Origin of the sequence: Zafaria sp. Z1313 (assembly GCF_050563205.1) — a bacterium.
In the GTDB taxonomy this organism is placed as follows: domain Bacteria; phylum Actinomycetota; class Actinomycetes; order Actinomycetales; family Micrococcaceae; genus JAZDCJ01.
The window spans coordinates 1-55,300 of the sequence record NZ_JBNWUK010000016.1 but is presented as its reverse complement, the minus strand read 5'-3'; the positions used below and the strand labels follow the sequence as shown (position 1 = coordinate 55,300).

The window sequence follows — 55,300 nt, the reverse complement described above, 5'->3', positions numbered from 1 at the left end:
GCCGTGGCCCGCCCCCTGCAATCCGTCGACAGCCAGGTTCACGAGCCCCTGGCCCGCGTCCACGCCCCTGTTCACGACGTGCTGGCCGGCGTCGATCCCGGCGTCGAGCACCGACTGACCCGCGTCCACGCCCCCGTTGACCAGCGTCGAGACCGGGCCGGGAAGGTGCCGCGTGGCCCCGGACTGCAGGCGGTCGATGAGCGAGCCCGCCCCGTCCTGGCCGCGGTCGACGGCGGAGTCGACCCGCCGCTGCGTCCCGTCGACGGCGGCGTTCGCCCCATCCTGCTGCCGGTCGACGTACCCGGAGACGGCGTCCTGGAACGCGTCGTAGCGCGCGTTGCCGCGCAGCTGCGCGTCGTCGATGCCTTGCTGGACGTTCTGGTACGCCTCCTCGATGGAACGGACCCGGGCCGTGACGTCCTCGATCATCGTGTCCCGCCGGGACTGCCCGATGAGCTCGATCGACTCCCCGCGGCCGTCGAGGATCGCCATGATCGAGTTGTAGGACTGGCTGCCGGGCTCGATGTAGCCCCAGCCGTCGTCGTTCGCGGACCCGGCGACCTGGTCGTGGCCCGTGCCGGCGTGGCCCGGGATGTTCCCCTCGCCGTCGGAGGAGAAGACCCGCGCCCCGAACGCGTCGTCCGTGGGGCTGATCCGGGGTACGTCGCCGAAGAAGGAGCCGACCTGGCCGATCGGCGCCCAGGGGTCCTTGTAGGCCAGGGTCGCCCAGACGTTGCCGTCCCTCACGTTGAAGTCGGACGCGTGGTCCGCGGCGCCCGGATCGATCCCCGCCGAGCCGTACATCACGAAGTGGTCCACGGCGTGCTCGGTGCGGGTCAGGGCGTAGGCCGCCGTCGTGGTGCCGTAGGAGTGGGCGACGACGTTGACCTGCGGGACCTCCCGGTCCCCGTGGGCGGAGCGCGTCTCGTGGAAGCCGTCGAGCGCGTGCGCCAGGGCGGTCCCGCCGACGTCGGCCTGCGCCACGTTGAGCACCTCCGGGCTGCCCGCGGTGTCCAGGTGCTGCGGCAGGTCGGGCGAGTCGTAGCCGAGCCACAGCACGGCCGCGCTCCCGGGGCCGAGGCCGTCGTAGACGTCCTGGAGGTTGTCCATCTCGCCCGTCGTGTTGTGGGTGCCGCTGCCCATGCCGGAGACCGAGAACGTCACGTTCCCGGCGTGGTCGACGTCGCCGATCGAGACGGCCGCGAGCGGGCGCCCGTCGGGGCTGAAGGAGAGCAGCCCGCGCGGTCCGCTGTCCGGACCGGCCGGCAGGAGCGCCTCGCGGATGTTCCGGTAGGCGGCCCGCTGCTCCGCCGTGTAGGAGGGGTCGTCGAGGACCAGGGCGAGGGTGGTGCGGTTGGCGGCGTCCCGCGTCGCATAGGGGACGCCCTGCGTGTTGCCCACGAGCGCCGGGAGGGTCGCGAGGAGCGCTGCCCGGGCCTCCTCGCCGAGCCCGTTCCACCAGGCGGCGCCCTCGCGCCCGCCCGGGAACGTGTCCAGGTCCGCGGCCGTGACCGGCAGGGGCGGCGCGGTGGCGCGGGTCTCGGGGTGGGCCGCGCCGAGGGCCTCGATCTGCTCCGGCGTGAGCGTGGCCAGGTGCGCGTAGTAGGCGGAGACGTCCGCGCCCGTCGCCCCGGGGCGGGTGGCGGCCTCGAAGAGCTCGCGCGCGGTCGAGACGGCGGCCGAGTTCGTCCCGTAGTCGAAGTGGGCGGTGGTGTCCGTGGCGGTCCGGGCGATCCCGTCCAGCGCCGTGTCGTAGTCGTCCTGGGCGGCCTCCCAGTCCTCGGCGATGCCGTCCGCGATGCCCTGCAGCTCGGCCCGGGCCAGGGCGACGATCAGCTGGTGGTGGAGGGGGTCGGCGGCGTCCGTGGCCCGGTCGACCTCCGCCTCCTTCGCGGGCAGGGTCGTGTCCCGCAGGGTGGTGCGGCGGGTCTTCAGCGAGGTGATCGCCGTGGCGAGGGCGCGCGCCGCGGTCCGGACCGTCTCCTCCGAGCCGAGGAGGTCCTCGGCGTCGGTCAGCGGCCGGGCGAAGGCCGCGAAGAGCGCGGGTTCCCCGGGCCCGTCGTAGACCCCGGGCAGCCCCGCCCACGTGGTGTGCGCGGCCTCGACGTGGTCGTAGACGTCCTGCGCGGCATCCTTGAGCGTGCCCGCGGCGGTGCGGACGGCCTCGGCGTCGGGGAGCTCGTCGGTGGCGGAGAGGTCGACGCCGAGCGGGTAGTAGACCATGGCGTCAGGACGCCTTGGCGCGGGCGTCGTCGGCCATCCGCTCGTCCCCGTCGACGACGGCGTCGAGCACGCCCCGCCCGGCGGCGGCCGCGTTCTCGCAGCGCACGACGACGGCGAGGCCGTCCGGTCCCAGCACGTCCTCGCCGAGGCGCTCGGTGCGGGCCGCGCCGCGGCTGCCGCCCAGAGCGCCCTTCAGTGCCGCGACGGCGTCCTCGAGCGCGACCACGTCCTGCGGCAGGTCCAGGACCGTGGTGTCGAGGGTGTTGAGCAGCGTGCGCATGCCGCCCACGTCGAGCTCGTACTTCACCGTGGCCTCCCGGGGTCCCGACGCGGCCGGTGCCGCGTCCGGACACGACGCTAGCGCGCCCCGGCGGGCGTGGCGATGGGGAGAACTCCCCGTGGCGCGCCGGTAGCGTGGAGCCCATGCGCATTCCGGACTCCCAACCGTTCGTCCCCGTCATCCTCGGCGGGGACATCGGCACCTATTCCCTGGCCCGCGAGTTCCACGAGGCCTACGGCGTCGTCAGCGCCGCCGTTCCCGCGCAGTCCAACGGCGTCCTGGAACACTCGGTCGCCGTGGACGTCCGCCCGGCGGGCACCATGGTGGACGAGTCCGCCGTCGTCGCGCACCTCCTGGCGCTCGGGGCGGAGCTCACGGGGAACGGCGCGAACCCGCGCCCGCTCCTGCTGTGCGGATCGCTGGACCTGCAGGTCATGCTCATCACGCGCCACCGCGCGCGTCTCGAGCCGCTCTACACGATCCCCTACGTGCCGCTCGAACTCATGGAGCGCGCTGCGCTGAAGCAGAACTTCTACGCCCTGTGCGCCGAGCTGGGCGTGCCTCATCCCGTCACGATCGAGTACGACGCCGGGGCCCACCCCCGGCCCCTGCCCGCCGAGCTGCCGTTCCCCCTCATCGGGAAGCCGTCGGACTCCTCCGCATGGGTGCGGGCGAGGTTCGCGGGCAAGCAGAAGGTGCACTCGATCGCGGACCGCGCGGAACTCGAGGACCTGCTGGAGCGGATCGCGTCCTCCGGCTACGAGGGCACGTTCATCCTCCAGGAGTCGATTCCGGGCGGCGACGAGAACATGCGCCTGTGCACGTACTTCTGCGACGCCCCCGGCTCGGTGCGCCTCGCCGCCTACGGCGAGGTGGTCGTGGAGGAGCACGCCCCGATCGTGCTGGGCAACTCGGCGGCGATCGTCGTGGCCCGCGACGACGAGGTCATCGCCCAGGGCAGGCGGATCCTCGAGCACCTCGGCTGGACGGGGTTCGGGATGTTCGACGCCAAGCTGGATCCCCGGGACGGCGTGGTGAAGTTCTTCGAGCTGAATCCGCGCCTGGGCCGCAACCACTACTACGTCACGGCCGCGGGCCACAACGCGGCCCGCTACTACGTGCGCTCGGCCCTGGGCCCGGACTTCGAGCCGTCGGGGCTGCCCGAGGGGATGGCCGTGGCCGACGCCGAGGTGCTCTACACCGTCCTGCCCGCCCCGTTGCTCAAGCGGCACCTGCGCGGGCCGGTCGGCGGGAAGGCCGCCCGCCTGCTCCGCGCCCGCCGGGCCGTGAACCCCCTGCGCTACCGTGCCGAGCGGCACCCGCGGCGGCTGCTCTACCTCGCCATCAGCGCCGCGAACCAGTTCCGCAAGTACGCCAAGTACCCGCCGCGCACGCAGTAGCCGGGCCCGCGGCTCCCGGGCACGCGGCAGCCGCCGCACGGCGCCCGCTGGAGCCCCGGCGGCGGGATCTGGCATGCTGGCCACAGCACGGCGGCCCCGCGGCCGCACCGCCACCACGCAAAGGAGCGCCCATGGACTGGGGAAGCTACGCCACGCTGAGCCTCGAGCAGGACGGCGACGCCCTGATCGTCACGGTCAACCGCCCCGAGGCGCTGAACGCCTTGGCCAACCAGGTCGTCGACGACCTCCTGGAGCTCACCGGGCGGCTGGAGGGGATCGGCCGCGACGCCGACTGGCCGGTGCGCGGGATCGTCCTCACGGGCGCCGGGGCCAAGGCCTTCGTGGCCGGGGCGGACATCCGCGAGATGGACGGCATGGACCCCGCCACGGCCGAGGCCTACGGCCGGCGCATGCACCAGGTGACGCTGCGCCTCGAGGAGCTGCCCGTGCCCGTGATCGCCGCGGTCAACGGCTTCGCCCTCGGAGGCGGCTGCGAGCTGGCCCTGGCGTGCGACTTCATCTACGCCTCCGCGGACGCCTCCTTCGGCCAGCCCGAGGTCGCCCTGGGCCTGGTCCCCGGATTCGGCGGCTCGGTGCGCCTGCAGCAGCGCGTCGGCGCGGGTCAGGCGCGCGAGCTGATCTTCACGGGCCGGCGCATCGACGCGCGGCACGCCCACGGAATCGGCCTCGTCAACCGGGTGTTCGACGACGCCGCGGCCCTGATGGACGGCGCGCGTGCCACGATCGCCGAGCTCGCCCGGGTCTCGCCGACGGCCGTCGCCAACGCCAAGCGCACCATGCACCGCGTCCAGGGCCTGGGGGTCGCGGAGGGGCTCGAGGTGGAGGCGGAGAGCTTCCGCGAGGCGTTCACGACCGAGGACTCGGCCGTGGGCCGCGCCGCATTCGTGGCGAAGGAACGCGCCGCGTTCCCCGGCCGCTGAGAACGTGCCCGCCGAGCAGGTGCCCGCCGATCCCGTGTCCGCCCGCCCCGTGACCCCGTCCCCGCGCGGACCCGCCGTGCACCGCTACGGGGACGCGCCGAGCCAGTACGCCGAACTGACCCTGCCGTCGGGCACCCACCGCGGCACCGCCGTCGTCATCCACGGGGGATACTGGCGTACCGAGTACGACGCCGGGCTCGGCCGCCCGCTCGCCGCCGACCTCGCGGCGCGGGGCTGGGCCGCCTGGAACCTCGAGTACCGGCGCACCGGTGGGCCCGGGGACGACCGCGGAGGATGGCCGGAGACGTTCGAGGACGTCGCGGCGGGACTGGATCTGATCCCCGGGGCGTTCGCCGGGCTCGGGCTCGATCCGGGACCCGTGGTGCTGATCGGCCACTCGGCCGGCGGGCACCTCGCGGTGTGGGCGGCCGGGCGGCACGTCCTGCCCGCCGGGTCGCCCGGCGCGGAACCGCTCCTGCGTCCCGCCGGCGTCGTGAGCCAGTCGGGGGTGCTGTGCCTGCACGACGCCGCGGCCCGGCAGCTGAGCGACGGCGCCGCCCGGATCCTGCTCGGCGCGGACCCGGACGAGGAGCCCGCCCGATGGCGCGGCGCCGACCCGCTCGCGATGCTGCCGATCGGCGTCCCCGTCGCCGTGATGCACGCAGACGCCGACCTCGACGTCCCGTCCGCGCAGGGGATCCGCTACGCCGAGGCGGCCCGCGCCGCGGGGGACCCGGTGCGCTTCCACTGGACCCCGGGAGACCACTACGCCCTGATCAACCCGGAATCCACGGCCTGGGCGGCCTGCGTGGCGGCGGCGGAGGCGTTCGCCCCGGTATATTGAGTTCACCGCGTCGACTCCGAGAGGGTTCATTGTGCTGACAGTCATGGGCGAGGCCCTGGTGGACGTCCTGTCCGGAGGGCTCGCCGCACCCAAGAGCTACGTCGGGGGAAGCCCGATGAACGTCGCCGTGGGCCTGGCCCGGCTCGGGCATCCCGTGACGTTCGTGGGCCGCTACGGCGACGACGACTTCGGGCGGAAGATCCACCAGCACCTCGCGGAGAACTCGGTGCGGGAGGTCCTGTCCCCGGACGGGTTCCCGACGAGCACCGCCCGCGGCGTCCTGGACCCCGTCGGCGCCGCGACGTACGACTTCGACCTCGTCTGGGACCTCTCCGGCTTCGAGGCGGTGGCGCACCGCGCCCTCGACGACGCCCAGGTCCTGCACACCGGATCGATCGCCACCGTCGTGGAACCCGGGGCGGGCACCGTCCTCGCCGCCGTCCGCCGGGCGCGCCCGCACGCGACCATCACCTTCGACCCCAACGTGCGCCCGAGCTTCGTCGAGGACCATTCCGACGCCGTCGCGCAGGTCGAGCGCTTCGTGGCCCTGAGCGACGTGGTCCGGGCGAGCGACAGCGACCTGGAATGGCTCTACCCGAACCGCAGCGTCGAGGACACGGCCGCGGCCTGGCTCGCGATGGGCCCGGCGATGGTCGTGGCCACCTACGGCTCGCGCGGCCCGTGGGGGCTCGTGGCCGGGGGTCCGGCGCGCGCCCAGGCGCCCGTCGTCGACGTCGTGGACACCGTCGGCGCCGGCGACTCCTTCATGGCCGCGCTCGTCTCGGCGCTCGCCGACCGCGAGCTCGTCGGCGCCGCCCGGCGGGAGGCCCTGCGCCAACTGACGCCCGGCCAGCTCGGGGAGATCCTGGACTACGCCGCGCGCGCCGCCGCGATCACGGTGTCCCGGGCCGGCGCCAACCCGCCGTACCGCCACGAGATCCCCTAGCCCGGCGCCCACGCCATGCGCCTGATTGCGAGCGACATCGACGGGACCATCCTGCATCCTGACGGCAGCATCTCGCCGAGAACGGTCGCGGCCTTCCGCGGCGCCCGCGAGGCCGGGATCCACGTGGTGTTCGTGACGGGCCGCCCGTTCCGCTGGCTCGGCCCCGTCCAGCGCGCCTTCGGCCACCTCGGCACGGTGATCTGCTCCAACGGCGCGCTCGTGTACGACCTGGAGGAGGAGCGCATCCTCGAGGCCTCTCCGCTGCCGACGGCCGCCGTCGAAGAGGTCCGGGAGCGGATCCTGGGGCTGGAGCCCGGCGCCCGCTTCGCCGCGGAGACCACGCTGGGACTCTACGTGGAACCGGGGTTCGTGGAACCCGCCGAGCTCCGCCGGCTCGACGGGGTCCAGCCGGACTGGTTCCCCCTCGAGCGGCTCGAGGCCGAGGGCGTCGTGAAGCTGTTGGCGAAGTCCTCCGCGCCGACGGCGGACGTGTTCTTCGAGGCCGTGCACCCGGCCGTGGCGGACCTCGTGGCCCTGACGCATTCCGCCCCGGGGGTCGCCTTGCTGGAGATGGCCCGCCCGGACGTGAACAAGGCCGTGGCCCTGGAGCGCTTCGCCGCCGGGCACGGCTTCGGGGCCGGGGACGTCGTGGCCTTCGGGGACATGCCGAACGACGTCGAGATGCTCGCCTGGGCCGGCCGCGGCTATGCCATGGACTCCGGGCACCCGCTGGCCAAGGCGGCCGCCGCCGGACTGGCCCGGAGCCTGGAGGACGACGGCGTGGCCCGCGTTATCGAGGACCTCCTCGCCGAAACGCCCCGCTAACCCGCCGCAGCCGTTGAGCCGTCGCTCAGGATCCGTCGCGCGGTTCCGGCGGCCGGGCGTCGAACCAACCGGCGTAGGGCCGCGGCAAGGGGCGCAGGAGCGGTTGGGGCAGGGGGCCGCGTTGGGAAAACGGCACGCCCGTTCTCATCGGATTCCAGTATGCCGAATCGGGTATATGCGCGTTACGGAATTCAAGGAGGGCGGTGGTTTCGGAGCCCGACACGAGCGCCCGCGCGGCGCCGGAATGCTCCAGGAAGGCCGCGAACTCGGGGATCTCCACGTCGTCGGCACAGCAGATGACGCCGCCCTCGAGGCCCTCGCCCTGCAGGGCCGCAGCCGCCGGAGGTCCGTCCCACGCGCTGAAGCCGGACGCGAGCTGGGCGGGGCCGGGGCGGTGCTTTCGGACGTGCCCGCCGAGGTTCCCGAAGCGGTCCCACCAGCTCAGCGCAACGAAGCGCGCCCCGGCGTCGTGCTCCGGGCTCGAGGCGACCAGGGCGATCCCGGAGGTGCGCGCGATCTCGGCGAAGCGGGCCCTGAGCGCCCCGCCGGACGCGGTGGGATCCGGTGCGCAGAACAGCTCGGGGGTCACGAGCACGGCCGCGCCGTCGTACGCCGCGGCCTCCGCCCAGGCACGCACGAGGTCCAGGTTCTCCCGGGCGCTCGGACCGGGGGATCCGTGCGCGAGCCGGACGAGGGCCACGGGCCGCCTCCTGCCGTAGAGTGTCACGCGTGAACGCACCGGTCCCGCGCGGGGTTCCGTACCTGCATCGTAGCCTCCCCGGTTCTGCCCGGGGACCGCTCGCCTTCGCCCATCGCGGCTTCGCGCCGGACGGGGCGGAGAACACGATGGCCGCGTTCCGCGCCGCCGTCGAGCTGGGATTCCGTTACCTCGAGCTGGACGTGCGGACCAGCCGGGACGGCGTCCTCATGGTCTTCCACGACGAGACGCTCGAGCGCACCACGGACGGGTCGGGCCGGCTCGGCGACCACACGGCGGCGGAGCTCGGGGCTTTCCGGGTCGCCGGCACGGAGCCGATCCCCACCTTCGAGGAGCTCCTGGCCGCCTGGCCGGACGTGCACCTGAACGTGGACCTCAAGGACGCGGCCGGGGCGGAGCCGATGGCGCGCCTGATCGAGCAGTACGGGGCGCGGGACCGCGTGCTCGTGGCCTCCTTCTCCGACGCCCGCCGCCGCGCCGTCCAGCGGCGCGTGCCCGGACCCCTGGCCGCGAGCCCGGGAGCTCCGCTCGTCGCGGCCTTCACGCTGCTGTCCGCGCTGGGGCTGCAGCGGCTCCTGCGGCCGTGGCTGCGCGGCGTCGTGGCGCTGCAGGTGCCGGAGCGGTCCGGCCGCTTGCCCCTCGTGACGCCGCGCTTCCTGGCCCACGCGCATTCCGAGGGCCTGCACGTGCACGTGTGGGTCGTGGACGAGCCAGGCGACATGCGCCGGCTGATCGACCTCGGGGTCGACGGGATCATGACGGACCGGGCCGACCTCTTGGCGGGCGTCCTGGCCGAACGGGGAGCCTGGCCGCAGCGCTGACCCCGCCGGCGGGGTGGCGGCTATCCCAGGACCGGCTGGATGAGCTCTGCCAGGGGACGCAGGGTCAGGTGCGCGTAGCGCCGCAGCTCGTCCTCGTCCGCTCCGGAAAGGATCCGCATCCACGTCCCGTGCGCCTGCATCTTCCCGATCCTCAGGGCCGGTTCCACGTAGGGGCGCAGCTGCTCGACCGTGCCGTACTCCCGCCACTGCTCCAGGTAGGCCGTGACCACGCGCCGGATCCGCGGGTCCGACGGCGTCGTGCCGAGCTCCTCGCACATCGCGGCGATGGGCCGGCCGAGGCTGGAGAACGGGTGGGCCCAGTACGCGTCGCCGAGGTCCATGAAGCGCAGCGGCTCGTCCGGGGTGGAGGGCAGGAAGGTGTTGTTCCGGTGCAGGTCGTTGTGCTCCAGCGTCAAGGGCACGGGCCCGGCGGCGAGGTAATCGCACATCCCGTGGATGACGTCGAGCTGGCGGTGCAGGTCCTCCGCGTCGCGCGCGGGCAGGTGCAGGGGGTGCTCGGGAGGCATCGAGGCATGCAGGACCAGTTGCTCGTCGATGTAGGCGGGCAGCCAGGCCGGGTCCATGTGCAGAAGCCCCGCGTCGAACAGCGTGTCGCCGAAGGGGACGAGCTCGAGCTGGAGCCTCGCGAAGTCGCACACGAGGCGGACCCACAGCTGGTAGTCCGTGCTCGGCAGGGACGTCAGCGTGTCGCCGTAGTCGGGGGAGATCATCCAGCCGCGGGCCGGTTCGATCGCGAGCGGCATGACGAGCTGCTCGGGCGCCAGGTTGGCTGCCGTCGCCGTGACCGAGGCCTCGCCCTGCTGGCCCGGGTTGTTCGCCTTGAAGTACAGCCGCCCGTGGTCGGTGGGGACCACGATCTGCGTGGACCAGAGCCGGATCCGCTTCTGCTCCAGGGGGCCGGTCTGGGCCAGCGAGTAGGTGTCCAGGACCATGGAGATCCATTCCCGGACCCCGGCCTGCCACTGCTCGGAGGCCCACTCCCGGTTCCACTCTGCCACCGGGCCATCCTACCGGTGCGCGGGTGGGGCCGCCGCCGGGCTCAGCCGAGCTTGCTGGGCTCGGTGCCCGTGTCCTCCGGGGCGTCGGTGGGCTCCGTGCCGCGGACGCGGGCGATCGCGGTCATGGCGTGGAAGACGAGCAGCGTGGCGGCGGTGCCGAGCGCGATCCCGCCGAACTTCATGCCGCCGACCTCGAGGGACTCGCTGCCCATGGCGATCGCGATGATCAGTCCGGTGCCGGCGGTCATGAGGTTGATGGGGTTGGAGAAGTTGACCTGGTTCTGCACCCACAGGCGGGCGCCGATGATGCCGATCATGCCGTACAGGACGATCCCCGCGCCGCCGCTGACGCCCTGCGGGATGGTGTTGATGACGGCGCCGAACTGCGGCAGGAAGGACACCAGGATGGCCACGGTCCCGGCGACCCAGTAGGCGGCGGTGGAGTAGACGCGGGAGGAGGCCATGACCCCGATGTTCTCCGCATAGGTCGTGGTGCCGGAGCCGCCGCCGACGCCGGCCAGGACGGTCGCGGCGCCGTCGGCCATCAGGGCGCGGCCGTTGACGCCGTCCAGGTTGCGCCGGGTCATCAGGCCCACGGTCTTGACGTGGCCGATGTTCTCGGCGACCAGGACGAACACCACGGGCAGGAACAGGACCATCACGTCCAGGTGGAACGCGGGCAGGGCGAACGGCGGCAGGCCCAGCCAGGACGCGTCGCCGACCTTCGAGAAGTCCACCTGGCCCTGGGCGAGGGCCACGAGGTAGCCGACGACGATGCCGAGCAGGATGGACAGGCGCCCCAGCAGGCCGCGGAAGAGCACGGCGGAGACGACGATCGCCGCGACGGTCGTGAACGTGGTGAGCGTGAACTCCTTCATCGCGGGGAAGGTCGTGGAGGCCAGGTTCAGGCCGATGAGCGCCACGATCGTGCCCATGACGACGGGGGGCATGAAGGCGTGGATCCACCCCGTGCCGGCCCTTTGGACCACGAGGCCCACGAGGAACAGCGCCGCGCCGGCCACCACGATCCCGCCGAGCGCCCCGGCCATGCCGTGCGCGCTCATGGAGGCCGTGACGGGGGCGATGAACGCGAAGGAGGAGCCGAGGTAGCTCGGCACGCGCCCGGCGGTGACCACCAGGAAGAGCAGGGTGCCGATGCCGGAGAACAGCAGGGTCGTGGTGACCGGGAACCCGGTGATGGTCGGCACGAGCACGGTGGCGCCGAACATCGCCATGACGTGCTGCACGCCGATTCCGGCGGTCTGGAACCAGCCGAGCCGCTCGTCGGGCGCCACGACCGTGCCGGGGCGGATGGTGCGCCCGTCGCCGTGGAGCGTCCAGCCGAGGCCGAGCGGGTGCCGCGGCGGCGCGTCGGTGCGGGGGGTGGGGGCGGGCTGGCCGGGCGTCGTGCTGCTCATGGGGCTCTTCCGGTTCGGTGCGGGCAGGGCGCGGCGCCGTGCGGCCGCGCCCCCACGGCATCCTACTCGGCGCCGGCCCGCACCGCCCGTGACGTGTCGGCGAAGGCGGCCCCGGCCCCGCCGGGGTCCCCGTCCGCCGTCGTCTGGGCGAAGAAGAGCAGCTCGTGCCGCGAGGATTCGTCGAACGCGTACCGCATCGCGGCGAGCTCGTCCGGGCGGGCCCGGGCAGCAGTGAGCTCGACGATCGCGATCGCGTCCCGCGTGGCCGCGTCGAACTCCGGGGAGGAATAGGTCGCGAGCCAGTCTCCGTAGGGGTGGTCCGGGTGCGCGGCCCCCGCGAGGCGCGAGCCCACGTCCTGGTAGAGCCAGTAGCAGGGCAGGATCGCGGCGACGAGCTCGGGGTAGCCGCGCCCGGAGGCGGTGAGGTGGTTCAGGTAGGCGGCCGTCGTCGCGGTGGGCGCGGGCAGCTCCGCGCCGCCGAGCCGCGTGCGGTGCAGGACCAGCTCCTCCTCGAGGCACGCGTGCGCTCCCGCGGCCCAGAAGCGCTGCTCCCGGGGGTTCGGGGCGAGTTCGGAGGCCCGGGAGAGGACCTGCGCGTAGGTGCGCAGGTACAGGGCGTCCTGGGCCAGGTAGTGCTCGAAGTCGGTGCGGTCCAGCGTCCCGTCCTTGAGCCCGCGGATGAACGCGAGCCGGTCGATGCCCGCGCGCAGGCCGGCGATCCCGTCCCACCACGTGGACAGGAGCGCGTCCGTGGACGGGGGCCGCTGCCCGGCCCAGAGGGCGCCGAGGTGGTCCACGGGCCCGTGCCCGCCGCCGACGTCGAGCCGGTCCGCCCCGCGCAGGGCCCCCTCGAGCCACGGCTTGGCCAGCCGCAGGGCGTCGGTCCAGGACCCGGTGCGGGCGAAGAGCGTGGCGAGGGCGGAGGAGAGCGAGCACCCGGTGCCGTGCGTGTTGGCGGTGTCGACGCGCACGCCGTCGAGCTCCAGCAGGACCCCGTCGGCGCCCACGAGCGCGTCGCGGCAGCGCCCGTCCGCGGCGAGGTGACCGCCCTTGGCGAGCACCAGGACGCCGTGCCGCGCGGCGAGCCGTTGCGCCTGGTCCAGGACCTCGTCCCACGTGGGGGCGGGGGCGCTGCCCGTGAGGACGGCGAGCTCGGGCACGTTGGGGGTGACGACGTCGGCGAGCGGCAGCAGGGCGTGCAGCGCCGCCTCCGCGTCGGCGTCGAGCAGCCGGTCGCCGCTCGTGGCGACCATCACCGGATCCAGGACGACGCCGGTGCCCCGCCGCCCGCCCGGACCCGCGGCTTCGGTGCCGTCCCTGGCGACGGGGGCTCCGGCGTCGTCCCCGGGGGCGCCCCCGCGCAGGGCGCGCAGCCAGGCGGCGACGGTGTCGATGAGCTCCGCGGAGGCGAGCATGCCGATCTTCACGGCGTCGATCCGGACGTCGGAGGAGACCGAGGCGAGCTGCTCGGCGAGGAACGCGGCGGGCGGGACGTGGACGCCGGTGACGCCGCGCGTGTTCTGCGCGGTGAGCGCGGTGACGGCGGCCATGCCGTAGCCGCCGCACGCGGCGATCGACTTCAGGTCGGCCTGGATGCCGGCGCCGCCGGACGGGTCGGAGCCGGCGACGGAGAGGATGTTGGGGACGCTCATGCGCTTGCCTCCCCGGGGTGGGTGACGGCCGCCCACTCGGCGGCCAGGGAACGGGCCGCGGCCTCCGGATCCCCGGCGGCGCACACCGCCCGGACGATCGCCATCCCGGCGGCCCCGGCGGCGTGGACGGCCGCGGCGTCGCCGTGGGCCAGCCCGCCGATCGCGACGCACGGCAGCGGGGCCCGGGCCGTGAGCGCGGCCAGGCCCTCGAAGCCGAGCGGTTCCGGGTGGTCCTTCTTGGTGGGCGTGGGGCGGACGGCCCCCGTGCCCAGGTAGCTCACGGTCCCCTCCGGCAGGGCGGCGACGGCCTCGAACTGGGCGGTCCGCGACGCGCTGAGGCCCAGGATCGCGGCGGGCCCGATCAGGCGGCGCACGGCGTCGGCGGGCAGGTCCGATTGGCCGATGTGCATGCCGTCGACGACGGCTCCGGCGTCCCGCGCGGCGAGGAAGACGTCCACCCGGTCGTTGACGATCAGGGCCGCTCGCCCGGCGGTGTGCCGGGCCGTGGCGAGGACCAGGGCCAGGAAGTCCCGGGCGGGGACGTCCTTGCAGCGCAGCTGGACCATGTCCACGCCGCCGGCGACGGCCGCGGCGACGACCTCCGGCAGCGGGCGCCCGGCCGTGCTGGCCGAGTCGGCGACGAGGTAGGTGCCCAGGCGGAAGGAGCCGTGGTGGAACACGGCGTTCTGCGCGGCGCTCATCGCACGGCTCCCGCGGAGGCGAGCCGCTCCGGCGTCGTTCCCGCCAGCGCGTCGAGGAAGGCGGGGGCGAACGTCCCCGGGCCGCCCGCCGTCGCCGCGGCGTCCTCCGCCGCGGCCGAGTACCAGGCGTGCGCTGCCGCGGTGGCCTGGAGCGGGTCGCCGTGGGAGGCGACGCAGGCGGCGACGAGCGCGCCGAGGGCGCAGCCGCCCCCGGTGACGCGGGTGAGCAGCTCGCTGCCGCCGTGGACGTGCAGCGTCCCGCCCGGTCCCGTGACCAGGTCGACGGGGCCGGAGACGGCGACGACGGCGCCCGTGCGTTCGCTGAGCGCGCGGGCGGCGGGCAGGGCGGCTTCGACGGCGTCCGTGGAGTCGACGCCGCGACCGCCGGCCCCGCTGCCGGCCAGGGCCATGATCTCCGAGGCGTTGCCGCGGATCACCGCGGGGTTCAGCTCCAGGAGCAAGTGGGCGAAGTCGGTGCGCAGGGCGAGGGGGCCGACGGCGACGGGGTCCAGGACCCACGGCGTGCCGTACTCGTGGGCGGCGCGGGCGGCCTCCATCATGGCCTCGCGCTGCTCCCGGTGCGGGGTGCCGAGGTTCACCAGGACGGCGGAGGCGATCCGCGCGAAGTCGCCGGCCTCGCCGGGCACGTCGACCATGGCGGGCGCGGCGCCGGCGGCGAGCAGGACGTTGGCGGTGAAGTTGGTGACCACGGCGTTGGTCAGGCACTGCACCAGGGGGGTGGCGGAGCGCAGGCGCTCCAGGACGGTGCCGGGCGCGCCGGCGTCTTGCTGAAGATGCGTGGGCGCACGGTGGTCCATGAGCGACATCCCTCCGCTAGTACGAACTAGATCAGGTGTGTACGGGTGTGTTCTCAGTCCGCGCGGCGGACACCCCGAGTCACTGCTGGCGAGCCTACCCGGCGGGCAGCGGGGGAGCCAGCCCGGGCCCGAGCAGGTGGCGGTCCTGGTGCAGCAGGTTCGGGAACAGGTCCGGCAAGTGCTGCCGGGCGTGCCGGAGCCATTCGGACTCGATCATCTAGGGCTGCCAGAGGCCCAGACTCGTCCAGTCATCGGGCACTCCGATGGATCGAGGGGTCACGTATCCGACTCGAGGGAACGAGCCAATGAGTTCGACGACGCGGCCGGCCCAGGCGCTGTTCGGATCGATCGTACGGAGCAGGTAGGCCATCACGGCCAGGACGTTGTACAGGCCAAAGACCTGCTTGGAGGACTCCTCATCCCTGAGGTGGTCCAGGAGGGGAACTTGCCCTTTGCCGGGCCGCTTCGGAGCGGTGACCAGCTTGCGGTTGAAGATCCGCGCGTGGTGGGCCGCTACGTTTCTCACGTAGTTCAGGCTCGCGATCCGGGTGGTCCATTGCTCGTGCCGGCTCGGCAGCGATGCTCCGGTTTCCGGGTCCATCTGGGGGTCCGTGAAGGCCGCGACGAACGTGCCGGGCTCGAGATGGGCGAAGGCGGAGCGGCGGCCCAGCACGTACCCGATCTGCATGCGGAGCGAGACCTCAATCCTCTCGATCCCCTCCAGGATCAGCATCCGCAGCCGCCGTTCGAAGTCGATGAGCGCCGCGGCGTCCCCGATGGATGTGCCGGGCCGGTAGTGGTTCAGGACCCTCACCCGTGCACGGCCGTCATCGTCCACATACGTCTCCGAAGCGCGGAACGGATAGAGGTAGCCGGTCAGCCGGTAGTATCCGACCTGGCGCGGCAGTTGCGCACCGCTGCTGCCCTCAGGGATCCCGACACCGCGAGAGGCAAGTTTTGCGACCTGGTCCTCGACCGAAAGCCACTGCTTGGTGTACTCAGCCAATGGTCCTCCGGTTAAAGAAAATCAGCCCGAGCCGTGAGGCGAGCGGGCTGATCATGATGAGGAAACCATACCACGCACTCCCCCTGGAACGATCGGAGTGAATGGCGGGCATCTGGCCGAGAGCGAACTCGATCGTCGGCGGAATCCAGCCGCTCTTGCCGCCCCGGCGCCGGGATGCTGGGATGGGGGCATGAAGGCATCGTGGGGGGACCGCCGGCGCATGATCGCCGGGGCGGCGTTGTTGGGGCTGGCGTTGGCCGGCTGTTCGGGGGACGGTGGCGGAGGCGCCGCGGCCGCGCCCAGTGGCACGGTGCTGCTGGAGGACTCCGGGATGAAGCTCCTGGCCCTGGCCGAGGAGCCGGACGCGCACATGGACGCGCTCCTGCAGGGCAACCTCGCGGTCGACGAGGGCGGGTGTGCCGTCGTCGCCCCCCGCGACGGCTCGGGCCCCGTGCTGGTGGTGTTCCCGCACGGGACCACCCTGGAGGCCGGCGTGGTGCAGGTCCCCGGGAAGAAGCAGCTCGGCCTCGGCGACCTCATCTCCCTCGGCGGCGGCATCATGCCCCTGGACGGCGAACGGCCCCGCGACTGCACGGGCGGCGACGTCTTCTGGGGCAGCCAGCCGTAGCCCGGCATGCCGCCCGTCATGCGGCCGGCGGCCGTACCGCGGGGTAACCCGAGGCGCTAAGGTCGGGGCATGGGACTTTTCTCTCGCGGCAAGCCGCGCCCTCCGGCCGACGTCGCGCCGGACCAGGAGCAGGACGACGCCGGACGGGGCGCCGAGGCGGGCGCCCCGCACGTCCCCGGCGTCGCCGAGACCGTCGCCCGGCTGCGCGACTCCAGCCACTCCCGCCTGATGCACACGCGCCGCCACCGCGCCGCGCAGCTGCGCAGCCTCGAGCGGATGCTCGAGGCGCACGAGGAGGACATCCTCGCCGCGCTCGCCGAGGACCTCGGCAAGCCCGCGATCGAGGCGAAGCTGACCGAGCTGGACCTGCTGCGCAGCGAGATCGACCACGCCCAGCTCTACCTCACCGAGTGGATGGCGGCCCGCCACGTCCGCGCCCCGCTGTCCATGCAGCCCGCCACCGCCAAGGTGGAGCCCCAGCCCAAGGGCCTCGTGCTGATCCTGGGACCGTGGAACTACCCGCTGCAGCTGCTGCTCTGCCCAATGGTCGCCGCGCTCGCCGCCGGCAACTGCGTGGTCCTCAAGCCCTCCGAGCAGGCCCCCGCAACGTCCGCGCTGATGGCCCGCCTCATCCCGTTGTTCCTGGACCCGCGGGCCGTCGCCGTCGTCGAGGGCGGTGCCGAGGCCAGCCAGGCCCTGCTCGCCGAGCCGTGGGACCACATCTTCTACACCGGCGGGGAACGCGTCGGGAAGATCGTCGCCCGGGCCGCCGCCGAGCACCTCACCCCCGTGACGCTCGAGCTCGGCGGCAAGAGCCCCGCCGTCGTCGTCGACGGCAACGTGCCCGCGATCGCGCGACGGATCGCCTTCGGCAAGTTCATGAACGCCGGCCAGACCTGCATCGCGCCGGACTACGTCCTCGCCGTCGGCCCCGCCGCGGACGCCCTCGAGAAGCAGCTGGCGAAGGCCGTGACGTCCTTCTACGGGCGCAACCCGGCCAAGAGCTCCGACTACGGGCGGATCGTCAACGACGCCGCGTTCCGCCGCCTCAACCGCTTCCTCGACGACGCCCACGCCGACCCCGGAACCACCGTGACCGGCGGCACCGTGGACCCGATCGAACGCTACATCGAGCCCACCCTCCTGACCGGGGTCCCCGCGGACGCGCCCGTGATGCAGGAGGAGATCTTCGGCCCGATCCTGCCGATCCTCCGCGTGGACTCCTTCGACGCGGCGGTGCGGTTCGTCAATTCCCGCCCCACGCCGCTGGCGGCCTACCTGTTCAGCGAGAAGCCGCGCCTGCAGACGGCCTTCGAGGACCAGGTGCGGGCGGGGGCGATCGGGCTCAACGTCTGCAACCTGCACGCCGGCGTCCTGGGGTTGCCGTTCGGCGGCGCGGGCGCCTCGGGGATGGGCAACTACCGCGGCCGCTACGGCTTCGAAACGTTCAGCCAGCAGCGCCCCGTGCTCTCCAAGACGGCCATGGTGGACACGCTCAAGGCCGTCTACCCGCCGCATGGCTGGGCCAAGTCAAAGCTCCTCCGGGACCTCCTGTAGCGTCGGGGCCGGCATTTCCCACCGGGCGGAGCCACCGTCCATGTGGCAAGGGTCACCCCCGGTCCGGGAACAGTGCGGAGGGCCGCGCGGTTGAATCCCTTGAAAAATCAACCAGTCTGCGGACTGGTCCACCGACTCCCCAGGAGACCACCATGGCAACCACCGTCCTCACCCTCGTCGGGTCCCTCCGCAACGGCTCCACCAACGTCAAGCTCGCCGAGGCCACGGCCGAGCACGCCCCCGAGGGCGTCGACGTCAACGTGTACTCCGGCCTGGAGAAGCTCCCCTTCTACAACGAGGACGTCGACGTCGAGGGCGCGCTTCCGGAAGGCGTCGCCGAGCTGCGCGCCGCCGCGGCCGGGGCCGACGCCCTGCTCCTGGTCTCCCCGGAATACAACGGCACCATGCCGGCCGTGCTGAAGAACGCCATCGACTGGCTGTCCCGCCCCTTCGGCGCCGGCGCCGTGAAGGACAAGCCGGCGGCCGTGATCGGCACCGCGTTCGGCCAGTTCGGCGGCGTGTGGGCCCAGGACGAGGCCCGCAAGGCCGTCGGCATCGCCGGCGCCAAGGTGCTCGAGGACGTCAAGCTCTCCATCCCGAACTCCGTGGTCCGCTTCGCCGAGCTGCACCCGAAGGACGATTCCGAGGTCGCCGGTCAGGTCGCCCAGGTCCTCGAGGGCCTGCGCGCCGCCGCCGAGAGCAACTAGGGCCGCCCCGGGCGCCCCGCCCGGTTCCAGACCCAGTACGACGCCGGAGCCCGGCTTCCGCAGGCAGCGGAAGCCCGGCTCCGGCGTCGTACGGTCAGGCCCTGCCGGTCCGGCGCCGCTCAGCCGATGACGGAGTCGACGAGCGCCTTGGCCTCCGCCTGGACCAGCGCCAGGTGCTCGGCGCCCTTGAAGGACTCGGCGTAGATCTTGTAGACGTCCTCCGTCCCGGACGGGCGGGCTGCGAACCAGGCGCTCTCGGTCGTGACCTTCAGGCCCCCGATCGCCGCGCCGTTGCCCGGCGCCTCGGTGAGCTTGGCCGTGATCGATTCGCCCGCGAGCTCGGTCGCCGGCACGTCCGCGGCGGACAGCCTGCCCAGGGCCGCCTTCTGCGCCCGGTTCGCCGCGGCGTCGATCCGCGCGTACGCGGGCGAGCCGAACTGCGTGGTCAGCTCTTCGTAGCGGGCGCTCGGGGACCGGCCGGTGACGGCCTGGATCTCGCTGGCCAGCAGCGCCAGCAGGATCCCGTCCTTGTCCGTGGTCCACGGGGTGCCGTCGAAGCGCACGAAGCTGGCCCCCGCGGACTCCTCGCCGCCGAAGACGCCGCTGCCGTCCAGCAGCCCTGGCACGAACCACTTGAAGCCCACCGGGACCTCCACGAGCTCGCGTCCGAGCGACGCGGCGACGCGGTCGATCATCGAGGAGGAGACCAGGGTCTTGCCCACCCCGGCGCCGGACGGCCACAGCGGCCGGTTCCGGTAGAGGTAGTCGATCGCCACCGCCAGGAAGTGGTTCGGGTTCATCAGCCCCGCGTCGGGGGTGACGATCCCGTGCCGGTCCGCGTCGGCGTCGTTCCCCGTCGCGATGTCGTACGCCGCCCCGCCGTCCCGTACCGCGGAGATCAGGCCGGCCATGGCGGCGGGGGAGGAGCAGTCCATGCGGATCTTCCCGTCCCAGTCCAGCGTCATGAACGCCCAGCGCGGATCGACCTCCGGGTTCACCACCGTCAGATCCAGGCCATGGCGTTCGCCGATCGCCCCCCAGTAGTCCACCGAGGCCCCGCCCATGGGGTCCGCGCCGATGCGCACGCCCGCCGAGCGGATCGCGTCCAGGTTCACCACCGACGGCAGGTCGTCGACGTACGCGGCGAGGTAGTCGTAGCTGCCGATCGTGCCGGACAGGCGGGCCTGGCCCAGCGGGATGCGCCGCACGCCCTGCAGCCCCGCCTCGAGCAGCTCGTTGGCGCGCCCGGCGATCCACCCGGTCGCGTCGGAGTCCGCGGGCCCGCCGTGCGGCGGGTTGTACTTGAAGCCGCCGTCGCTCGGCGGGTTGTGGCTCGGGGTCACGACGATCCCGTCCGCCCGGCCGGCGTTGCCCGTCCCGGACAGGGCGCGGTTGTGGACGAGGATCGCGTGGGACAGCGCGGGGGTCGGCGTCCAGCCGGTGCGCGCGTCGACGAGGACCCGCACGCCGTTCGCGGCCAGGACCTCCAGGGCGGTGTCCTGGGCCGGATCGGAGAGGGCATGGGTGTCCTTGCCGAGGAAGAGCGGGCCCGTGATGCCCTGCCCCGCCCGGTACTCGACGATCGCCTGCGTGATCGCGGCGATGTGGTCCTCGTTGAAGGAGCCGTTCACCGACTTGCCGCGGTGCCCGGACGTCCCGAACGCCACGCGTTGGTCCGGATCGGAAGGGTCGGGTTTCACGTCGAAGTACGCGCCCCTCACGGCGTCGACGTCGATCAGGTCCTGGGGAAGGGCTCGCGTGCCCGCGCGGTTCTCGGCCATGGCTACAGCTTGGCAGAAAGCCGTAGCCAAAAGTGGACGGTGCCTGAACATTTCTCCGGCCTAGAATGGGGAGGAGAAGCCACCGACCCCGAAGGACCCGCCACCGATGGCCAACGACCAGGACCGGCCGTTCAACGACCCCCAGCACCCCTCGTGGTCGACCCCCGTGGGCGGGCAGCAGCAGCCCGGGCAGGACGGCCGGGCGGTGCCGCCGGCGCCGGGGTGGGCGTCCGGCGGACAGTACCCGGGGCCGGGCGGGCAGGCACCGCGCAACCCCTACGCCGACCAGGCCCCGCCCTCTGCGGCACCGCAACCGGCCTTCGGCTACGCGCCCGCCGAGCCGAAGACCCTCAGCATCATCTCGCTCGTCTGCGGGATCGTCGGGCTGATCTCCTTCGGGACGCTCTTCGCTCCGCAGATCGCGGCGATCGTCACGGGCCACATCGCGCTGCGCAGGGAGCCCTCCGGGCGCGGCATGGCGATCGCCGGCCTGGTCATGGGCTACCTCGTGCTCGGCCTCGGGCTCCTCTTCGGCTTCTTGGCGGCCGCCCTCTTCGCCAGCTACGTGCCGTAGCCCGCAGGGCCGCCCCCGGCCGCGCATCCGGGGGCGCGGCCCCCGACGGTATGGGCCCGCTGAAACGACGGCGGACGGCGCCCCTCTGCGCGGAAGGGCGCCGTCCGCCGTCGTACCGCCGGTCCGGGACCGGCCGGGCTACTTGACCCCGGACATGAGCCGCTTGATCGCCGGCGTGGCGAACGCGAGGGCGACGCCCAGGGCGATCGAGGTGCCGCCGAGGGCCACGAAGTACGGGACCTCGTTGCCCTCCGTGTAGAAGCCGGCCAGGATGCCCGCGAGCGTCGTGCCGAGGGAGACGGAGAGGTAGAAGAGCGCGATCATCTGCGTCGTGAACGCGACCGGGGCCAGCTTGGTCGCCACGGACAGGCCGATCGGGCTCAGCAGCAGCTCCGCCCACGTGCACAGCAGCAGGATGCCCACGAGCGCGAGCAGCGGCGTCATGGACAGCGACTCGAGCGGGATGAACGCGAGGTAGGCGATCCCGATGACCACGAGGGCGGCCCCGAACTTCAGCGGGGTCGACGGCTGGCGCTCGCCCATCCTCGTCCACAGCGCGGCGAAGACGGCCGCGAAGACGATGATGAACACGGGGTTGATGGACTGGACCCAGCTCGGCGGCATCTCCCAGCCGAACAGGCTGCGGTCGAGGCGCTGCTCCGCGTACACGGCGATGAACGTGAACTGCTGCTGGAACAGCGCCCAGAACGCGGCCGAGGCGATGTAGAGCGGGATGAACGCGCCCACGCGGCGCCGTTCCGTCCCCGTGACCTTCTTCGAGGACAGGATCACCACGAAGTACGCGACCGACGCGGCGATGACCGTCATGGCGATCGTGTTGGCGAGGTTGTCCGGGTTCACGACGCCCGTGGCGAGCAGCGCCACGACGACGGCCAGCGCGGCGAGGAACACGAGGCCGTAGCGCAGGCCCTGTTCGCGCGGCAGCGGGTTCGCGACGTGGTGGGTGGACTCCGGAAGCTTCTTGCGCCCGGCCGCGTAGACGGCCAGGCCCACGGCCATGCCGATCGCGGCGAGCCCGAAGCCGAAGTGGAAGCCGTGTTCGACCATGAGCAGGCCCGTCAGCAGCGGTCCGATCAGCGCGCCGATGTTCACGCCCATGTAGAAGATGGAGAAGCCGGCGTCGCGGCGCGTGTCCTGCGGCGAGTACAGCGAGCCGACGAGCGAGGTGGCGGTCGCCTTGACGCCGCCGGAGCCGACGGCCACGAGCAGGAGGCCGACCGCGAGGCCGAGCCCGCCCGGCAGCACCGCCAGGGCGATGTGCCCCGCCATGACGATCAGCGCGGTGTAGAAGAGCACGCGCTCCGAGCCGAGCAGGCGGTCCGCCACCCAGGCGCCGAAGATGGTGCTCAGGTACACCCCGCCGCCGTACGCGCCGACGAGGCTCAGGGCCAGGCCCTGGTCCATGCCGAGCCCGCCGTCGGTGACGGAGTAGTACATGTAGTACGCGAGGATGCCCTGCATCCCGTAGAAGGAGAAGCGTTCCCACAGTTCGACGCTGAAGAGGTTGAACAGCATCCGCGGGTGCCCGAAGAACGTGGCTTCGGACCCCGCGCGGGGAGAGGTTGAAGTGGTCATTTACCCGATTTTCCGCCGCGGACCGGCGCAATGCCCACTTCTGTGCGGCGGATCACACGCCCTCGAGCTGGGCGAGCAGGCCCAGCAGGAACGCCTCAGAGCCGGCCCGGCCGATGAGCTGCACGCCCATCGAGAGCCCGCCGGCGGTGGTGTGCGTGGGCAGGACGGCGGCCGGGAGCCCGGAGACGTTGACCATGGACGTGAACGGCGTGAAGAGGCACTGCAGCCGGTAGTCGTCGTCCGCGCCGTGGGCCGTGAAGTAGCCGATCGGCGGCGGCAGGTGCGCCAGGGCCGGCGTCAACACGGCGTCGTACCGGCCCCACTGGGCGCGGCAGTCCTCGGCGATCTTGCGCAGGATCCGCGCCGCCGATTCCTTCTGTGGCGCGGGCGTGCGCGCCGCGCGGTCCCGGAAGTCCCGCGCGAGCCGGGTCAGGTAGGGCTCCCCGGCCGTGGGGATGGGCGCCTCCGCGAGCCCCGCGGTCCAGATGGTCTGGAAGGCCGGAGCGTAGCGGTTGTCGTAGCGCAGGTCCGCGTCCTCGACGTGGTGCCCCGCGCGTTCCAGGAGCACGACGCCGCGGCGCAGCGCCTCCCCGGCGTCCGCGTCCAGAGCGGTCGGGTAGTAGGGGTCGAACGGGGAGCGCGTGCTCAACCCGATGCGCAGGGGGCGCCCGCCGCCCGGATCCGCGCGCAGCGCGGCGGCGAGATGGCGTCCGACGCCGGGCGCGGCCCCGGCGTCGTCCCCTCCTGGATCCCCGACGAGGGCGTCCAGGAGCAGGGCCACGTCGGCGGCGTTGCGGGCGATCGGACCGGACACGGCGAGCCGCGGCGCGCCCCACTGGTCCTCGGTGCCGTTGACCAGGTCCGCGGGGACCGTCCCGAAGCCCGGCTTGAGGCCCACGAGCCCGCACGCCGCCGCCGGGATGCGGATGGACCCGCCGCCGTCGTTCCCCGGGGAGAAGGGCAGCATGCCCGCCGCGACGGCCGCCGCCGTCCCGCCGGAGGACCCTCCCGGGGTCAGCTCCGGGTCCAGCGGGTTCCGGGCCGGCGGCGCGATCCGGTTCTCCGAGTACGCGTTGAGGCCGAACTCCGGGATCTGCGTCTTGCCCAGGCTCACGGCGCCCGCCGCCCGCAGCCGCGCCGGCACCGCGTGGTCGGCCTCCGCCGTCTGCGCGGGGACGGCCGCCGAGCCGAACGTCGTGGGGACCCCCGCGACCTCCCAGAGGTCCTTGTAGGCCACGGGCATCCCGTGCAGCGGGGGCAGCGGTTCCGGGTTCGCGCGGCCGCCCGGGGCGTTCCGGGCCGCGGCCCACGCCTGGTCGGCGCGCCCCGCCTCCTCGAGCGCGGCGTCGGCGGTGACCGTGACGAAGCTGCGCAGGCGAGGGTTCAGCTCCTCGATCCGGCGCAGATAGTGCTCGGCCGCCTCGCGCGCGGAGACGGTCCCGTCCGCGAGCGCGTCGCGCAGCCGCAGCGCGGTGGTCGATGCGAGGTCCATGGCTCAGCCCCCGGCCCTTCTGTCCGGATCGGACGCGTCGTAGCGGTCCCGCTGGAAGACCAGGACCACGGCCCGCAGGGCCAGGATGAAGCCCATGAAGAGCAGGAGGTAGCCGAAGAACGCGTGGGTGCGGATGTTATCGGTCAGGAACGGCCCGGTCTCGGTGGCGATCAGGACGATCGCCCCGAGCGTCGCGGCCCCCGCGAGGATCGCCACGACGACCTGCTGGACCAGGCGGTTCAGGAAGCCGCGGTCCGCCGCATGTGCGAGAACGCGGACGTTGACGGAGAGCCGGCCCTCCTCGAGGTCCTCGGTGATCTTCGAGACGCGGCGCGGCAGGGTGGACAGCGCGGGCAGCAGGTGCAGGGCGCGCGTCTCGAGGGCCTCCTTCCATCCGCCGGGGCCGATCGCGGCGCCGGCGATCCGGCGTCCCTCCTCGCGGGCGGCCTGGACGACGTCGAGCGCCGGGTCGATGAGCGCGAGCGTACCCTCGAGCGCGGCGAGGGCGCGGAACGCGGCGGCGATCTGCTGCGGGACCGTGAAGCCGTGCTGGATCACGAGGGCGAAGAGGGAGGTGAAGAGCTCGGAGCCGCCGCGGCCCGCGAAGCCGTTGCGGTAGCGGACCATGAGCTGGCCCAGCGAGCGCTCGAAGCCGCGGGCGTCGAAGTCCGCGGGGCGGTCCAGGAGGTCCAGGAGCGCGTCGGTGGCGAGCTGGTTGTCGTTCTTGTCGATCGCGAGCAGGAGCAGGCCGAGCGCCTGCTGGCTCAAGGGGTCCAGCCGGCCCACCGAGCCGAAGTCCAGCAGGGCCAGCGTGCCGGAGTCGAGCAGGAGGATGTTGCCCGGGTGCAGGTCGGCGTGGAAGACGCCGTCGGAGGCGATCTGGTGCAGGGTGGCGCGCAGCAGCCCGGAGCCGAGCCCCGCCCGCGCGTCCGGCCCCAGGGCCCCGAGCGCTTCCGCGGCGTTCCCGACGGGCGTTCCGCGCAGTTCGTCCATGACCAGCAGCCGGCGGCTGCACCACTGCTCGTGCAGGTCCGGGACGGTGATCTCGTAGCCGGAGAGCGAACGCTGCACGGCCCGCATGTTCTCGGCCTCGACAAGGTAGTCGAGCTCCTCGTGGAGGGAGTCCACGAAGCCCTCCGCCAGGCGGGCGACGCCCAGCTGGCGCGCCCACGGCGCCGAGCGCTCGAGCCAGCCCGCGAGCTGGAGGATGATCCCGGCGTCGCGCGTGACCTGGGCGACCGCCGAGGGCCGCTGGACCTTCACGACGACGCGTTCACCGCCGTGCAGCACGGCGCGGTGGACCTGCGCCACCGAGGCGGAGGCGAGCGGTTCCTCCTCGAGCGCGGCGAAGGCCTCGCCGGCCGGACGGCCCAGGCTGGATTCGATCGCGGCGAGCGTCGACGGCCACGGCTCCGGCTGGGCGTTGGTCTGCAGCCGGGACAGCTCGCGGATGAACGGGGCCGGGAGCAGGTCGTGGCGCGTGGAGAGCATCTGGCCGAGCTTCACGAACGTCACGCCCGCCTCCTCGAGGGCGGCGCGGAGCTCGCGGGCCGTGGCGTGCTCGGCGGCCGGGCGGTGGCGGCGGTCCAGTCCGCGGACCTGGGCCAGGAGGCCGTGGCGGACGGCGATGCGCATGACTTGCAGGTAGCGGCCGGTGCGCTGGCGGCGGGTCTTCCAGCCCGTGAACAGGGCCAGCGGGCTGGGGACGGTGCCCGTGGGCACGGCGATCTCCAGGACCATGAGGACGGCGACGCCGAGGGCGAAGATCCACAGCAGGGCGAGGAGGCCGAACATCACCGCGACCACGGGGGAGGCGTTGAGGCCCGTCGCGTCGCCGATGTCCGCCGCGACCCAGAGGTACTGCACCGCCCAGCTGAGCACCGTGGACATGGCCAGGCCCACGAGGATCGAGCGGGGCCAGCCGACCGGGACGCCCAGGACGCGGCGGGCGATCGCGGCGACGATCCAGGCCTGCAGCAGCAGGAACCCGGCGGCCAGGACCGCGCCCAGGACGACGCCGACGCCGCTCAGCGCCTGGAGGCCGGCAGAGGGGTCCATCGCGGTCCTTCATCTTGGGAGGGGGTGCGATTCCCACTATAGGCTGGGGTGGTTCGGGCGCCATCAACCAGAAGGATCATCATGAGCGAGTTCGAAACCGTCCAGGTCACGGAGGTTCCCGCGGGGGCCAAGGTCCTCGACGTGCGCGAGGACTACGAGTGGAACGAGGGCCACGTTGCCGGCGCCGTCCACATTCCCATGAACGAGATCCCGGTCCGGCTCGAGGAACTCGACCCGGACGAGGACACCTACGTCATCTGCCGCACCGGCGGGCGCAGCGCGCAGGTCGCGGCCTACCTGACTGGACAGGGCTATACGGCGTTCAACGTCGCCGGGGGCAGCGGCGAGTGGTTCGAGCACGGACTGCCGATGGCCAGCGAGAACGGCCTGGAACCGAACGTCCGATGAGTCCATCCAGCGGTTCCGACGACGCCGCGGCCGTCTACACCTACCTCGGACCGGCGGGGACGTTCACCGAGGCCGCGCTGCTGCGGATCCCCGGGGCGGCCGACGCCGAGCGCGTCCCCTCGACGTCCGTGAACTCGGCGTTGGACAAGGTCCGCTCCGGCGGGGTCACGGCGGCGATGGTGCCCATCGAGAACTCCGTCGAGGGCGGGGTCTCCGCGACGCTGGACGCGATCGCGACGGGCGGTGCCCTGCAGATCGTCGCCGAGGTCCTCGTGCCCATCACGTTCGTGCTCGTCGTCCGCGACGGCATCACCGAGCTCGGGCAGATCCGCACCGTCGCCACGCACGGCCACGCCTGGGCGCAATGCCGCGGCTGGGCGGAGGAGAACATCCCGCGGGCCGAGTTCGTCCCCGCGTCCTCCACGGCCGCCGGGGCGCTGTCCCTCCTCGAACCGGACGCCGCCTACGACGCCTCGATCTGCTCGCCGCTGGTCGCCGAGGAGAACCCCTTGGCCGTGCTGCGGTCCGGGATCGAGGACAACGCCGGGGCCGTGACGCGGTTCGTCCTCGTCGGCCGCCCGGGCTCCCTGCCGCCCGCGACGGGTAGCGACAAGACCACCGTGGTGATCCCGCTGCCGGAGGACCACCCGGGCGCGCTCATGGAGATCCTGGAGCAGTTCGCCGCCCGCGGCGTGAACCTCAGCCGGATCGAATCGCGCCCCACGGGGCAGAAGATGGGCGACTACTTCTTCTCCGTCGACGCCCACGGCCACGTCGACGAGGCCCGCATGGCGGACGCGCTCGCCGGCCTGCACCGGATCAGCCCCGCCATCCGCTTCCTCGGCTCCTACCCGTCCGCCGAGCAGAGCGAAGTGTCCCGGCCGTCCGTGGCCCGGCACAACACCGACGAGGCCTTCGCCCAGGCCCACGCCTGGGTCCGCGGGCTGCGCGGGGGAAGCTAGGCGGGCTGCGGAACGCGGATGCGCAGGGCCTTCGGGCGGACCTGCGCCTGCAGGGCCACGACCTCGCCGGTCGTGTCGCCGTCCAACTGCGAGCCGATGGGCTCCGGGAGGACGATCCGGACCGCGCGGGCCTGGTAGTAGTCGACGATGGGGATCCGCCGCCGGCTGCGCAGGGCGGTCTTCGCCGCGATCCACAGCCAGCCCGCCACCGAGCGGGGGCTCATCACCACGACGTCCAGCAGGCCGTCGTCGACCCGCGCATCCGGGACGAGCTCCACCCCGCCCTGCAGCTTGCCGCAATTGGCGATCATCACCGAACGCACCTTCCGGGACTGCAGCGGGCCGCCGTCCAGCGAGATCTGGACCGTGCTGCGCTGGCCCGGCAGGTGGCGCATCGCCGCCTCAGCGTAGGCCATGTGGCCCACCTTGGCCTTGAGCTCCGCGTTGGTGTCGTTCATGATGTCCGCGTCGAATCCGATGCCCGCGATCACGAGGAAGACGTGCTCCTCGAGGGAACCGTCCGCGCCCTCGAGCGTGATCGCCACCGCGTCGATGTCCCGCGGCGCGCCGCCCAGGGCGGTCGCCACCGCGGCCGGCAGGTCCTCCACGTCGAAGTCCAGGTTACGGGCCAGGAGGTTCCCCGTCCCCAGCGGGAGCAGGCCCATCACGGCGTCCTTCCCGGCCAGGACCTCCGCCACCTCGCGGACCGTGCCGTCCCCGCCCGCGGCGACCACGAGCGTGCACCCCGCCGCGAGCGCGTCCACCGCCATCGCGTGGCCCGGGTCCTCCACCGTGGTCTCGAAGACGAGCGGCTCCTCCAGACCCGAGTCCGCGCAGACGGAACGGAGCAGCGCGAGGGCCCGTTCGGCGTCGTTCTTCGAAGGATTCAGGACCACGCCCACCTTGTGCTGCTCCGTCAGGGAGCGGGCGACGACGGGCGCGTCCTCGATGTGGGCGATCCGGGACTTCAGCTTGCGCACGGACCAGAGGCTGACCAGCGCGATCACGAGCGCGGCGGCGACGAGGACGAGGGCGAGGATCTCAAGGGGCATGGTGGAACCAGACTAGCCGCCATTCGGTAACCTGTACTGGTGATCGACGTCAAAGAACTCGTGGAACAGCCCGACCTCTTCCGCGCCTCGCAGCGCTTCCGCGGAGGCGACGAGTCCCTCGTGGACCGGATCGTCGCCGCCGACGCCTCCCGCCGCGAGTCGATCACGGCCTTCGAGACCCTCCGCGCCGAGCAGAACGCCTTCGGCAAGAGGGTCGCCCAGGCCAAGGGCGAGGAGAAGCAGGCGCTCCTGGCCGAGGTGAAGGAGCTCGCGCGCCGGGTCAAGGAGGCCGAGGCGTCCTCGCAGGCCGCCCAGGAGGAGCTGACCGCGTTGCAACGTGCGTTCCCGAACCTCGTCCAGGACGGGGCGCCCGCCGGCGGCGAGGAGGACTTCACCGTCGTCAAGACCGTGGGAACCCCCCGCGACTTCGCCGCCGAGGGGTTCGAGGCGCGGGACCACCTCGAGCTCGGCGAACTGCTCGGCGCGATCGACATGGAGCGCGGCGCCAAGGTCTCCGGATCCCGCTTCTACTTCCTCAAGGGCGTCGGCGCGCGGCTCGAGATCGCCCTCATGAACATGGCCCTGGACCAGGCCGTCGCCAACGGATTCATCCCCGTCATCACGCCCACCCTGGTCCGGCCCGAGACCATGCAGGGCACCGGATTCGACGTCGAGCACGACGACGAGATCTACCGCCTCGAGCGCGACGACCTCTACCTCGTGGGGACCTCCGAGGTCGCGCTCGCCGGCTACCACGCCAACGAGATCATCGACCTGGCCGAGGGGCCCACCCGCTACGCCGGCTGGTCCTCCTGCTACCGCCGCGAGGCCGGATCCGCCGGCAAGGACACCCGCGGGATCATCCGCGTCCACCAGTTCAACAAGCTGGAGATGTTCGTCTACTGCTCCGTCGAGGACGCCGCCGCCGAACACGCCCGGCTCCTGGCCTGGGAGGAGGAGATGCTCGCCAAGGTGGAGCTGCCCTACCGCGTCATCGACACCGCCGCCGGCGACCTCGGCATGAGCGCCGCCCGGAAGTTCGACTGCGAGGCCTGGGTCCCCACCCAGGACGCCTACCGCGAGCTGACCTCCACCTCCAACTGCACCACCTTCCAGGCCCGGCGGCTCAACATCCGCGAGCGCACCGTCGACGCGGAGGGCAAGCCCGGGCGCACCCGCCCCGTCGCGACGCTCAACGGCACCCTCGCCACCACGCGCTGGATCGTGGCCATCCTCGAGCACCACCAGAACCCGGACGGCTCCGTGAACGTGCCGGCCGCGCTGCGCCCCTACCTGGGCGGGCTCGAGGTCCTGCCCGTCCTCTGAGGTGGACGACCGGCGTCGTCCGCGTAAACACCCACACTGTGGCTGAAGCTGTGGGTATTCACGGGGTATTCACCCTCCGGGTGACGCCGGTTATGCCGTCGCGTCGGGGCACAATGGTTCACTAGGGGGTATGACATTGACGACTGACTCCGGCATCGAAGACCGGACCGAAGACCAGAACCCCGGCGGATCCGCACGCAAGATGGTGTGCCTCGACGTCGACGGAACGCTCGTGGACCACGAGGGCCACATGTCCGACGCCGTGAAGCGCGCCGCGCGCGCCGTCGTCCGGGCCGGCCACGAGGTGGTGGTCTCCACGGGCCGCTCCCTCGGCGCCACCCTGCCCATCGTGGAGCTGCTCGGCATCGACCGCGGCTACGCCGTGTGCTGCAACGGCGGCGTGACCGTGAAGATCGATCCCGGGCTGCCCGGCGGCTACGAGGTCGTGGACCGCAAGACCTTCGACCCCGCCCCCGCCCTCAAGGCGCTGCGGGAAAGCCTGCCGACGGCCAAGTACGCCCTCGAGGACGACCAGGGCAACTTCCTCTCCACCGAGCGCTTCCAGGACGCCAGCTTCGGCGTCGAGGCGACGGGCGTGACGTTCGAGGAGCTGCTGGGGGCCACGGCCGTGCGCCTCGTCGTGTTCTCGACGGACTCCACGGCCGAGGAGTTCGGCGAGGCGGTCGGCGCGATCGGCCTGCACGGGGTCACCTATTCCGTGGGCTGGACCGCGTGGCTGGACATCGCCGCCGAGGGCATCAACAAGGCCAGCGGCGTCGAGGTGCTCCGGGCCTCGATGGGCATCGAACCGGCCCACACCGTGGCCGTGGGCGACGGCCGCAACGACATCGAGATGCTCGAATGGGCCGGCCGGGGCGTCGCCATGGGTCAGGCGCCGGACGAGGTCAAGAACGCGGCCGACGAGGTCACGGCCGACGTGGACGACGACGGCCTCGTCCGGGTCCTCCGCAGCCTCGTCTAGCCCGACGCCGTCCGCCCTTGACCTTGACGTAGCGTCAACTTGTAGCGTTTCCTCATCGACAATCGACAGGGGCGCACCGCATGGAGTGGTCCATCCACCAAGTCGCCGGGATCGCCGGGACGACAAGCCGAACGCTGCGCCACTACGGCGACGAGGGGCTGCTCGAGCCGAGCCGTCTCGGGGCGAACGGCTACCGCTACTACGGGCGGGACGAGCTCGTGCGCCTGCAGCGCATCCTGCTGCTGCGCGGCCTCGGGCTCGGGCTGCCCGCGATCCGGGAGGTCCTGGACCGGCCGGACGCGGTGGAGGATGCGCTCGAGGAGCACGCGGCCCGGCTCCGCTCGGAGCGGGACCGGCTGGCCCGGATGATCGCGTCGGTGGAGAAGACCATCACGGCGGTGCGCCACGGAGGAGACATCATGGCAGAGGACATGTTCGACGGATTCGACCACACCGCCCACCGGGCGGAGGTCGAGGAGCGCTGGGGCCGGGAGGCGTACGCGCGCGGCGACGCGTGGTGGCGCGGGCTCGACGCCGGCGAACGCGCGCAGTGGAAGGCCCGCGTATCCCGGCTCTCGGCCGACTGGGCCGCGGCCGCGGCGGCGGGGATCGCGCCGGATTCCCCGGAGGCGCAGGAGCTGGCGCGCCGGCATGTCGACTGGCTGAGGGGTGTTCCCGGGACGCCGGCGGGCACGGCCGACGGCGATCTCAAGGGCTACCTGGCCGGCCTCGGCCAGATGTACGTGGCGGACGAGCGCTTCGCGGCGAACTACGGCGGGCTCGACGGCGCACGCTTCGTCCGCGACGCGCTGGCGCACTACGCCGCGTCGAACCTCTGAGCTGCGCGGGCCCTCCCCGCCCACGGTCCCCGTTCCCGCGCACCTTTAGGGACTCCTGCGCGTCTTTGGCCCGGCTACAACCCGCTGACCTGCAGCGGGTGGATTGGTTGAACCTAAAAGTGCGCGGGGTCAGGTGCCGAAGAGGCCGATCACGAGGCACATCACCAGCACCGTGACGAGCTCGTGGACGCAATTGAGGACGGTGAGGCCCACGGGCCGGCCCTCGAACGCGTCGTGCGTGATGAAGCGCGCCGCGGTGAACCCGGCCCACAGGATCACGCCCGTGACGAACACGTTCGCCAGGAAGTTCCCGCCGTAGAACTCGTGGGCGATCGCCGCGGAGCCGGCCAGCACCCATGCGGAGACGAAGCTGACGACGAGCGTCACGAGGATCGGGCCCACGGCGTCCATGGCGTTCCCGCTCGGCGTGACCTTGGCGACGCGCATCCAGTAGTTCCCGAACACCTTCGGGGTGTACCAGACGGAGCCGACCACCATGGTGGATAGGGTCGCGACGATGACGGCCCAGAGGTTGATCTCGGGAACCATGGGACTCTCCTTCTGTGGCCCGGGCCCGGAACGCCGGAAAACCGGCGCTGACTAGAGTGTACGGCCGCCAAGTCCCGCCGCCTAGGGCCGCCTTCCGGGGTGCCGGCCACGCGCCGCCGGGGAGGGTGCGACGCCGCGGCCCGGCTCCGGCGTCGTACCCCCGCCTCAGGCGCGGGGAGCGTAGGGGTAGGCGCCCGCGGGCAGCGCCTCCGGTCCCGCGACGAGGCCGAGGAGGCGCGCCGCGGCCGGGCGGCAGTCCCACTCCTCGTTCCAGTGCGAGCGCACGACGGCCTTGGACACGGCCTGCGTGGTGATGCCGAGCTCGTCGGCGATGGCGCGCTGCTGGCCGCGGACGCCGGGGACCATGAGGTCCAGGACGGCCCATTCCGCCTCCGTGCGTGTGGCGACGATCTGGCCGATCAGGCGCAGCACGGCCTGCGCCTGCGCCGCGGCCCCCGCGTCCGGGCCGGCGACGGCCAGCGGGATGCGCTCCCCGGTGCGGCGCGCCCGGTCCACGGCGCGGCGCGCGTAGACGAGCCCGAAGCCCTCCGCGTGCGCGATGTCCTCGGGGAGCGGGACGTGGAGGGAGCCGACGCCGATGCCGACGTGCCAGCGCCGGGCGCGCAGGGCGGTCATGGCGGCGTCGACCGCGGTCTTCGGCTCCGCGACGACGCCGATCGCCTCGTCGCCCACGGAGCGCTGGAACGCGATGAGCGTGGGCAGCCCGGCGAGCGAGGCGGTGAGCTCGTCGACGCGGTCCCCGGCCTCGCGGGAATCGCGCTGGTTGATGGTCAGGACGTACATGGCACCAGTGTGCCGCAGGATCAACCCGATTCGGTTGATTCCGCGAGCGGCGCGCTGGGTGTTGCGGCGCCCGGCAGCTCCACGACGCTCCAGCGCAGGAAGAACTGCGTCGACGGGCCGATCAGCAGGGCGTAGGCCACGGTGCCGAGCCCCACGATGCCGCCGAGCATCCAGCCCGCGGCGAGGACGGCGACCTCGATGCCCGTGCGGACCAGTCGCAGGCTCAGGCCCGTGCGCAGATGCAGGCCGGTCATAAGCCCGTCGCGCGGCCCGGGGCCGAGCTGGCTGCCGATGTAGAGGGCGCCACCGAGGCCGTTGACCGCGAGCGCGGCGGCGACCACGGCGAGCTGCGCCGCCAGGCCGTTGATGGGCGGGATGACGAGCAGCGCCACGTCGGTGGAGACGCCGATCCAGACGACGTTGGCGATGGTCCCGAGTCCCGGCCACTGGCGCAGCGGGATCCACAGCAGGAGCACCGCGAAGCCGACGACGATGATGACCGTGCCCAGGCTCAGCGGAACATGGCGGGCGATGCCGAGGTGCAGCACGTCCCACGGGGCGACGCCGAGCCCCGCCCGGACGAACGCGGCCATCGCCGCGCCGAAGAGGGTCAGGCCCACGAAGAGGCGGAGCAGGCGGGAGGGCATGCGGCCGGCACGGAGCTGCTGGAGCGGTGTCAGCGGCAGGAGCCGGGGAGTGGTGGCGGAACTCATGGAACCATCATGGGAGTAATTGGCCCTTGATTGAAGAGCCAATTACGGAACAATGGCTCTATGACGCCCGCAACACGCCGCCTGCCCGCCGCCCGCCTGAGCACGATGCTCGGCGCGCCGGACGAGGACCGGCCGGCCTACGCCTGGCTCGCCGACGGCGTGCGCAACCTCGTCGCGAACGGGCGCGTCCTGCACGGCACGGCCCTGCCGAGCGAACGCGACCTCGTGGCGGCGATCGGCCTGAGCCGGACCACGGTCTCCCGCGCCTACGCCGAGCTGCGCGACCGCGGCTACGCGAGCGCGCGCGTCGGCTCCGGGACCGTCGTCCAGGTCCCGGGCGGGCCCGCGGCCGGGGGCGGTGAGCCCCTGACCCTCGGGGGCTTCGGCCCCGTGGAGGGCTCCGACGCCGTCGACCTCACGTGCGCCGCCCCGTCGGCGCCGCTCGGCCTGGCGGAGGCCTACGAGGCGGCGCTCGAGCAGTTGCCCGCGTACATCTCCGGCATGGGCTACTACCCGTTGGGCCTGCCCGTGCTGCGCGAGGCCATCGCCGAGCACTACTCGGCGCGCGGGCTGCCGACCGTCCCCGCCCAGGTCGTGGTCACGGCGGGCGCGCTCGCGGGGATCGCGGCCGTCGCCCGCGCCGTGCTGGGCCGGGGCTCGACCGCGCTCGCCGAGAGCCCGTCGTATCCGAACAGCGTGCTGTCGCTGCGCCACCACGGGGTGCGCGTCGCGCCCGTGCCGATCGGCCCGGACGGGACGGACCTCGAGGCGGTCGAGCACGGTCTGCGCACCGTACGGCCGGGGGCCATGCTGTGCCTGCCGGATTTCCACAACCCCACCGGGACCCTGCTGGACGACGCCGGACGGGAGCGTTGGGCGGGCGCCCTGCGGTCCGCGGGCACGGTCGGGATCATCGACGAGACCTCCGCGGCGCTCTGGCTCGACGAAGAGCCGGACGTGTTGCCGATGGGCGCGTTCGCGGCGGACGCGTTCACCGTGGGCAGCTGCAGCAAGTCGCATTGGGGCGGATTGCGGCTGGGCTGGATCCGGGCGCCGCGCTCGCAGGCGGCCGGGCTGGCCCGCGTGCGGATGTCGCTCGACCTCGGCGTCCCGCTGCTCGAGCAGCTCGTGCTGGCCCGGCTCCTGCGGACCTCGCCCGGACTGGTCCCCGAGACGCGCGGGCGCCTGCGCGCCAACCGGGACTGGCTGCACGCCGGGCTCTCGGCGGCCACCGGTTGGGCGGCCCGCGTCCCGGCCGGAGGGCTGGGCCTGTGGTGGAACCTTCCGGCACCGCGGTCCACGGCGCTGGCGGCCGAGACGGCCCGCCACGGCGTGCTCCTGGCGCCGGGCTCCACGTTCGCCGTGGAGGACCACGGGCTCGAGCACTGGATCCGCGTGCCCTACGCCCTGCCGCGCGAGGAGCTGGAGCGGGCCGTCCCGGTCATCGCACGGGCCTGGGACCGAGTGGCCCGTTGACGGACGCCCGTCCGTGGAGTGACGGCTCCTCGACGCGCCTAGTCGACGTCGCGGCCCTGCGGCTCGTCGTCGGCGGACTCCTCGCCGAGCTTCTCGAAGCGCTCGATGGAGCGGGCCAGCTCGGCCTCGGCGGCCTCGCGGCCCTCCCAGCCCTCGGCCTTGACCCACTTGCCCGGCTCGAGGTCCTTGTAGCGGGTGAAGAAGTGCTCGATCTCCTTGATCAGCCACTCGTCGACGTCCCCGAGCTCGCGGATGTGGTCGAAGCGCTTGTCGGTCGGAACGCAGAGCAGCTTGGCGTCGCCGCCGCCGTCGTCGGTCATGTTGAACACGCCGATCGGGCGCGACTCGACGAGCACTCCGGGGACCAGGTCCACGCCCGGGATCCACACCATCGCGTCGAGCGGGTCGCCGTCCTCGCCGAGCGTGTCCTCGAAGTAGCCGTAGTGCGTGGGGTACTGCATCGGGGTGAACAGCACGCGGTCGAGGCGCAGGCGGTGGGTCTCGTGGTCGATCTCGTACTTGACGCGGGATCCGGAGGGGATCTCGATGGTGACGTCGTGGCTCATGGAGCGCTCTCCTCGGAAGGTCGTCGGGCACGGACGCGCCGGCGGGCCGCGCCGGTCCGGCGGCGCACGTGCTCCGTCTAGTCTTTAAGTGGCTGGGGCAAGCGTATATTGCCGCGCCGGACGACGACGACTTCGGAGGTACGGATGAACCGCGGCATGCGGGCGCTCACCTCCGCCCTGCTGGTCCTCGTCGTCGGCGGGCTCGTCGGCCTCCTCGCGTTGAACCTGCTGCCGCAACTGGCCCCCGGCCTCGTTGCCGGCCTCGGCGCGCCGGCGGAGGTGTCCGAGGAGCCGGCCGCCCCGTCCCCGGTCCTGCCGACCGCCTCGCCCACGGCCGTGCCGCTGCTCGACGACGACGCCCCCGCCCCCGACCCGCAGGTCCTCGCGCGGGCCCTGGCCCCGCTCCTCGAGGACGCCGAGGACATGGCCTTCGCGGCCTCGGTCGCGGATGCGGCGACGGGCGAGGTCCTCTACTCCCACGACGCCGACCGGCTCGGCGTGCCCGCGTCGAGCCTCAAGGTGCTCACGGCGGCGGCTGCCCTGGACGTCCTCGGCCCGGCCCGGACCCTGACGACGCGCACGGTCGCCGGCGCGGGGGACACGGTCGTGCTCGTCGGCGGCGGGGACGTGCTGCTGGGCGCCGGGGAATCCACCACGGACGACGCCGGTGCGGGCACCGTGGGGCTGCGCCGGGCCGGTCTGGCGACGCTCGCGGAGCGGACGGCGGAGGCGCTGCTCGACGCGGACGCGGCGTCCGGCGGGCCCGCGGCCGATCCCGCCAGCTACACGGTCGTCCTCGACGACACCTTGTTCAGCGGCCTGGAGCTGAGCCCCACGTGGGACGTCTCCCTGCTCACGAGCTTCAACATCAGCCGCGTGGCCCCGATCGCCCTCTACGGGGCGCGGCGCGACGGCGCGGAAGGCAGCCCGCGCGTCGAGGACCCCGCGATGACGGCGGCCGAGGCGTTCCGCGACGCGCTCGCGGCGGCCCTGGCCCGGCTCCACGCCGAGCGCGCCGAGGCCTCCGCCGAGGCGACGGCCCGTGCGTCCGCGGCGCCGACGCCGTCGGGCACGGCCGCGGTGCCAACGGACGGCGCGGCCCCGGCGTCGTCCTCCCCGTCCTCGGAGTCCGCCTCCCCGCGTGCCGCGGACGCGGCAACCGGGCCCGGGCCGGCTCCCGCGGTCGCCGCCGAGGTGGTCCGCGGGGCGGCCGCGCCGGACGCGCGGGAGCTGGGCGCGGTCGAGTCTGCCCCGCTGCTCGAGCAGCTTCGCTTCCTGAGCGAGGAATCGGACAACTACGCGGCGGAGGCGATGGGCCGGCTCGTGGCGATCGGCTCGGGCGATCCGGCGAGCTTCGGCGGCGCCGCGGAGGCGCTCAAGGACGCGGCGGCCCGGCTCGGGGCGGACACGTCCGGGATGTCGCTCGCCGACTCCTCCGGGCTCTCCGCCGCGAACCGCGTCTCGCCCCGGCAGCTCGTCGAGGTCCTGGCCGGCGCGGCCGGATCGCCGAAGCCCGCCCTGCGCGAGCTGGGCTACCTGCTGCCGGTCGCCGGCGCGAGCGGCACGCTCGAGGAGCGGATGACCGGCGACGCCACACGCGGTCTCGTGAGGGCCAAGACGGGCACGCTCGCCGGCGTGGCGACGCTGACCGGGACCGTGCTGACCCAGGACGGCCGCCTGCTGGCGTTCTCCTTCTTCGGCCATTCCATCCCGGGGGACCTGGGGCCCGCGCGGGCGGCCATGGACCGGGCCGCCGCCATCCTGGCCGGATGCGGGTGCCGCTGAGCCGCGAGCGAAACCACGCGACGCGCCCGCCCATCCGTGATGGGATGGCTCCCATGGAGACCCAGGACACGCCCGCCCCGCCCGCGCCGCTGATCAACTGGGACCTCGCCGCGGCCACGGCGGCACGGCTCACGACGGCCGGACCCAAGTTGAAGACCCGTGAGATCGAGCAGCTTGTCGAGGAACTGCGCGCCCACGCGGACGCCTCCGTCGAGCACGTCCACCGCATCACGGGGCTCGACGCGGCCCGCGGGCTGCGCGACTCCTCCGTGCTCGTGGTGGACCGCTCCTCGTGGGCCAAGGCGAACATCCAGAGCTTCCAGGCGCTCCTGGACCCCGCGCTGCGCCGCCTCGCGGAGACCAAGGGGGACAAGCTCTCCGGCAGCGGCGCGGCGATCGGCGGAGGCGTCACCGGCGCCGAGATGGGCGCCATCCTCTCCTTCCTCGCCTCCAAGGTCCTCGGCCAGTACGATCCCTTCGCCGGGCTCCTGCGCCCCGGGCTGCCCGCGGGCGGCCGCCTGCTCCTCGTTGCCCCGAACATCGTGGAAATCGAGCGGGAGCTCAACGTCGAGCCCGACGATTTCCGGCTCTGGGTCTGCCTGCACGAGCAGACGCACCGCGTGCAGTTCGCGGCCGCCCCGTGGCTGCGGGACCACTTGCGCGAGAACATCGGCGCCCTGACCTCCGGCCTGCTGGACAAGGCCGACGGGCTCGGGGAGCGGCTCAAGGCCGCCGCCCGGGAGGCGCTCGATGCCCGCGCGGGGCGGGCCCCGGCGTCGTCCCCGGAGGACGCTGCGGGGGAGGGGAAGGGCTCCGGCCCGGCGCTCCTGACGGCGCTGCAGGATCCCGAGGACCAGGCGGTGATGAGCCACCTGACCGCCGTGATGAGCCTGCTCGAGGGGCACGCGAACGTCGTGATGGACGCCGTCGACGCGTCGATCGTGCCGAGCGTGAAGACCATCCGCCGGCGTTTCAACCAGCGCGGCGCCAATCGTGGTCCCGTCGAGACGTGGCTGCGGCGCGTCCTCGGGCTCGAGGCGAAGATGCGCCAGTACGCGGACGGGCAGAAGTTCGTCGCGGCCGTCGTCAAGGAGGTCGGGATGGAGGGCTTCAACGCCGTCTGGGAGCGCGCGGAGAACCTGCCGAGCGAGCGGGAGCTGCACCATCCCGAGGAGTGGGTCGCGCGCGTCGCCCGCTGAGCGCCGCCCGTGGTCTCATGGAGTGCATGCAGCCCCGCACCGCCGCCCCGGAGCGCCCCCATGGGCGGTAACCTCCCCGCGCCCGTCGCCGCGGTCCGGAACGCCCTCCGCGCGGCGCTCTCCGGGGACGACGCCGGTTCCTCCTTCCGTCCCCCCCTGACCGGGGTACCGGGGAACGACGCCGGGGCCCCCTCCCGCCCGGACGGTCCGGACGTCCTGGTGGCGTGCAGCGGCGGGGCCGACTCGCTCGCCCTCGCGGCGGCGGCCGGCTTCCTGGCGCGGACGGAGGGGCTGCGGGCCGGGGCGGTCGTCGTCGACCACGGCCTCCAGGCCGGCAGCGCCGAGGCCGCGGACCGGGCCGCCGGCCAGCTGGGCGGGCTCGGGCTGGACCCGGTCCTGCTCCTGCGCGCCGACGTCGCGGAGCCGGGCACCGAGGAGCAGGCCCGCAGCGCGCGCTACGCCGCCTTCGAGGACGCGCTCCGGTCGAGCGGCGCCCGCCTGGTCCTCCTCGGCCACACGCTCGACGACCAGGCCGAACAGGTCCTCCTGGGGCTGGCCCGCGGCTCCGGGACGCGCTCCGTGGCCGGGATGCCCACCCGCCGCGGCCCCTACCTCCGTCCGCTCCTGGCGATCCGTCGCCAGCAGACGGAGGCCGTATGCCGGCACGAGGGCCTGGACTACTGGGAGGACCCGTCCAACCGGGAGCGGACCGCCCTGCGCAACCGGGTGCGCCTCGACGTGCTCCCGTTCCTCGAGGACGCGCTCGGCCCCGGCCTCGCCGAGGCCCTCGCGCGCACCGCCGCGCTCGCCGGGAGGGACGCCGACCACCTCGACGCCGAGGCCGACGCCGCCCTGGCCCGGGTCCTCGTGCAGCCCGCCGAGCCCCCCGGTGTTGGCGCGCCTGGTTCCGGCGCATCCCGTCCTGCCGCCTCCGCACCGGACGCCGCCGGCCTCCCGGGGTCCGCGACCGAGGCGCCCGGGCCGGGCTCCGCCGTCGTCCTGGACCTCGACGCGCTCCGCCTCCTCGGCCCCGCCCTGCGCTCCCGCGTGCTCCGCCTCGCGGCCGTCCGCGCCGGAGGGGAGACCCCCACGCTCGAACGCACGGCCGCGCTCGAGCGGCTCGCGGCCGGCACCGGATCCGCCGGGCCCGTGCAGCTCGCGGGCCACGTGCGGGCCCGCCGGCTCCGCCGCGCCGCCCCGGGCGGGCCGCCGCGGCGCCTCCTGCAGCTGCGGCGCGAACCGTAGCCGCGGCGCAGCGGAATGCTCCGCCATCCGCGCGCCGTTCCCCGCCGGTCGCCGCGCAGCCCGAGGCGCCCCCGCCGGACCCGCACACCCCGGAATCCCGCGGAAGTTGTCCACCGGGCCCCGTGCTGTGGCACCCTTGGAAGCGACGCGCATCCCTTACCGCCCCGGCGCAGGCACCCCCGACCACAGGAGCACCTTCGTGGATTCGAACGACGTCCAGGCCGACCTGGCCCACGTGCTGTACACCAAAGAGCAGATCCAGGAGAAGATCAACGAGCTCGCCGCGCAGATCGACCGCGACTACGAGGGCCGCGACATCCTCGTCGTGGGCGTGCTCAAGGGCGCCGTCATGGTCATGGCCGACCTGGTCCGCGCCCTCCACAGCCACGTCACGATGGACTGGATGGCCGTCTCCTCCTACGGCTCCGGCACCCAGTCCTCCGGCGTCGTGCGGATCCTCAAGGACCTCGACACCGACCTCATGGGCAAGCACGTGCTCATCGTCGAGGACATCATCGACTCCGGCCTGACGCTGTCCTGGCTCAAGGCCAACCTGATCTCCCGCGGCCCCGCCTCGGTCGAGATCTGCACGCTCCTGCGCAAGCCCGAGGCCGCCAAGGTGGAGATCGACGTCAAGTACGTCGGCATGGACATCCCCAACGAGTTCGTCGTGGGCTACGGCCTCGACTTCGCAGAGAAGTACCGCAACCTGGACTTCATCGGCACGCTCGCGCCGCACGTCTACGCCTGATCCACTCACCGGAGCCGCGCCCCGGGCCCGCCTGCGGGGGACCGGGGCGGGACGACGCCGGGGCGTTGCGCCCCGCTACGCCCTGAGGGAACTTTTGCCGCGCGCCATGCGTGAAGAGGTGCGGTGGTGCGATGCTGTAAGGCGACGCATCGCCGCCGCTCAGTTCGACCAGGAGGGACGGGGGACGGGACCCCCAACAGCATGAACGCCAAGAAGATCTTCAACAGCTGGGCCATCTGGGTCCTGATCGGCGTCGTCGCGCTGATCGTGTTCCTCCCCTCGCTGACCTCGAACAACACGGGCCGGCTGGACACGAGCGTCGGCCTGCAGCTGCTGCAGGAGGACAAGGCCACCGAGGCGAAGATCTTCGACGGCGACCAGCGCGTGGACCTCTCCCTCAAGGAGCCGTTCACCCTCGACGGCGTGGACAAGGGCACCAAGGTCTCCTTCTTCTACTCGGAGGCCCGCGCCGAGGACGTCATCGCGGCCATGGACGCCGCGGACCTGCAGGGCTTCACCGACCAGCCCGTGCAGAGCAACTGGTTCCTGAGCATGCTCGGCATCATCATCCCGTTCATGCTGATCGCCCTGCTGTTCTGGTTCCTGCTCTCCCGCGCCCAGGGTGGCGGCTCCAAGGTCATGCAGTTCGGCAAGTCCAAGGCGAAGCTCATCACCAAGGACATGCCCCAGGTCACCTTCGTCGACGTCGCGGGCGCCGAGGAGGCCGTGGAGGAGCTGCACGAGATCAAGGAGTTCCTCCAGGATCCCGCGAAGTTCCAGGCCGTCGGGGCCAAGATCCCCAAGGGCGTCCTGTTGTACGGCCCCCCGGGAACCGGCAAGACCCTGCTCGCCAAGGCCGTCGCGGGCGAGGCCGGTGTGCCCTTCTACTCCATCTCCGGCTCCGACTTCGTGGAGATGTTCGTCGGCGTCGGCGCCTCTCGCGTGCGTGACCTGTTCGAGCAGGCCAAGAACAACTCCCCGGCCATCATCTTCGTCGACGAGATCGACGCGGTCGGCCGCCACCGCGGCGCCGGCGTCGGCGGCGGCAACGACGAGCGCGAGCAGACCCTGAACCAGCTGCTCGTGGAGATGGACGGCTTCGACGCCAACACCAACGTCATCCTCATCGCCGCCACCAACCGCCCGGACGTCCTCGACCCGGCCCTGCTGCGTCCCGGCCGCTTCGACCGGCAGATCCCCGTCGAGGCCCCCGATCTGGCCGGCCGCGAGCAGATCCTGCGCGTGCACGCCAAGGGCAAGCCGATGACCGAGAACGTGGACCTGCACGCCGTCGCGAAGAAGACCCCCGGCTACACCGGCGCGGACCTGGCCAACGTGCTCAACGAGGCCGCGCTGCTCACGGCGCGCTCCAACGCCCAGCTCGTCGACGACCGCGCCCTCGACGAGGCGATCGACCGCGTCATGGCCGGACCGCAGAAGCGCTCGCGGCTCATGAAGGAGCACGAACGCAAGATCACCGCCTACCACGAGGGCGGGCACGCGCTCGTCGCCGCGGCGCTGCGCCACTCCGCCCCCGTCACTAAGGTCACGATCCTGCCCCGCGGCCGCGCGCTCGGCTACACCATGGTGGTCCCGGACGACGACAAGTACTCCGTGACCCGCAACGAGCTCCTGGACCAGCTCGCCTACGCGATGGGCGGCCGCGTGGCCGAGGAGATCATCTTCCACGACCCCTCGACGGGCGCGTCCAACGACATCGAGAAGGCCACCGCCACGGCCCGCAAGATGGTCACCCAGTACGGCATGAGCGAGCGCATCGGCGCCGTGAAGCTCGGCTCCGGCGGAGGCGAGCCCTTCCTGGGCCGCGACGCGGGCCACGACCGTGACTACTCGGAGTCCATCGCCGGGATCGTCGACCAGGAGGTGCGCGCCCTGATCGACGCCGCCCACGACGAGGCGTACGCGATCCTCACCGAGAACCGCCACGTCCTGGACCGCCTGGCCCTCGAGCTGCTCGAGCACGAGACCCTGAACCAGAAGGAGATCGCCGAGGTCTTCGCGGACATCGTCAAGCGCCCCGTGCGCGACGTCTGGCTCTCCAAGGACTCCCGGCCCGTGCACGAGCGCGGCCCCGTCCAGTCCCCGCGCGAGCGCCGGCAGGCCGAGGAGGCCGGACGGTCCCGCGACGCCGGTGAGGGGGAAGACGGCACCGGGCACTCCGACGTCGTCATCGATCCCTCCGGTGCCCCCGCGCTCCCGGGTGGAACGCCCGGTCCGGGAGGGAACGACGCCGGAGCAGGCGGCGGATTCCCGGGCGGCACCGGCGGCGCGCAGCCCGGTTCCGGGCCCTCCGCGGGGCCCGGGGGAACGGCTCCCGGCGGCGGTCCCGGCACGGGCGCAGGCTAGGATCGAGACTGTGACGGACATCGACGAGCTCAGCAGCAACGGCGCCCTGGCGGCGCCCGCCGTGGACCAGGACCGCATCGCGCGGGCCGTCCGCGACATCCTCGAGGCCATCGGGGAGGACCCGGACCGCGAGGGCCTGCGGGACACCCCGAAGCGGGTCGCCAAGGCCTACGCCGAGTTCTTCTCGGGGCTCCACCAGGACCCGGCCGAGCTGCTGGGGACGACGTTCGACATCGACCACGGCGAGCTCGTCCTGGTCAAGGACATCCCCTTCTACTCCACATGCGAGCACCACCTGGTTCCGTTCCACGGTTCCGCGCACATCGGCTACATCCCCGGTGCGAGCGGCCACGTCACGGGCCTGAGCAAGCTGGCCCGGCTCGTCGAGCTCTACGCCCGCCGCCCGCAGGTGCAGGAGCGCCTCACCACCCAGATCGTGGAAGCACTCATGACACACCTCGACCCCCGCGGGGCCATCGTCGTCGTCGAGTGCGAGCACATGTGCATGTCCATGCGGGGCGTCCGCAAGCCCGGAGCCAAGACGGTCACCAGCGCCGTCCGCGGCCAGCTGCGCGAACCGGCCACCCGCGCCGAGGCCATGAGCCTCATTCTCGGAAAGTAGGTCACCATGTCCCTCGGAGCCATCCCCGGAACCGGACCCGCCACCTCCCCCCTTCCCGTCATCCGCCCCGTCAAGGCGCCGCGCACCTTCGCGGACCTGCCGACGGACCGCACCCTGGTCATGGGCATCCTCAACGTCACCCAGGACTCCTTCAGCGACGGCGGCAAGTACGTCAAGGCCGACGACGCCATCAACCACGGCCTGCGCATGTTCTACGCCGGCGCGGACATCATCGACGTCGGCGGGGAGTCCACCCGGCCCGGCGCGGACTTCGTGGACCCGGCCGAGGAGCAGGGACGCATCCTGCCCGTCATCAAGGCCCTCGTGAAGGCCGGCGCGCTCGTGTCCGTGGACACGATGCACACCTCCACCGCGCGCGCGGCGCTCGACGCCGGCGCGCAGATCGTCAACGACGTCTCGGGGCTGACGCACGAGCCGGACATGCCGGCGCTCATCGCCGAGCGCAAGGTCCCCTACGTGCTCATGCACCGCCGGGGGGACGCGCAGTCCATGTCCACCGAGGCGGACTACCAGGACGTCGTCGCCGAGGTCGTCGCGGAGCTGCGCGAACTGCGCGACCGCTTCGTCGCCGCGGGCGTCGACCCGAAGCACATCATCGTGGACCCGGGACTGGGCTTCGCCAAGGACCACGCCCACAACTGGGCCCTGCTCGCCGGCCTCGACGAGCTGCGCGGGCTCGGCCACCCCGTGCTCGTCGGGACCTCCCGCAAGCGCTTCCTCGGCGCGCTGCTCTCCGAGGCCGGCAAGCCCGCCGCCCCGGCCGAGCGGGACACCGCGACGGCGGCGACGAGCGCGCTCGCCGCCGCCTCCGGGGCCTGGGGCGTGCGCGTGCACGACGTCGAGGGGACCCTCGACGCCGTCAAGGTCGCCACCGCCTGGGGCTCCGCGGGAGGCAACGGGGCTGTCCCGGCCGTCGCGGCGACCGGAGCCAGGGCCTAGCCGTGGCGGGGACCGCGGAGGCGGCGCGCGGGACGCGGAGCGCTCCCGGGACCAGGGCGCGGGACCTGATCAGCCTCAGCGGCATCACCGCGGTCGGCTACCACGGCGTGTTCGAGCACGAGAAGCGCAACGGGCAGCCGTTCGTCGTGGACGTCGTCCTGCATACCGACATCCGGGCGGCGGCGGCCTCCGACGACCTCGCGGACACCACCAACTACGGGGAGCTCGCCGAGGCGGTCAAGACCGAGGTCACGTCCGGTCCGTACGACCTCATCGAGACGCTCACGGAGCGCATCGCCGCGGTCGTCCTGGAGCGCTTTTCCGTCGAAGCCGTCGACGTCACCGTCCACAAGCCCAAGGCCCCCATCGAGGTGCCGTTCGGCGACGTATCCATCACGATCCACCGGGAGCGCGCATGAACGACGCAACCACGCCGGCCGGCACGCCGGACGGTCCGGCCGCGCCGGACGCCCCGAGGTCGCCCGTGACCGCGGTGCTCGCGCTCGGCTCGAACCTGGGCGAGCGCTCGGACACGCTCTCCAACGCCGTCGCCGACCTCGTCGCGCACCCCCAGATGCGGCTCTGCCAGGTCTCCGAGGTCGTGCAGACCCGGCCGGTCGGCGGGCCGGACGGTCAGCCGGACTACCTGAACATGGTGCTCGAGGTGGAGACGACCCTGGCGCCCGTGGCGCTGCTGCGCCACTGCCAGTCCGTCGAGGACGCCCACCACCGGGTCCGCGGGGTCCGGTGGGGGCCGCGCACGCTCGACGTCGACATCATCACCTACGGCGAGGTCGAGCTGGACCTTCCCGAGCTCACCATCCCGCACCCGCGGGCGGCCGAGCGCGCCTTCGTGCTGCAGCCGTGGGCGTGGATGGATCCGGACGCCCAGCTGGGCGGCACGCCGGTCGGCGAACTGGCGTCGCGGGCACCGGACCTCGACGGGCTCGAACCCTACGCCGGGGGCTGATCCGGCATGCAGGCCATCCGCCCCTTGTGGCTCCTGGCGATCGTCCTCGGTTCCGTCATCGCGGGCTGGGCCGGCCACCTGCTGACTTCCTCCAACGGGCTCGCGGCCCCGGTGCTGCATTGGACGTCGCTCATCACGATGGGCGCCGGATCCCTCATCACCCTGGGCTTCGGGCTGCGCGTCCGCCGGCACCAGCAGGCCCTGCGCGAGCGGCGCGAGCACGGGACGGGCGCCCCGAAGGCCCGCTCCGTGAAGCCGCTCAATCCCCTCGTCGCGGCGCGCACGCTCGTGCTCGCGCAGGCCACGGCCTATGCGGGGGCGATGATCCTCGGCTGGCACGCCGGCATCCTGATCGACCTCATGGGGGCGGTCCGCGCGGGCAGCCCGGCGGTGGTCTCATCCTTCGTGATGATGGCCGGAGCGGCCGTGATGATTATCGTGGGATGGTTGGTGGAGCAGTTCTGCAGGCTGCCACCGGACGGACCCGCGCCGGGCGCGGAACGCGACAGCAGGGAGGACAACGAGGGGTATGCCACAGGAACCAGTTGACCCGGAGGGCCTGGACTGGCGCCGCGTGTCCCCGCAGTACGCCACGGTGCGGCTCGTCGGCACCGCGATCACCGCGCTCGTCTTCACCGCCGTGCTCAGCGTCCCGCTCGTGCTGCGCCTCACCGGCGTCTGGCCCGGCTACCCCGCTTGGCTCGCGTGGGGAGTGCCCGCCGTCGTGGCCGTCCTGTTCCTCGTCTACCTCGCCGTCATCCCGCGCCAGGTGCGCGCCCTGGGCTACGCCGAGCGGGACGACGACCTGCTCGTGCGCTCCGGGATCCTCTTCCAGCAGGTCCTCGTGGTCCCCTACGGCCGCATGCAGTACGTCGACGTCGCCGTCGGCCCGATCGACCGCGCCCTGGGGCTGTGCACCGTGCAGCTGCACACCGCCGCGGGCAGCGTGACGGCCTCGATCCCGGGGCTCCCCGCCGCCGAGGGGGCCCGCTTGCGCGAGCAGCTCTCGGCCCGCGGCGAGGCGAGGCTGGCCGGGCTGTGAGCGAGCCGACCCCCGATTCGTCCGAGCCGGGCCGCGGCCCGGGGCCGGTCCCGCCCGAGCACGCGGCCCCGGCCGGCCAGCCGGCGCCTCCCGAGGTCCCGTGGACGCGCGTCCACCCGGTGTCCCCGCTCGTGCGCGGCTGGATCGCCCTCGTCGCGATCGCGTTCTTCTGGGGCCAGAACTGGGTCGACGACCTCGTCACGGCGGGGGAGGGTCCCGGCGGCTTCACGGTCGACGCCGACCTGCTCATCGTGCTCGGGATCGGCCTGGGCATCCTGCTCCTGATCGTCCTGGGCTTCTTCCTGTCCTGGTACTTCACCAAGTACCAGATCACCGAGCGCCACGTGAACGTGAACTCCGGCGTCGTGTTCCGCCAGCAGCGCCAGGCCCGGATCGACCGCGTCCAGGCGATCGACATCGCCCAGCCCCTCCTGGCCCGCATCGTCGGGCTGGCGGAGCTGAAGTTCGAGGTCGCCGACGGCGGCTCGACCGCGATGAACCTCGCCTTCGTCAAGCTCGACGAGGCCAAGCGGCTGCGCAACCTCATCCTCGCCCGGGCGGCGGGACTCAAGGCCCAGAACGACGCCGGGGCCGCGCCGTCCGCGCCGACGGCACCGGGGGGAGCGGCAACCGCAGGGGCGACGGGCGGCCCGGGGATCGCGGGTCCGGGAGCGCCGGGCGCCGGTGTCGACGGCCCCGGGACCGGGAACGCCCTCGGAGGGGTCCCGGATTCCGGAGCCGTCGATGGCCGGTCCGACGCCGGGGACGGCCCGTTCCACCCGGCCGTCGGGGCGGCAGGGACCTTCCCCGACGGGGCCATCGCGCCACCGGCCGGCGTCGCCGCCGGTGGCGCGGGAACCGCACCCGGGCACCCGGGCGGGGCCCCGGCGTCGTACGACGTCCCGCGCCAGACCGGCGCCGCCGTGCAGGAGACCGCGCCCGAGGCCGACGAGCGCGTCGTGGCGTCCGTCCCGCCGCTGCGCTTGCTCGGATCCGTCGTCGTGAACCCGTGGCTGTGGTTCGTCGTGGTCCTGATCGGCGGCGGCCTCCTGCTCTCGTCGCTGACCGACGGCGGGTTCTCCGTGGTGTTCCTGATCCCCGGACTCATCGGCCTGGTCCCATACCTGTGGGCCCAGTTCAACACGGGCTACAACTTCCGCGCCGCCATCGGGGCGGACGGGCTCCGGTTGAGCTACGGTCTGCTGGACACGCGCCACCAGACCGTCCCCCCGGGGCGCGTGCAGGCCGTCCAGGTCACGCAGGGCATCATCTGGAAGCGCTTCGGCTGGCACAAGATCGTCGTCAACGTCGCCGGCTACGGATCCGACGGCGAGAGCCGCTCCACCGTGCTGCCCGTCGGGACGCGGGAGGACGTCTTCAACGTGCTCTCCGTGATCCTGCCCGACGCCGGGACGGACCGGCCCGTCGAGCTCGTCGAGGCCGGGATCGCCGGCAGCGGCGACGCCGAGGGGTTCACCAACACCCCGCGGCGCGCGCGCCCGATCGCGCCCATCGCCTGGAGGCGCCAGGGGTTCACGGCCACCGGTACCGCCGTCGTGATCCGCACCGGCCGACTCGTGCGGCGCCTCGTCCTGGTCCCGCACGAGAGGACGCAGGGCATCACGCTGTCCCAGGGGCCGCTCGCGCGGCGCTTCGGCGTCGCGGACGTCGAGCTCGCGACGACGGACGGCCCCGTCTCCCCGCGGATCATCCAGGCCCCCGTCGATGCCGCCCGCGCCTTCTTCACCGAGCAGTCCGCCCGCGCCGCCGCCGCCCGGCACCTGCGCGACCGCGACCACTGGCTCGAGGAGCCCGCCGCGGCGGGCGTGCCGGCGGCATCCAGCGAACCGGGGCGCCCGGTCGCTCCGGCTGGGCCCGCCGTGGCGGAGCCGCTGGATGACGCCCATGCGCCGACCCGGCCCGCCGGGCCAGGGCGGCCGGCGGACCGCGCCGGCGCCGAGCAGGAGGACGAGCGTGGGTAGGCCGGGACGCCTGGGGATCGGCGTCATCGGTGCCGGCAAGGTCGGAGCGGTCCTCGGCGCGGCCCTGCGCGCCGCCGAGCACGCGGTGGTGGGCGTGCACGCCGTGTCGGAGGCCTCGCGCGAACGCGCCGAGATGCTCCTGCCGGATGTGCCCGTCCTGCCCATCCCGGAGATCGTCCGCCGCTCCGAGCTGGTCCTCCTGGCCGTGCCGGACGACGAGCTGGCACCCCTTGTCCGGGGTCTCGCCGAGGCCGGTCACTGGCAGGTCGGCCAGCTCGTGGTCCACACGGCAGGACGCTTCGGGACCGCCGTCCTGGAACCTGCGCGCGAGGCGGGCGCGATCCCGCTCGCCATCCACCCGGCCATGAGCTTCACCGGCATGAGCCTCGACCTGGTCCGGCTCCAGGACTGCCTGTTCGGGGTCACGGCGGCCGCGCCCGTCCTGCCGATCGCACAGGCGCTCGTCGTGGAGATGGGCGCCGAATCCACCGTGATCGCGGAGGAGGACCGGACGCTCTACCACGCGGCGCTCGCCCACGCCTCCAACCACCTGGTCACGATCACGGGCCAGTCCGCGGAGCTCTTGCGCTCGATCGGCATCGAGCGCCCCGACCGGGTGCTGGGGCCGCTCATGAGGGCCTCGCTCGAGAACGCCCTCGCGTCCGGTGAGGGCGCGTTGACGGGCCCGGTCGCCCGCGGCGACTCCGGCACGGTGGACGTCCACCGGGCGGCGCTCGTGCGCCACGGCGTCCCGGCCGACGTCCGCGCCGCCTACCTTTCGCTCGCCCGCGCCACGGCCCAGCGGGCGCTGGCCCGGGGGCTGCTCACGGAGGCCCAGGCCGCGGCGGTCCTCGACGCGCTCGGCCCCGCGGATCCCGCGTCGTAGACTGCTGCGGTGAACCAGACCCCCACCGCGCCGCGCATCGTGACGACCGTGGCAGAGCTCAAGGCCGCCACGCGTTCGCTCCTCGAAGCCGTCCACGAGGGCGCCCCGGCGTCGAACGCCGCTTCCCCCGGCACCGCACCAGGGGAGCAGCCCGGGGAAGCCGGTGCCCCGGAGTCGTCCTCCGCCCGTGTGGTCCCGGCCGCCGGAACGCGGCCCCGGACGCTGGGCCTCGTGCCCACGATGGGCGCGCTGCACGACGGCCACGCGGCGCTCGTCGCGCAGGCGCGCGCGCAGAACGACGTCGTCGTGGTCTCCGTGTTCGTCAACCGGCTCCAGTTCAACGACCCCGCCGACTTCGAGCGCTACCCGCGCACCCTCGACGAGGACGTCGCGCTGCTCGCGCGGGCCGGGGCCGACGTCGTGTTCGCGCCCGCCGAGGAGGAGGTCTACCCCGACGGCCCGCCCCTCGTGGCCGTCTCGAGCGGTCCCCTCGGCGGGAAGTTCGAGGGCGCCTCGCGGCCCGGGCACTTCGACGGCATGCTCGCGGTCGTCGCGAAGCTCCTGCACTACGGGGCCCCGCACCCGGAGACCGCCGTGCCGGTCCGCTACCGCGCCTACTTCGGGCAGAAGGACGCGCAGCAGCTGGCGATCATCCGCCGGCTCGTCGCGGATCTGGCGTACGACGTCGACATCGCCGCCGTGCCGATCGTCCGCTCCGGGGCGGGGCTGGCCCTCTCGAGCCGCAACCGCTTCCTGGGGGAGGCGGAGGCCGAGGCCGCGCTGGTCCTCTCGCGCGCACTGTTCCTGCTGAAGCAGCGCGCCGACGCGCACGAGCCGCTGGGCCTGGACGACGCCGAGGCCCTCATCCGCAGCCAGCCGCTCGTCGAGCTGGACTACCTCGAGGTCGTCGATCCCTCCACGCTGGAGCCGCTCGCGTTCAACTGCCGGGAGACCCCGTTCACGGGCGAGGCGCTCGCGCTCGTCGCAGCCCAGGTCGGTCCCGTCCGCCTCATCGACAACATGCCGCTCGGCGGGGCGTAGCCCCGAACGGTCCGTGGCGGCCGTGTGCCCGGCCGCCGCGTTGCCGGCCCTGTTCGCGGACGGCGCGACGCGGGTGTATTCCGGCCCGGGCCCGCCGTTGGCCCGCGGGCTTCGGGTCGGCGACGGCTCCCGTAGGGTTCCCTAGGGTTCCGTGGCGGCCCCTACCCGGGCCGGCGATGGGTCCGAGGGGACGCGAGCGCCTCGACGGTCCGGGCCAGCATGCGGCGGCCGTGCTCCTCGAACCCCTCGTCTCCCATGTCGTGGGACCAGACCACGGTGCCGAGCGACTGGCCCAGGTGGTCCAGCCAGCGCCCGGGCGTGAAGGGACCATCCGGGCGGCCGTAGCCCTCGAACAGCGCTGGCGCCAGGTCGGGATCGGCCAGGAACTCCTGGTGCTCGAGCCGGACGAGGTCGGTGTACCAGGGGCGGAGCTCGGCCCGGCCGAAGTCGATCAGGCCCAGCGTCCCGGTGGCGTCCACGATCCAGTTCCGCGGCTGGAAGTCCCCGTGGGTCGGCACGAGCTCCACGGGCGCGGGAACGAACCCGTCCAGCCACTTCCGGGCCGCGGCCAGATGCGGCGCGGGCGCCAGCGGCCGTCCGGCCGAGGGGCCCTCCGCGCGGTCGAGCCAGGACCGGCACTTGCGCAGCATCGTCGTCTCGTAGCGGCCCTTGTCCCGCGGTGATGACGTCGGACCGCAATGCAGCAGTGCGAGCATCCGCCCGGCCTGCCGGTAGGCGTCCGGATCGCCCGCTGCCGGCGTCCCCGTCGCGATCCGTCCCGGGAGGTACCGCGTGACGAGGAGCCCGGCATCGGCGTCGTACCTCAGGAGATCCGGCACGAGCGCGGGGCCGGCGTCGTACCTCAGGAGATCCGGCACGAGCGCCGGGCCTGGCTCCACCAGGGGCCCCGGCCGCGCCCCTAGGTTCGGCCCGCCATCCGCGGCCCGGCCCGGCCTCGGATGGGGGCCGGCGTCCTGGCCCGTGGCCCTGCCCGCGGCCGGCCGCCGTTGTCCGTCCGTTGCCCGGAGCCGCACCGCGCAGGGGAGCCAGCCACTCCCGGTGCGCCCGCGCTTCACGCGCCAGATGGTGGGAGGTCTCCGAGGCCTTGAGGATGAGCGTCCCGTCAGGTGCCTCGAAGCGCAGCACGGTGATGCCGAACGGCCAGCTGTGGTCCACCGTGCCCCGGGCTTCGGGGAACCACTCCCGCAGAAGCGCCCGTTGGGCGGCGCTCAGCGCCGGATGCTCCCACGGTGCGCCTCCGCCGGGGCCGTCGGGCTCAGCCACGGGGGCCCCCGGATGTCCTCGCTACCGGCCCGCAGCCGGAACCAGGGGCCTTCCGCGCCGCGGCGTCCGACGCGCGGAGGTCACCAGGCATGGGCCGCACGCGCGAGGTGTCCCCTGAAGCCCGCGAGTTCCGCGACGAGCTCCGCCGCCGATCCCGGGCCGCCGAGACCCGCGCCCTCGCCGGCATAGACGGGAGCCTGGGACGCGTCCCCTGCGGCACGCGCCGACTGGATGCCGTCGCGGATGCCGGGGTCCGCCGCGACGGCCGCCTCGAGCGCCGCCTCGTGTCCCGCCCAGCGTCCGCTGAAGTCGTTGCGCAGGGCGCGGCCGCCGTACTCGCGTGGCCACGGGATGCCTTGGGCGATGTCGAAGGCGCGGGTGTAGACGGTTCCGTCGAGACGCGCGGAGGAGATCGCCTCCTTGACCTGCGGCTTGCCCAACGCCTCCGAGCAGGCCGCGAAGCGCGTGCCGACCCACGCCGCCGCGGCGCCCGCGGCCAGGACGGCGGCCACGCCACGGGCCGTCGCGATCCCTCCCGCGGCGACCACGGGCTTGTCGGTGGCATCGAACGCCCACTGCAGGAGGGGAAGGGTCGCCGCCTCGTTGCGTCCGTGGCCTCCGCCCTCGCCGCCGCGGCACACGACGACGTCGATGTCGTCCTCCAGCGCCCGGCGCAGCTCGGCCGCGTTCCCGACCTGCATGGCAGTCGCGACGCCGGCCGCGCGGGCCAGTTCCGCCGCCGGGCCCGGATCCCCGAAGCTGACGCAGATCAGGGCCGGCGAGTGATCGAGAAGTACACGCACGGGATCCAGTGACGATTCGAGGACCCAGGCCATGAGGCCCGCGCCCCACGGGAGGTCCGGGGCCGCGGCGAGGACGGCCTGTTCATGGATCCACTGTGGCGTGGCCTCTCCTCCGATTCCGACCATGCCGAGTCCGCCCGCGCGGCTGACGGCCGCCGCGAGGGCACCGCCGGCCGCCCCTGCCATCGGGGCATTGATGATCGGCTCGGCCAGGACCGGCAGCCCGGTCCGGGACGGAGTACGTGGGGAAGACGGTTCGGTAGCCATGGGGCCAGTCTAGGAAGGTCCCCTGACGCTGTGATGCAAACCTCAGGACGCGGTTTGCGGGGCAGCGGGCCAGGCGGGTGGCCGAAGGGGGCCGGATCCCAGTGTTCACGCGGAGTTTCGACGGGGGACGCCCCGATTTGGCATTGCCTCCGGGGGAGTGTAAAGTTTTCTGAGTCGCCGGGACGAGGACAGCGGAAACGCTGAAGATCGCGAGGCGGCCAAACCCTTCAAATTCAGTCCGAAAAGGACCGCGGTGCTCTGCGCCACGGAATCGATCGGATGAACCGCGAAGAGTACCGAAGATCAGCCGGAAACGGTGGATTTGCGGGACGACACGCAGTAGGGTAGCTTGGACAAGTTGCTCCAGAGCGCAGCAGCCGGCCGGTTGGGTTGGTTGTGGAGGCTGGATGTGCCTGTTGTTTGAGAACTCAATAGTGTGCCATGTTTGTTGACACCGATTTTTGTATTGGTGAATGGCTTTTCTGGTGCCACCCCCGTGGTGCTGGGAGGGTTTTTTGCCGGGATTTTTTGACTTGGTGCAGCTGGGTCCGCATTTTCCTGTGGGTTTGGTTGTGTCTGTATTTTTTTACGGAGAGTTTGATCCTGGCTCAGGATGAACGCTGGCGGCGTGCTTAACACATGCAAGTCGAACGATGATGCCCAGCTTGCTGGGTGGATTAGTGGCGAACGGGTGAGTAACACGTGAGCAACCTGCCCCCGACTCTGGGATAAGCCTGGGAAACTGGGTCTAATACCGGATATGACCGGCCACCGCATGGTGTGTTGGTGGAAAGATTCATTGGTTGGGGATGGGCTCGCGGCCTATCAGCTTGTTGGTGGGGTAATGGCCTACCAAGGCGACGACGGGTAGCCGGCCTGAGAGGGTGACCGGCCACACTGGGACTGAGACACGGCCCAGACTCCTACGGGAGGCAGCAGTGGGGAATATTGCACAATGGGCGCAAGCCTGATGCAGCGACGCCGCGTGAGGGATGACGGCCTTCGGGTTGTAAACCTCTTTCAGTAGGGAAGAAGCGCAAGTGACGGTACCTGCAGAAGAAGCGCCGGCTAACTACGTGCCAGCAGCCGCGGTAATACGTAGGGCGCGAGCGTTATCCGGAATTATTGGGCGTAAAGAGCTCGTAGGCGGTTTGTCGCGTCTGCCGTGAAAGTCCGGGGCTCAACCCCGGATCTGCGGTGGGTACGGGCAGGCTAGAGTGCTGTAGGGGAGACTGGAATTCCTGGTGTAGCGGTGAAATGCGCAGATATCAGGAGGAACACCGATGGCGAAGGCAGGTCTCTGGGCAGTAACTGACGCTGAGGAGCGAAAGCATGGGGAGCGAACAGGATTAGATACCCTGGTAGTCCATGCCGTAAACGTTGGGCACTAGATGTGGGGGACATTCCACGTTTTCCGCGTCGTAGCTAACGCATTAAGTGCCCCGCCTGGGGAGTACGGCCGCAAGGCTAAAACTCAAAGGAATTGACGGGGGCCCGCACAAGCGGCGGAGCATGCGGATTAATTCGATGCAACGCGAAGAACCTTACCAAGGCTTGACATGGGCCGGACCGGGCTGGAAACAGTCCTTCCCCTTTGGGGCCGGTTCACAGGTGGTGCATGGTTGTCGTCAGCTCGTGTCGTGAGATGTTGGGTTAAGTCCCGCAACGAGCGCAACCCTCGTTCCATGTTGCCAGCGGGTTATGCCGGGGACTCATGGGAGACTGCCGGGGTCAACTCGGAGGAAGGTGGGGACGACGTCAAATCATCATGCCCCTTATGTCTTGGGCTTCACGCATGCTACAATGGCCGGTACAAAGGGTTGCGATACTGTGAGGTGGAGCTAATCCCAAAAAGCCGGTCTCAGTTCGGATTGGGGTCTGCAACTCGACCCCATGAAGTCGGAGTCGCTAGTAATCGCAGATCAGCAACGCTGCGGTGAATACGTTCCCGGGCCTTGTACACACCGCCCGTCAAGTCACGAAAGTTGGTAACACCCGAAGCCGGTGGCCCAACCCCTTGTGGGAGGGAGCCGTCGAAGGTGGGACCGGCGATTGGGACTAAGTCGTAACAAGGTAGCCGTACCGGAAGGTGCGGCTGGATCACCTCCTTTCTAAGGAGCAGCTAGCACTTATCCGCCGGGGATGCATGTCCTTTGGTGGTGGTGTTCAGTGTTTGCCCGTTGCCGCCACGGATGTTGGCGGGCGGGCGCTCATGGGTGGAATGTCGATGAATCGTGGCCTGGGATCTTGCTGGTCCCCTGTTCGTGAGTACGCCTGGTCCGTGCGCCCCCTTTTTGTGGGGTGTGTGGGTGGGGTGGGAAAGCGGTGGGGGGTTGGTGGTCCCGGGTCCATGGCACACTGTTGGGCCCTGAAGCAACAGGCGCCCTGCCTGAGCCGGTGTTCGTGCCGGGGGG

At 72.7% G+C, this 55,300-nt stretch carries 51 protein-coding genes, 1 rRNA gene and 1 riboswitch (1 of these 53 cut by a window edge); of the genes, 31 read left to right on the top strand and 21 right to left on the bottom strand.

Features of this window, described 5'->3' with window-relative positions:
* Nucleotides 1-2,223, bottom strand: partial view of an alpha/beta hydrolase gene (locus ACQ3I4_RS13340; RefSeq protein ID WP_430633720.1) — the 5' portion only. Its footprint begins 213 nt before the window's first position; 2,223 of the gene's 2,436 nt are visible here — the first part of the coding sequence; it begins with the start codon at nucleotides 2,221-2,223; its stop codon lies beyond the left edge, outside the window.
* A 4-nt stretch (nucleotides 2,224-2,227) separates the two neighbouring features.
* On the bottom strand, nucleotides 2,228-2,530 hold the full coding sequence (locus tag ACQ3I4_RS13335) for a hypothetical protein (RefSeq protein WP_329861944.1): 303 nt from the start codon (nucleotides 2,528-2,530) through the stop codon (nucleotides 2,228-2,230).
* Nucleotides 2,531-2,646: 116 nt separating this feature from the next.
* Between ACQ3I4_RS13335 and ACQ3I4_RS13330 the strand changes: the two genes are divergently transcribed.
* The 5 genes from ACQ3I4_RS13330 (at nucleotide 2,647) to ACQ3I4_RS13310 (ending at nucleotide 7,459) form a co-directional block, all read left to right on the top strand.
* Nucleotides 2,647-3,903 carry a carbamoyl-phosphate synthase gene (locus ACQ3I4_RS13330; protein WP_329861943.1) on the top strand — a complete coding sequence of 419 codons (1,257 nt, stop codon included), beginning with the start codon at nucleotides 2,647-2,649 and terminating at the stop codon, nucleotides 3,901-3,903.
* A 131-nt stretch (nucleotides 3,904-4,034) separates the two neighbouring features.
* Complete coding sequence (locus ACQ3I4_RS13325; protein WP_430633719.1) at nucleotides 4,035-4,844, top strand: enoyl-CoA hydratase/isomerase family protein; 810 nt, start codon at nucleotides 4,035-4,037, stop codon at nucleotides 4,842-4,844.
* A 4-nt stretch (nucleotides 4,845-4,848) separates the two neighbouring features.
* Nucleotides 4,849-5,688: an alpha/beta hydrolase gene (locus ACQ3I4_RS13320; protein WP_430633718.1), complete on the top strand. Its 840-nt coding sequence runs from the start codon at nucleotides 4,849-4,851 to the stop codon at nucleotides 5,686-5,688.
* A 31-nt stretch (nucleotides 5,689-5,719) separates the two neighbouring features.
* Nucleotides 5,720-6,634, top strand: coding sequence for a carbohydrate kinase family protein (locus tag ACQ3I4_RS13315; protein ID WP_329861940.1), 915 nt, complete (start codon nucleotides 5,720-5,722; stop codon nucleotides 6,632-6,634).
* Between the two features lie 15 nt (nucleotides 6,635-6,649).
* Nucleotides 6,650-7,459: an HAD family hydrolase gene (locus ACQ3I4_RS13310; RefSeq protein WP_329861939.1), complete on the top strand. Its 810-nt coding sequence runs from the start codon at nucleotides 6,650-6,652 to the stop codon at nucleotides 7,457-7,459.
* Between the two features lie 25 nt (nucleotides 7,460-7,484).
* Here ACQ3I4_RS13310 and ACQ3I4_RS13305 read toward each other — a convergent pair whose 3' ends face one another.
* Complete coding sequence (locus tag ACQ3I4_RS13305) at nucleotides 7,485-8,159, bottom strand: nitrilase-related carbon-nitrogen hydrolase (protein WP_430633717.1); 675 nt, start codon at nucleotides 8,157-8,159, stop codon at nucleotides 7,485-7,487.
* A gap of 29 nt (nucleotides 8,160-8,188) precedes the next feature.
* On the opposite strand from ACQ3I4_RS13305, the gene ACQ3I4_RS13300 reads away from it, so the two are divergent.
* A complete protein-coding gene (locus ACQ3I4_RS13300) occupies nucleotides 8,189-8,998 on the top strand; it encodes a glycerophosphodiester phosphodiesterase (protein WP_329861937.1) in 810 nt (269 codons plus the stop codon).
* 20 nt (nucleotides 8,999-9,018) lie between these two features.
* On the opposite strand, the gene ACQ3I4_RS13295 is transcribed toward ACQ3I4_RS13300, so the two are convergent.
* The 7 genes from ACQ3I4_RS13295 to ACQ3I4_RS13265 all read right to left on the bottom strand — a co-directional run bounded on the left by ACQ3I4_RS13295 (nucleotide 9,019) and on the right by ACQ3I4_RS13265 (nucleotide 15,612).
* Nucleotides 9,019-10,017 carry a hypothetical protein gene (locus ACQ3I4_RS13295; protein ID WP_329861936.1) on the bottom strand — a complete coding sequence of 333 codons (999 nt, stop codon included), beginning with the start codon at nucleotides 10,015-10,017 and terminating at the stop codon, nucleotides 9,019-9,021.
* 41 nt (nucleotides 10,018-10,058) lie between these two features.
* A complete protein-coding gene (locus ACQ3I4_RS13290) occupies nucleotides 10,059-11,435 on the bottom strand; it encodes a uracil-xanthine permease family protein (RefSeq protein WP_329861935.1) in 1,377 nt (458 codons plus the stop codon).
* Nucleotides 11,436-11,497: 62 nt separating this feature from the next.
* Complete coding sequence (locus ACQ3I4_RS13285; RefSeq protein WP_329861934.1) at nucleotides 11,498-13,087, bottom strand: PfkB family carbohydrate kinase; 1,590 nt, start codon at nucleotides 13,085-13,087, stop codon at nucleotides 11,498-11,500.
* The gene (thiE, locus tag ACQ3I4_RS13280; protein WP_329861933.1) at nucleotides 13,084-13,788 is read right to left on the bottom strand and encodes a thiamine phosphate synthase; all 705 of its coding nucleotides are present in this window, start codon (nucleotides 13,786-13,788) and stop codon (nucleotides 13,084-13,086) included. The genes ACQ3I4_RS13285 and thiE overlap by 4 nt, the downstream gene beginning before the upstream one ends.
* Entirely contained in the window at nucleotides 13,785-14,606 is an 822-nt protein-coding gene (thiM, locus tag ACQ3I4_RS13275; RefSeq protein ID WP_329861932.1) for a hydroxyethylthiazole kinase, read from the bottom strand. The genes thiE and thiM overlap by 4 nt, the downstream gene beginning before the upstream one ends.
* Nucleotides 14,598-14,693: riboswitch (TPP riboswitch) on the bottom strand. Its footprint overlaps the gene before it by 9 nt.
* Before the next feature lie 7 nt (nucleotides 14,694-14,700).
* Nucleotides 14,701-14,823, bottom strand: coding sequence for a hypothetical protein (locus ACQ3I4_RS13270; protein ID WP_329861931.1), 123 nt, complete (start codon nucleotides 14,821-14,823; stop codon nucleotides 14,701-14,703).
* Nucleotides 14,824-15,612, bottom strand: a complete 789-nt coding sequence (locus tag ACQ3I4_RS13265) for an Abi family protein (RefSeq protein WP_329861930.1) — start codon at nucleotides 15,610-15,612, stop codon at nucleotides 14,824-14,826.
* Between the two features lie 190 nt (nucleotides 15,613-15,802).
* Between ACQ3I4_RS13265 and ACQ3I4_RS13260 the strand changes: the two genes are divergently transcribed.
* The 3 genes from ACQ3I4_RS13260 (at nucleotide 15,803) to ACQ3I4_RS13250 (ending at nucleotide 18,504) form a co-directional block, all read left to right on the top strand.
* Entirely contained in the window at nucleotides 15,803-16,240 is a 438-nt protein-coding gene (locus ACQ3I4_RS13260) for a hypothetical protein (RefSeq protein ID WP_329861929.1), read from the top strand.
* A gap of 69 nt (nucleotides 16,241-16,309) precedes the next feature.
* On the top strand, nucleotides 16,310-17,797 hold the full coding sequence (locus tag ACQ3I4_RS13255) for an aldehyde dehydrogenase family protein (protein ID WP_329861928.1): 1,488 nt from the start codon (nucleotides 16,310-16,312) through the stop codon (nucleotides 17,795-17,797).
* Between the two features lie 152 nt (nucleotides 17,798-17,949).
* Nucleotides 17,950-18,504, top strand: a complete 555-nt coding sequence (locus ACQ3I4_RS13250; RefSeq protein ID WP_329861927.1) for an NAD(P)H-dependent oxidoreductase — start codon at nucleotides 17,950-17,952, stop codon at nucleotides 18,502-18,504.
* 119 nt (nucleotides 18,505-18,623) lie between these two features.
* Here ACQ3I4_RS13250 and pgm read toward each other — a convergent pair whose 3' ends face one another.
* Nucleotides 18,624-20,285, bottom strand: a complete 1,662-nt coding sequence (gene pgm / locus ACQ3I4_RS13245; protein WP_430633716.1) for a phosphoglucomutase (alpha-D-glucose-1,6-bisphosphate-dependent) — start codon at nucleotides 20,283-20,285, stop codon at nucleotides 18,624-18,626.
* 106 nt (nucleotides 20,286-20,391) lie between these two features.
* On the opposite strand from pgm, the gene ACQ3I4_RS13240 reads away from it, so the two are divergent.
* Nucleotides 20,392-20,859: a DUF4190 domain-containing protein gene (locus ACQ3I4_RS13240; RefSeq protein ID WP_329861925.1), complete on the top strand. Its 468-nt coding sequence runs from the start codon at nucleotides 20,392-20,394 to the stop codon at nucleotides 20,857-20,859.
* Nucleotides 20,860-20,997: 138 nt separating this feature from the next.
* Here the strand turns inward: ACQ3I4_RS13240 and ACQ3I4_RS13235 are convergent, their stop codons facing one another.
* From ACQ3I4_RS13235 to ACQ3I4_RS13225, 3 genes are read right to left on the bottom strand one after another with little or no spacing between them, the layout of a single operon-like run.
* Nucleotides 20,998-22,455 (bottom strand): peptide MFS transporter, encoded by a 1,458-nt coding sequence (locus ACQ3I4_RS13235; protein ID WP_430633715.1) that lies wholly within the window; start codon nucleotides 22,453-22,455, stop codon nucleotides 20,998-21,000.
* A 52-nt stretch (nucleotides 22,456-22,507) separates the two neighbouring features.
* Nucleotides 22,508-23,947 carry an amidase gene (locus tag ACQ3I4_RS13230; RefSeq protein WP_329861923.1) on the bottom strand — a complete coding sequence of 480 codons (1,440 nt, stop codon included), beginning with the start codon at nucleotides 23,945-23,947 and terminating at the stop codon, nucleotides 22,508-22,510.
* A gap of 3 nt (nucleotides 23,948-23,950) precedes the next feature.
* The gene (locus tag ACQ3I4_RS13225; RefSeq protein WP_430633714.1) at nucleotides 23,951-26,005 is read right to left on the bottom strand and encodes an ABC1 kinase family protein; all 2,055 of its coding nucleotides are present in this window, start codon (nucleotides 26,003-26,005) and stop codon (nucleotides 23,951-23,953) included.
* Between the two features lie 81 nt (nucleotides 26,006-26,086).
* Here ACQ3I4_RS13225 and ACQ3I4_RS13220 point away from each other — a divergent pair, with 81 nt between their 5' ends.
* Both ACQ3I4_RS13220 and pheA read left to right on the top strand, forming a co-directional pair.
* Nucleotides 26,087-26,413, top strand: a complete 327-nt coding sequence (locus ACQ3I4_RS13220) for a rhodanese-like domain-containing protein (protein WP_430633713.1) — start codon at nucleotides 26,087-26,089, stop codon at nucleotides 26,411-26,413.
* Entirely contained in the window at nucleotides 26,410-27,375 is a 966-nt protein-coding gene (pheA, locus tag ACQ3I4_RS13215; RefSeq protein ID WP_430633712.1) for a prephenate dehydratase, read from the top strand. The genes ACQ3I4_RS13220 and pheA overlap by 4 nt, the downstream gene beginning before the upstream one ends.
* On the opposite strand, the gene ACQ3I4_RS13210 is transcribed toward pheA, so the two are convergent.
* On the bottom strand, nucleotides 27,372-28,427 hold the full coding sequence (locus tag ACQ3I4_RS13210; RefSeq protein ID WP_329861919.1) for a diacylglycerol/lipid kinase family protein: 1,056 nt from the start codon (nucleotides 28,425-28,427) through the stop codon (nucleotides 27,372-27,374). The two genes, pheA and ACQ3I4_RS13210, sit on opposite strands and share 4 nt — an antisense overlap.
* Nucleotides 28,428-28,466: 39 nt before the next feature.
* On the opposite strand from ACQ3I4_RS13210, the gene serS reads away from it, so the two are divergent.
* From serS to ACQ3I4_RS13195, 3 genes are all read left to right on the top strand, one after another.
* The gene (gene serS / locus ACQ3I4_RS13205; protein ID WP_329861918.1) at nucleotides 28,467-29,753 is read left to right on the top strand and encodes a serine--tRNA ligase; all 1,287 of its coding nucleotides are present in this window, start codon (nucleotides 28,467-28,469) and stop codon (nucleotides 29,751-29,753) included.
* Nucleotides 29,754-29,883: 130 nt separating this feature from the next.
* Nucleotides 29,884-30,735 (top strand): HAD family hydrolase, encoded by an 852-nt coding sequence (locus tag ACQ3I4_RS13200; RefSeq protein ID WP_329861917.1) that lies wholly within the window; start codon nucleotides 29,884-29,886, stop codon nucleotides 30,733-30,735.
* An 80-nt stretch (nucleotides 30,736-30,815) separates the two neighbouring features.
* Complete coding sequence (locus ACQ3I4_RS13195; protein ID WP_329861916.1) at nucleotides 30,816-31,574, top strand: MerR family transcriptional regulator; 759 nt, start codon at nucleotides 30,816-30,818, stop codon at nucleotides 31,572-31,574.
* 129 nt (nucleotides 31,575-31,703) lie between these two features.
* Here the strand turns inward: ACQ3I4_RS13195 and ACQ3I4_RS13190 are convergent, their stop codons facing one another.
* From ACQ3I4_RS13190 to ACQ3I4_RS13180, 3 genes are all read right to left on the bottom strand, one after another.
* Nucleotides 31,704-32,123 carry a DUF1761 domain-containing protein gene (locus tag ACQ3I4_RS13190; RefSeq protein ID WP_329861915.1) on the bottom strand — a complete coding sequence of 140 codons (420 nt, stop codon included), beginning with the start codon at nucleotides 32,121-32,123 and terminating at the stop codon, nucleotides 31,704-31,706.
* 165 nt (nucleotides 32,124-32,288) lie between these two features.
* Entirely contained in the window at nucleotides 32,289-32,927 is a 639-nt protein-coding gene (locus ACQ3I4_RS13185; RefSeq protein ID WP_329861914.1) for a hypothetical protein, read from the bottom strand.
* Between the two features lie 20 nt (nucleotides 32,928-32,947).
* A complete protein-coding gene (locus tag ACQ3I4_RS13180; protein ID WP_329861913.1) occupies nucleotides 32,948-33,640 on the bottom strand; it encodes a YczE/YyaS/YitT family protein in 693 nt (230 codons plus the stop codon).
* 60 nt (nucleotides 33,641-33,700) lie between these two features.
* On the opposite strand from ACQ3I4_RS13180, the gene ACQ3I4_RS13175 reads away from it, so the two are divergent.
* A complete protein-coding gene (locus ACQ3I4_RS13175; RefSeq protein ID WP_329861912.1) occupies nucleotides 33,701-35,116 on the top strand; it encodes a PLP-dependent aminotransferase family protein in 1,416 nt (471 codons plus the stop codon).
* Between the two features lie 38 nt (nucleotides 35,117-35,154).
* Here the strand turns inward: ACQ3I4_RS13175 and ACQ3I4_RS13170 are convergent, their stop codons facing one another.
* Complete coding sequence (locus tag ACQ3I4_RS13170) at nucleotides 35,155-35,682, bottom strand: inorganic diphosphatase (protein WP_329861911.1); 528 nt, start codon at nucleotides 35,680-35,682, stop codon at nucleotides 35,155-35,157.
* A 144-nt stretch (nucleotides 35,683-35,826) separates the two neighbouring features.
* Between ACQ3I4_RS13170 and dacB the strand changes: the two genes are divergently transcribed.
* From dacB to panC, 14 genes are all read left to right on the top strand, one after another.
* Nucleotides 35,827-37,467: a D-alanyl-D-alanine carboxypeptidase/D-alanyl-D-alanine endopeptidase gene (dacB, locus tag ACQ3I4_RS13165; protein WP_329861910.1), complete on the top strand. Its 1,641-nt coding sequence runs from the start codon at nucleotides 35,827-35,829 to the stop codon at nucleotides 37,465-37,467.
* Between the two features lie 53 nt (nucleotides 37,468-37,520).
* Nucleotides 37,521-38,666: a zinc-dependent metalloprotease gene (locus tag ACQ3I4_RS13160; RefSeq protein WP_329861909.1), complete on the top strand. Its 1,146-nt coding sequence runs from the start codon at nucleotides 37,521-37,523 to the stop codon at nucleotides 38,664-38,666.
* A 60-nt stretch (nucleotides 38,667-38,726) separates the two neighbouring features.
* Nucleotides 38,727-39,911: a tRNA lysidine(34) synthetase TilS gene (gene tilS / locus ACQ3I4_RS13155; RefSeq protein ID WP_329861908.1), complete on the top strand. Its 1,185-nt coding sequence runs from the start codon at nucleotides 38,727-38,729 to the stop codon at nucleotides 39,909-39,911.
* Nucleotides 39,912-40,110: 199 nt separating this feature from the next.
* Nucleotides 40,111-40,662, top strand: coding sequence for a hypoxanthine phosphoribosyltransferase (hpt, locus tag ACQ3I4_RS13150; protein ID WP_329861907.1), 552 nt, complete (start codon nucleotides 40,111-40,113; stop codon nucleotides 40,660-40,662).
* A gap of 201 nt (nucleotides 40,663-40,863) precedes the next feature.
* Entirely contained in the window at nucleotides 40,864-43,029 is a 2,166-nt protein-coding gene (gene ftsH / locus ACQ3I4_RS13145; protein ID WP_329861906.1) for an ATP-dependent zinc metalloprotease FtsH, read from the top strand.
* Between the two features lie 10 nt (nucleotides 43,030-43,039).
* Nucleotides 43,040-43,651, top strand: a complete 612-nt coding sequence (gene folE / locus ACQ3I4_RS13140) for a GTP cyclohydrolase I FolE (RefSeq protein WP_329861905.1) — start codon at nucleotides 43,040-43,042, stop codon at nucleotides 43,649-43,651.
* A gap of 6 nt (nucleotides 43,652-43,657) precedes the next feature.
* Entirely contained in the window at nucleotides 43,658-44,611 is a 954-nt protein-coding gene (gene folP, locus ACQ3I4_RS13135) for a dihydropteroate synthase (RefSeq protein ID WP_329861904.1), read from the top strand.
* Between the two features lie 2 nt (nucleotides 44,612-44,613).
* Nucleotides 44,614-45,030, top strand: a complete 417-nt coding sequence (gene folB, locus ACQ3I4_RS13130) for a dihydroneopterin aldolase (protein ID WP_430633711.1) — start codon at nucleotides 44,614-44,616, stop codon at nucleotides 45,028-45,030.
* Entirely contained in the window at nucleotides 45,027-45,581 is a 555-nt protein-coding gene (gene folK, locus ACQ3I4_RS13125) for a 2-amino-4-hydroxy-6-hydroxymethyldihydropteridine diphosphokinase (RefSeq protein ID WP_329861902.1), read from the top strand. The genes folB and folK overlap by 4 nt, the downstream gene beginning before the upstream one ends.
* A gap of 6 nt (nucleotides 45,582-45,587) precedes the next feature.
* A complete protein-coding gene (locus ACQ3I4_RS13120; RefSeq protein ID WP_329861901.1) occupies nucleotides 45,588-46,130 on the top strand; it encodes a DUF3180 domain-containing protein in 543 nt (180 codons plus the stop codon).
* On the top strand, nucleotides 46,111-46,623 hold the full coding sequence (locus tag ACQ3I4_RS13115) for a PH domain-containing protein (protein WP_329861900.1): 513 nt from the start codon (nucleotides 46,111-46,113) through the stop codon (nucleotides 46,621-46,623). Before ACQ3I4_RS13120 ends, ACQ3I4_RS13115 begins: the two co-directional genes overlap by 20 nt.
* Nucleotides 46,620-48,605: a PH domain-containing protein gene (locus tag ACQ3I4_RS13110; protein ID WP_329861899.1), complete on the top strand. Its 1,986-nt coding sequence runs from the start codon at nucleotides 46,620-46,622 to the stop codon at nucleotides 48,603-48,605. The genes ACQ3I4_RS13115 and ACQ3I4_RS13110 overlap by 4 nt, the downstream gene beginning before the upstream one ends.
* On the top strand, nucleotides 48,598-49,491 hold the full coding sequence (locus ACQ3I4_RS13105; RefSeq protein ID WP_329861898.1) for a Rossmann-like and DUF2520 domain-containing protein: 894 nt from the start codon (nucleotides 48,598-48,600) through the stop codon (nucleotides 49,489-49,491). The genes ACQ3I4_RS13110 and ACQ3I4_RS13105 overlap by 8 nt, the downstream gene beginning before the upstream one ends.
* A 189-nt stretch (nucleotides 49,492-49,680) precedes the next feature.
* Complete coding sequence (gene panC, locus ACQ3I4_RS13100; protein ID WP_430633731.1) at nucleotides 49,681-50,532, top strand: pantoate--beta-alanine ligase; 852 nt, start codon at nucleotides 49,681-49,683, stop codon at nucleotides 50,530-50,532.
* A gap of 161 nt (nucleotides 50,533-50,693) precedes the next feature.
* On the opposite strand, the gene ACQ3I4_RS13095 is transcribed toward panC, so the two are convergent.
* Both ACQ3I4_RS13095 and ACQ3I4_RS13090 read right to left on the bottom strand, forming a co-directional pair.
* A complete protein-coding gene (locus tag ACQ3I4_RS13095; protein WP_430633710.1) occupies nucleotides 50,694-51,410 on the bottom strand; it encodes an aminoglycoside phosphotransferase family protein in 717 nt (238 codons plus the stop codon).
* A gap of 486 nt (nucleotides 51,411-51,896) precedes the next feature.
* On the bottom strand, nucleotides 51,897-52,886 hold the full coding sequence (locus tag ACQ3I4_RS13090; RefSeq protein WP_329861896.1) for an NAD(P)H-dependent flavin oxidoreductase: 990 nt from the start codon (nucleotides 52,884-52,886) through the stop codon (nucleotides 51,897-51,899).
* A 585-nt stretch (nucleotides 52,887-53,471) separates the two neighbouring features.
* On the opposite strand from ACQ3I4_RS13090, the gene ACQ3I4_RS13085 reads away from it, so the two are divergent.
* Nucleotides 53,472-54,997: ribosomal RNA gene (locus ACQ3I4_RS13085) — 16S ribosomal RNA — on the top strand.
* Nucleotides 54,998-55,300: the final 303 nt, after the last annotated feature.

Bases quoted from the DNA above. Each gene is read 5' to 3' on its own strand.
- ACQ3I4_RS13330 (WP_329861943.1), top strand. From the start codon at position 2,647: ATGCGCATTCCGGACTCCCAACCGTTCGTCCCCGTCATCCTCGGCGGG.
- ACQ3I4_RS13325 (WP_430633719.1), top strand. From the start codon at position 4,035: ATGGACTGGGGAAGCTACGCCACGCTGAGCCTCGAGCAGGACGGCGAC.
- ACQ3I4_RS13310 (WP_329861939.1), top strand. From the start codon at position 6,650: ATGCGCCTGATTGCGAGCGACATCGACGGGACCATCCTGCATCCTGAC.
- ACQ3I4_RS13290 (WP_329861935.1), bottom strand. From the start codon at position 11,435: ATGAGCAGCACGACGCCCGGCCAGCCCGCCCCCACCCCCCGCACCGAC.
- ACQ3I4_RS13285 (WP_329861934.1), bottom strand. From the start codon at position 13,087: ATGAGCGTCCCCAACATCCTCTCCGTCGCCGGCTCCGACCCGTCCGGC.
- thiE (WP_329861933.1), bottom strand. From the start codon at position 13,788: ATGAGCGCCGCGCAGAACGCCGTGTTCCACCACGGCTCCTTCCGCCTG.
- thiM (WP_329861932.1), bottom strand. From the start codon at position 14,606: ATGGACCACCGTGCGCCCACGCATCTTCAGCAAGACGCCGGCGCGCCC.
- ACQ3I4_RS13270 (WP_329861931.1), bottom strand. From the start codon at position 14,823: ATGATCGAGTCCGAATGGCTCCGGCACGCCCGGCAGCACTTGCCGGAC.
- ACQ3I4_RS13260 (WP_329861929.1), top strand. From the start codon at position 15,803: ATGAAGGCATCGTGGGGGGACCGCCGGCGCATGATCGCCGGGGCGGCG.
- ACQ3I4_RS13255 (WP_329861928.1), top strand. From the start codon at position 16,310: ATGGGACTTTTCTCTCGCGGCAAGCCGCGCCCTCCGGCCGACGTCGCG.
- ACQ3I4_RS13250 (WP_329861927.1), top strand. From the start codon at position 17,950: ATGGCAACCACCGTCCTCACCCTCGTCGGGTCCCTCCGCAACGGCTCC.
- pgm (WP_430633716.1), bottom strand. From the start codon at position 20,285: ATGGCCGAGAACCGCGCGGGCACGCGAGCCCTTCCCCAGGACCTGATC.
- ACQ3I4_RS13240 (WP_329861925.1), top strand. From the start codon at position 20,392: ATGGCCAACGACCAGGACCGGCCGTTCAACGACCCCCAGCACCCCTCG.
- ACQ3I4_RS13235 (WP_430633715.1), bottom strand. From the start codon at position 22,455: ATGACCACTTCAACCTCTCCCCGCGCGGGGTCCGAAGCCACGTTCTTC.
- ACQ3I4_RS13230 (WP_329861923.1), bottom strand. From the start codon at position 23,947: ATGGACCTCGCATCGACCACCGCGCTGCGGCTGCGCGACGCGCTCGCG.
- ACQ3I4_RS13225 (WP_430633714.1), bottom strand. From the start codon at position 26,005: ATGGACCCCTCTGCCGGCCTCCAGGCGCTGAGCGGCGTCGGCGTCGTC.
- ACQ3I4_RS13220 (WP_430633713.1), top strand. From the start codon at position 26,087: ATGAGCGAGTTCGAAACCGTCCAGGTCACGGAGGTTCCCGCGGGGGCC.
- pheA (WP_430633712.1), top strand. From the start codon at position 26,410: ATGAGTCCATCCAGCGGTTCCGACGACGCCGCGGCCGTCTACACCTAC.
- ACQ3I4_RS13210 (WP_329861919.1), bottom strand. From the start codon at position 28,427: ATGCCCCTTGAGATCCTCGCCCTCGTCCTCGTCGCCGCCGCGCTCGTG.
- ACQ3I4_RS13200 (WP_329861917.1), top strand. From the start codon at position 29,884: ATGACATTGACGACTGACTCCGGCATCGAAGACCGGACCGAAGACCAG.
- ACQ3I4_RS13195 (WP_329861916.1), top strand. From the start codon at position 30,816: ATGGAGTGGTCCATCCACCAAGTCGCCGGGATCGCCGGGACGACAAGC.
- ACQ3I4_RS13190 (WP_329861915.1), bottom strand. From the start codon at position 32,123: ATGGTTCCCGAGATCAACCTCTGGGCCGTCATCGTCGCGACCCTATCC.
- ACQ3I4_RS13185 (WP_329861914.1), bottom strand. From the start codon at position 32,927: ATGTACGTCCTGACCATCAACCAGCGCGATTCCCGCGAGGCCGGGGAC.
- ACQ3I4_RS13180 (WP_329861913.1), bottom strand. From the start codon at position 33,640: ATGAGTTCCGCCACCACTCCCCGGCTCCTGCCGCTGACACCGCTCCAG.
- ACQ3I4_RS13175 (WP_329861912.1), top strand. From the start codon at position 33,701: ATGACGCCCGCAACACGCCGCCTGCCCGCCGCCCGCCTGAGCACGATG.
- ACQ3I4_RS13170 (WP_329861911.1), bottom strand. From the start codon at position 35,682: ATGAGCCACGACGTCACCATCGAGATCCCCTCCGGATCCCGCGTCAAG.
- dacB (WP_329861910.1), top strand. From the start codon at position 35,827: ATGAACCGCGGCATGCGGGCGCTCACCTCCGCCCTGCTGGTCCTCGTC.
- ACQ3I4_RS13160 (WP_329861909.1), top strand. From the start codon at position 37,521: ATGGAGACCCAGGACACGCCCGCCCCGCCCGCGCCGCTGATCAACTGG.
- tilS (WP_329861908.1), top strand. From the start codon at position 38,727: ATGGGCGGTAACCTCCCCGCGCCCGTCGCCGCGGTCCGGAACGCCCTC.
- ftsH (WP_329861906.1), top strand. From the start codon at position 40,864: ATGAACGCCAAGAAGATCTTCAACAGCTGGGCCATCTGGGTCCTGATC.
- folP (WP_329861904.1), top strand. From the start codon at position 43,658: ATGTCCCTCGGAGCCATCCCCGGAACCGGACCCGCCACCTCCCCCCTT.
- folK (WP_329861902.1), top strand. From the start codon at position 45,027: ATGAACGACGCAACCACGCCGGCCGGCACGCCGGACGGTCCGGCCGCG.
- ACQ3I4_RS13120 (WP_329861901.1), top strand. From the start codon at position 45,588: ATGCAGGCCATCCGCCCCTTGTGGCTCCTGGCGATCGTCCTCGGTTCC.
- ACQ3I4_RS13115 (WP_329861900.1), top strand. From the start codon at position 46,111: ATGCCACAGGAACCAGTTGACCCGGAGGGCCTGGACTGGCGCCGCGTG.
- ACQ3I4_RS13090 (WP_329861896.1), bottom strand. From the start codon at position 52,886: ATGGCTACCGAACCGTCTTCCCCACGTACTCCGTCCCGGACCGGGCTG.